Raw genomic sequence first — 56,751 nt, forward strand, 5'->3', positions numbered from 1 at the left:
CGCTCCAGCATGTAAGGGTCAATGGCGGCCAGTGAATAACTGTCGCCCTGCAATTTGATGCCGTCCAGATACTCGTTAATATTTTGCTGCCCACCAAAGCCGCGGATCGCGACATTATCAAACAGATTGGCACTGCCGCTGGCGTTCACCGTCACACCTGGGGTGTAGCTGAGGGCTTCTTTGACCGACTGTGGCTGCATGCGCTGCAGCTCTGCAGCGGTCACCACCGAAACCGACTGCGGGATTTTCTCCAGCGCCGTATCGGTTTTACTGCCGCTGGCACTGCGTTTTGCGGCCAGGGTTGCGGCAGGGCCCCAGGCATCTTCCTGGGGCGGCGCATCATCGGCATTGACGGTCAGTGTCGGGGTGGTGGCAAAGCAGTTTGCGGCCAGCAACAGAGGAAAGTAACGGCCGACGGTTCTGGAAACCGCATAAACATTCATTGTCGTTTCGCTCCTCCTTTATCCATGGGACGACCCATGTCGGGCAGATAATGCAGGATGAAGCGAAAGAAAGGTTGATCAAAAAAGCGGCTACCCTGAGCCGCTTTGCTGACTTTACTGCACGCAGATTACTGGCCGGAGCCAGCATTCAGCTCAGCTTTGACCTGTTTTTCCTGCTCGAGAAAGGCGGGAACAGTTTGCAGACGAGCATACTCGACCGCCCCCACGTAACGCCCGGCATTGACATCACTTTGCCAGTGCGCGCCACAAATCACCCGGCTCTGCCCAAATTCCCACGCGCGTTCCGCCAGCTCCTTCGCCCGCTCGGGTTTGGCCTGCGACAGCACCAGCGCCAGCAGCGTGCCGTAGGTGGTGTGGCCGGAGGGGTAAGAGCCATTTTTACGCAGCGCCGGTTCATCGGCGGGCTGGCAGGTGTGATGGTTGAACACCACAAAAGGACGGGTGCGCATATAGTAATTTTTCGCCCCGTCCGGCGCGTAAGCACCGCCGAGGATCAGCAGATTTTGCAGCATGTTCCAGGTTGCAGGGGTTTCACTGGCACTGATGGTGACCCCCAGCACGGGCGAGAAGATTTTGGCGATATTCTCGACGTGCAGGTTGGCATCCTGAGTGGCTTGCTGCCAGCGCGGTGAGCCTTTCATCGCGTAGCCTTTTTCATAAGCCGCCTTGTCATAGGAGTAAGCGGAGCTGCCCTCTTTGGGCGGTGGTGGCAGGTAGTACTGGCTGTCGACGGCCTGAGCTGCGGTGTGGAAAGGGGTAACGCTGGTGTTGTCCGCCTGTGCGCAGAGTGCGGTGAGTAAAGCACCGCCTAACATCAGGCTGGAATATAACGCATTAAGTTTCATTGAAATTCCTTTTTATGAGTAAAAGCAGGCTTATCCTCACTGAAAGGCAATGCAAAAAAAGATATGCAGATCTCATTTTATTTTTTATTAAATCTATTTGGATGTTTTTGGCACTCAAAATCAAAAACAGTAACTTAATCAATTAACTAAAACAGTCCCTGTTCGACACAAACTCTGAATAACAGACATAAAAAAAGCCGGTTCCCCGGCTTTTTTTACAATCAACAATCGCTGTTACTTGCCGAACATATCTTTAATCCAGCCCGCTACGCCATCGCTGTCCTTCTGCTCATTTTGCTGCTGCGGCTGACCCTGCTGCGGTTGCTGCTGGCTGTTCTGCTGCTGCAACATCTGCTGCTGTTGCTGAATTTGCTGCTGCTGTTGCTGACACAGCGCCTCAGCATCGGTGGTCCAGACCGGCAGGGTGCGCCAGCTGCTGCTGGCACTGCCGCAGACAAAGTTGCCGGCAGAATCAACGCTCATCGGCGCGATATCTTCCGGCGGCGTCAGCTGCAGCGGCATCGGCGCCTGGTTAGCCAGATAGCGCAGGTAGAGCTGCATGGCACCGCTTGAGCCATAGACCTTGGTCGGCTGGTTGTTATCACGGCCAATCCAGGTGATCGCCACCTCTTTGCCATCAATACCGGCAAACCAGCTGTCCACCAGGTTGTTGGTGGTACCGGTTTTACCCGCCAGGCTGGCGCGAGGATATTTGGCACCCAGCGCGCGCGCCGTACCGTGATCGACCACCTGCTGCATGGTGTAAAGCGTCAGGTAGGCGGCCTGAGCAGGTACCGCACGTTCTGCCTGTGGGAAACTCTGATACAGCACGCTACCATCTTCGGCAATCACCGAGCGCACCGCAGAGAGCGGTGCACGGCTGCCGCCGCTGGCAATAGTCTGGAACGCCTGCGCCACTTCAACCGGGGTCAGGTTAAGCGCCCCCAGCAGCATCGCAGGTACCGGGTTCAGCTGGTCTTTCGGCACGCCCAGTTTGGTCCAGGTATCCACCACCTGCGGCAGCCCCAGCGTCATGCCAAGGTTAACCGTTGGCACGTTCATTGAGCGGGTTAGCGCATCCACCAGCATCACCTGGCCGCTGAATCGACGATCGTCGTTCTGCGGTTTCCATACCTGGCCATTCGGCTGCTTCAGCGCAATCGGGTTATCGGCAATCCAGGTATTCAGGCGATAGGTATCCGGCTGGCTGAGGGCGGTCAGATAAGTCGCTGGTTTTGCCAGGGAACCAATCGAACGGCGCGCCTGCAGGGCACGGTTGTAACCGGCAAACTGCGGATCGGCACCGCCAACCATGGCACGCACTTCACCGCTGAAGCGGTCAACAATCACCATGGCAGTTTCCAGATCGTTCAGGCCACGCTGTTTACGCAGCGCCGGCATCCCCTCTTCCACCGACTTCTCGGCCGCATCCTGTGACACCGGGTCAAGGGTGGTGAAGATTTTCACCCCGGAGAGATCTTTAATTTTATCCCCGAGCTTCGCCTGCAGCTCATTACGCACCATCTGCATAAAGGCCGGCTGCGGCGTGATCACCCCCCCTTTCGGCTGCACACCCAGCGGGCGGGCGCTCAGCATGTCGTACAGCTCCTGGTCGATCACCTTCTGCTGCTGCAGCAGGCGCAGCACCAGGTTGCGGCGCTCCAGCGCCAGCTTCGGATTACGCCATGGGTTATAGAGCGAAGCGCCTTTTACCATCCCCACCAAAAGCGCCTGCTGGTCGAGGCTCAGCTCGTCCACCGGGCGGCCAAAGTAGTAGAGGCTGGCCAGCGGGAAGCCGCGGATCTGATCGTTACCGGCCTGTCCGAGGTACACCTCATTCAGATACAGCTCCAGGATGCGGTCCTTGCTATAGCGCGCATCCATGATCAGCGCCATATAGGCTTCGTTGGCTTTACGCCACAGCGAGCGCTCGTTGGTCAGGAACAGGTTCTTCACCAGCTGCTGGGTCAGCGTACTGCCGCCCTGCACCGCACGCCCGGCGGTGATGTTGGCGAGGAAAGCACGGCCAATCGAGTAGAAGCTGATGCCGTCATGCTGATAGAAGTGGCGGTCTTCCGTTGCCACCAGCGTGTCCACCAGCAGGTCAGGGAAGCCGGCACGCGGCACAAACAGGCGCTGTTCGCCGTTCGGCGACTGCAGCATAGTGATCAGCCGCGGATCGAGGCGGAAGAAGCCAAAGCTGCGGCCGCTGTCGAGATTTTTGATGTCGCTCAGCTGGTCGCCGCTAAAGCTCAGGCGCGCGCGGATCTGCCCCTCTTTGCTGTCGGGGAAATCAAACGGGCGGCGGATCATCTCAATGCTATTACCCTGCACGGTAAATTCACCGGGCCGCGTCATACGCGTCACTTCGCGATACTGCGTGCCTTCCAGCAGGGCGATCATCTCTTTCTTGTTGTACGACATACCCGGCTCGAGGCTGACCATGCGGCCATAAACCGTCGCCGGCAGCTGCCAGACTTTGCCGTCAATGCGGCTGCGGATCTGGGAGTCAAGATAGACACCATAGATTGCCATCACCACGGCAAACAGCAGGAACAGCTTAATCAGTAAGCCAATCCAGCCTCTTTTCTTACGCGGTGAGCGTCCTTTTCCTTTACGTGGCACCGGGGTTACCTCCTCGTCATCCAGGTCATCATCCTGATCGTCATACTCATCATATTCTTCCTCTTCCCTGCGGCGACCTCGCCCCGCTTTGTTACGCGGCGGCTTGGGCTGCTTTCCTTTACGCCCGATAGGTTCGCGATCGTCAGACATGTGTTTCATTTCTCCAGGGGCACGCGTCGGCCAGGCCGACTACTCTCGTCGCACAGGGGCCGTTACGGAAGTGGAACCTTCCGAATATTCGGGCCACGATTCAGTACAGAAAAATCACGTCGCGGAAAACTTTTTCACGCGCCGCGTCGGTAATGTATTTGCCGGGTCATCCGGCCACAGATGTTTGGGGTAGCGCCCTTTCATCTCTTTTTGCACTTCCCGGTAAGCCCCATTCCAGAACGCCGCCAGATCGCGGGTGATCTGCAGCGGGCGCTGCGCCGGGGATAGCAGCTCCAGAACCAGCGGAATGCGCCCTGCGGCGACGCTGGGATTGTGCGCTTCGCCGTACATCTCCTGCAGACGCACCGCCAGGGCGGGCGGTTTATCAGCAGAGTACTGGATCGGCAGGCGGCTTCCGGTCGGCACAGTGTAATGAGTTGGCAATGCAGTATCCAGTTGCTGTCGCTGTGACCATGTGAGCAATTGTAATAACGCAGCGGCACAGTCGAGCTGGCGCAGGCCACGCGCATCGCGCACGCCATTCATCGCGGGCAGCAGCCAGCGCTCCAGGCGCTCCAGCAGCGCGGGCTCATCGGCGGCGGGCCACTCCTCTTCCGGCAGCCACTGCGCGGCACAGACCAGCCGCAATCTTAGCTGCTCTGCCTGTGGCGTCCAGTTCAGCACCGATAAACCTTTGCTGCGCACCCAGCGCAGCATCGCCGCGTGCAGCTCCTGCTCGTCCGGTTTCGCCAGCGGCTGCGACTTCAGCACCAGCTGGCCGACCTGCTCACGGCGCCAGGCGCGCAGCGTGCCTTTCTCTTCATCCCACTCCACTTCAGTTTGCTGCGTCAGCAGAACAGGAAGCTGGCGCACCAGCTGGTCGATATCCAGCGGCAGCGCCTGCAAAATACGCGCGTCGGGTTGGCTATGGCTCTGCAGCAGCTGTGGCGCAATCAGCCACTCGTAGCGGGTTAAGGCCTCTTCACGATCGAGCGCGGCCCCGCTGCCGTTCGCCAGCTGATAGCGCCCCTCGGCACCGCGCCGCCGCGCGATGCGGTCCGGGAAGGCTACCGCCAGCAGCGCCGGGAGGCGATCTTCATCCAGCGTTCCACCACTGACCTTCAGCCGCTGCTGCAGCTGACGGGCGCGGCGCTGCCACTGCGGCAGGCGGCGCTGGAAGCTGTCGCGCAGGTCGGGGCTGCCGCGCTGCGGATCCTCCAGCATCGCCACCAGCTGAGCGGCGGTGGCGACCGCATCGGCATCGCTGCCGGCGGCAATCAGCATCGCGGCAAAGCGCGGTTCGCTGCCGAGCGCGGCCATTTTGCGCCCCTGCGCATTCAAACGCCCGTCACCGTCGGTCGCCCCCAGCTTTTGCAGCAGCTGGCGCGCCGCCTCGATACCCGCGGCGGGCGGCACGTCCAGCCAGTTAAGCTGATTGATATCGTGGCAGCCCCACTGCAGCAGATCGAGCCACAGCGCCGCGAGATCGCTGGTGAGTATTTCCGGGTCGCTGTGGGCGGCAGCGCGCTCCGCCTGCTCCTTGGCTATCAGATGCAGGCAGATGCCGGGTTCGAGGCGCCCGGCGCGCCCGGCACGCTGGGTCATCGAGGCCTGGCTGACGCGCCGGGTTTGCAGGCTGGTCAGCCCGCTGCGCAGGTCGAAAAACGCGCTGCGCTCCAGCGCGCAGTCCACCACCAGACGAATACCCTCGATGGTTAAGCTGGTTTCGGCGATATTAGTTGCCAGCACCACTTTGCGCCGCCCGGCCGCGGCAGGCAGGATAGCCCGGCGCTGATCCGCAAGCGACAGCGCACCGTACAGCGGGCAGAGGTCAACATCGCTGGCGACAAGGTCGCTAAGCGCACTCTGCACACGCTGGATCTCCGCCACGCCGGGCAGAAACAGCAGCAGCGAGCCGCTCTCCTCGCGTAATAGCTGGCTCACCTGGCGTGCCACCGCATCGTCAAAGCGCAGCGTGGGGGAGAGCGGCTGGTAGCGGCGATCTACCGGGAAGGATCGCCCCTCGGAGGCGATCAGCGGTGCATCCGGCAGCCACTCGCGCAGCCGCGAGTTGTCCAGCGTTGCCGACATGATCAGCACTTTCAGATCGTCTCGCAGCCCGCCCTGCACGTCCAGCAGCAGCGCCAGCGCCAGATCGCCCTGCAAACTGCGCTCGTGAAACTCATCAAGGATCACCAGCGACACGCCCTCCAGCATCGGATCCTGCTGCAGCATGCGCGTCAGGATCCCTTCCGTCACCACCTCTAAGCGTGTGTCAGGCCCGCAGCGCGACTCGCCACGCATGCGGTAGCCAACGATCTCGCCCGGCTGCTGGCCCAGCAGCTCGGCCAGCCGCTGTGCAACGTTGCGCGCCGCCAGCCTGCGCGGTTCCAGCAGCAGGATGCGCCCGCTGAATCCCGCCTGTTGCAGGATCTGGAGCGGCAGCCAGGTGGATTTTCCGGCGCCGGTCGGGGCAGCCAGCAGCACCTGCGGGGCGGATTGCAGTGCCGCCAGCAGTTCGGGTAGGACGGCACTGACCGGTAATGAACTCACGTATTTACTCCAGAACGCCATGGTCATAATCTGCGGCGCATTGTAGCATTCCCGGGTTTGATTTACCGGAGGACGCGATGAGCGCACAAAAACGGCTTTTTTTCGGCCTCGAACTGCCGGATGAGTGTAAGCAGAGCCTGATCCAGTGGCGCGCCGCGACCTTCCCGGTGGAAGCGGGCCGCCCGGTAGCCGCCGACAGCCTGCACCTGACGCTGGCGTTCCTCGGCGAAATCAGTGCGCAGAAGCAGCGGGCGCTGATGCAGCTCGCCGGCCGCATTACGCAGCCCGCTTTTACGCTGACGCTGGATGATGCCGGGCACTGGCCGCGCTCCGGCGTGGTATGGCTGGGGCCGCGCCAGGCGCCGCGCGGGCTGCTGCAGCTGGCAGAGCTGCTGCGATCGCAGGCGGCACGCAGCGGCTGTATGCAACCTGCTCTGCCTTTTCATCCGCATGTCACATTACTGCGCTACGCTCTGCACCCGGTGTCGTTGCCGCCGCGCAATTTTCACTGGTCAGTGCCGGTCGAGCGCTTTGTCCTGTTTCAGTCACATTTTACGCGCGGTCGCACCCGCTATGAAGAAGTGGCGGAATGGAAATTACGATAAGGAATTCCTATGGAATTTAGCCCGGACCTGCAACCCGCGCGGCTGGTTAAACGCTATAAACGCTTTCTGGCTGATGTGGTCACCCCGCAGGGTGAAGAGCTGACAATCCACTGTGCTAATACCGGGGCAATGACGGGCTGCGCCACGCCAGGCGACACGGTGTGGTATTCGACATCGGCCAGCCTGACGCGAAAATATCCGCACAGCTGGGAGCTAACCGAAACGCAGCAGGGCGACTGGATTTGCGTCAATACCTTACGCGCCAATGGGTTAGTGCGTGAGGCACTTAATGCAGGCCAGATTGCGGAATTATCCGGTTACGATACGCTGCTGCCTGAAGTTAAATATGGCGCAGAAAACAGCCGGATAGACTTCCTGTTACAGGCAAGCGATCGCCGTAACTGCTATATTGAAGTCAAATCCGTGACGCTATTACAGCAGGGTAAAGGGTATTTTCCGGATGCGGTGACCGTGCGCGGCCAGAAACACCTGCGCGAGCTTAGTCAGATTGCGCAATCGGGCCAGCGGGCGGTACTGTTCTTCGCCGTTCTGCACTCGGGGATTGAGGACGTTGCCCCGGCGCGACACATTGATGCTCGCTACGCAGAACTCCTGTCGCAGGCCCGGCAGAATGGTGTAGAGGTGCTATGTTATAAGGCGCAGTTATCACCGGAGGGGATGGTTCTCAGAAAAGCCCTGAAAGTGGAGTTGTAAAATTTAGCGCAATTTGCTTTTATACTGCCGATCGCGCAAATACGCTTTTCCTCACATGCTTGTCAAGGCGTGATCAGGAATAATTGCTTACCTTAACCGCTTCTGGTATTTATAGCGGCCTGTTTTTTTCCCCATGTGGGATCGATACCCGAAGATTTCGGGTTGCGGGATAGCGACCAACGCCCCTGCAGCTTAAAGATGAAGGGTGTAGTGCGTGTTATCCAGGAGAAGCAACATGCAAGAAGGGCAAAACCGTAAAACATCGTCCCTGAGTATTCTCGCCATCGCTGGGGTGGAGCCATACCAAGAGAAGCCGGGCGAAGAGTATATGAATGAAGCCCAGCTGGAGCACTTCAAGAAAATTCTTGGGGCGTGGCGTAATCAACTCCGGGATGAAGTCGATCGTACGGTCACACACATGCAGGACGAAGCCGCTAACTTCCCGGATCCGGTCGATCGTGCCGCTCAGGAAGAAGAGTTCAGTCTTGAATTGCGTAACCGCGATCGCGAGCGCAAGCTGATTAAAAAGATCGAAAAGACGCTGAAGAAAGTTGAAGACGATGATTTCGGCTACTGTGACTCCTGTGGCGTTGAAATCGGTATCCGTCGTCTGGAAGCGCGTCCTACCGCCGATCTTTGCATCGACTGTAAAACGCTGGCAGAAATCCGCGAAAAACAAATGGCCGGTTAACGGCATATGATTGTGCAGTGAAGCGGGGAATCTCTCCCGCAGTCGCTTCACTGCCCATCTTCAAGATGATGACCTCAGACTATATCGGGCGCTTCGCCCCCTCCCCCTCCGGTGAACTTCACTTTGGCTCTCTGATTGCTGCTTTAGGCAGTTATCTCCAGGCTCGCGCGCAGCATGGCGCGTGGTACGTACGCATTGAAGATATTGACCCGCCGCGTGAAGTCCCCGGTGCGGCAACGCGTATCCTGCAGCAGCTGGAGCAGTACGGACTGGAGTGGGATGGAGAAGTCCTGTGGCAGTCGCAGCGCCATGAAGCCTACCGCGCCGCGCTCGATCGACTGCAGCGTGACGGGCACAGCTACTACTGCACCTGCACGCGCAGCCGTATTCAGCAGGTTGGCGGGCTGTACGACGGCCACTGCCGGGCGCTGGGGCTCGGGCCGGAAAACGCCGCGCTGCGCCTTAAGGTTGATCGTCCGCTGAGCGAATTTCACGACCAGCTGCGTGGCAGCGTCAAGGCCGATGCCAGGCTGGCGCAGGAAGACTTTATTATTCATCGCCGCGATGGGCTGTTTGCCTATAACCTTGCGGTGGTGGTGGATGACCATTTCCAGGGCGTGACGGAAGTGGTACGCGGCGCGGACCTGATTGAGCCGACCGTGCGTCAAATCACGCTCTACCATCAGTTTGGCTGGCCTGCGCCGCGCTATCTGCACCTGCCGCTGGTGTTAAACCACGACGGCAACAAGCTCTCCAAGCAGAATCATGCGCCGCCGCTGCCGGAAGGCGATCCGCGCCCGGCGCTGGCAGCAGCGCTGCGTTTTCTCGGTCAGCCGGTGGCAGAAAGCTGGCGCGATCTGAGCGTTGCCGCGCTGTTACAGCACGCAATCGGTGACTGGAAGTGCAAAAAAATCCCAATAAACGACGCGCAGCAGTAGCATACACCGACTTCGGCATTCTCAAACGCTTCACTCTGAGCTATGATTAGCCGCTGTTTTTACCGACCAAATTTCATTGTCACTATCGAGGTGTCCCATTTTTACCCGAGTTGCTAATTTTTGCCGGAAAGTCCTCAGTCGCGATGACGTGGCGCCAGCCGAGGTCGAGGAAGTGCGTCAGATGACCGTCATTCCGCGCGATAGTCATAACATCTCGCGCAAGGACATCAGTGAAAATGCCCTCAAGGTACTGTATCGCCTGAACAAAGCCGGATTCGAAGCCTACCTGGTAGGCGGCGGCGTGCGCGATTTGCTGCTGGGTAAAAAACCGAAAGACTTCGATGTGACCACCAACGCCACGCCGGATCAGATGCGTAAACTGTTCCGCAACTGCCGTCTGGTCGGTCGTCGCTTCCGCCTCGCGCACGTGATGTTTGGCCCGGAAATTATCGAGGTCGCCACCTTCCGTGGTCACCATGAAGCGGAGCAGCCGGTTGCTGATGACCGCAACAGCTCGCAGCGCGGCCAGAATGGTATGCTGCTGCGCGATAATATTTTCGGTTCGATTGAAGATGACGCCCAGCGCCGCGATCTGACGATTAACAGCCTCTATTACAGCGTGGCCGACTTCACCGTGCGTGATTACGTGGGTGGCCTGAGCGACCTGCAGCAGGGCATCATCCGGATGATCGGTGACCCGGAAACCCGCTACCGTGAAGACCCGGTGCGTATGCTGCGCGTGGTGCGCTTCGCCGCCAAGCTGGACATGAGCATCGCGCCCGAAACCGGTGAGCCCATCCCGCGTCTCGCTACGCTACTGAACGATATCCCACCGGCACGCCTGTTCGAAGAGACGCTGAAGCTGCTGCAGGCGGGTTACGGTCATCAAACTTATCTGAAACTGCGTGAATATCAGCTGTTCCAGCCGCTGTTCCCGATCATCACCCGCTACTTCACCGAACAGGGTGACAGTAATATGGAGAAGATGATCCTGCAGGTGCTGAAAAATACCGATAACCGCATCCACAACCAGATGCGTGTTAACCCGGCGTTCCTATTTGCGGCGATGTTCTGGTATCCACAGCTGGAAGCCGCGCAGAAAATCGCCCAGGAGAGCGGGCTGGTCTACTACGATGCCTTCGCGCTGTCGATGAATGACGTGCTGGATGAGGCGTGCCGCTCGCTGGCTATTCCAAAACGCATTACCACGCTGGTGCGGGATATCTGGCAGCTGCAGCTGCGCCTGTCGCGCCGCCACGGTAAACGTGCGTGGAAGCTGATGGAGCATCCGAAATTCCGCGCCGCTTACGACCTGCTGGCACTGCGTGCCGAAGTGGAAAACAACCACGAACTGCAGCGTCTGACCACCTGGTGGGGCGAGTTCCAGGTTTCTGCGCCACCGCAGCAGAAAACCATGCTCAACACCCTGGGCGATGATCCGGTGCCACGCCGCCGCACCCGCCGCCCGCGCAAGCGCGTTCCCGGCGGTCAGCGCCGCGACCATAACAACGACGCATGATCCGCGTTTATCTGGCGCTGGGCAGTAATCTGGCCGACCCGCTGCATCAGGTGCAATCTGCCCTGAATGCGCTGGCGGCCCTGCCTGATACCACGCTGGTAGCCACCTCTTCTCTTTACCGCACCCCCCCTTACGGCCCGCCGGACCAGCCTGATTTTCTCAATGCTGCCGTGGCGCTGGATACGGCACTTGCGGCCGAAACCCTGCTCGACCATACCCAGCGCATTGAGCTGGAGCAGGGGCGCGTGCGCAAAGCGCATCGCTGGGGGCCGCGCACGCTTGACCTCGACATCATGCTGTTTGGTGAGCAGACGCTGAGCACGCCACGCCTGACGGTCCCCCACTACGATATGCACAATCGCGCCTTTATGCTGCTGCCGCTGCTGGAGATCGCCCCCGATCTGACTTTGCCCAACGGCACCCGCATCGCGGATTTGCTGGCGACGCTCGACAGCAGCAGCATCCGGCACTGGTAATCGGCAAACCGCGGGCCGGGCATGCCCGGCCCCTACGTAGGGGCGAGGCATCCCTCACCCGCGACCTGGCTCGTGACCTGCTCCGCGACAATGCTGACATCCCTCTCCCCTTCCATTAAGATACGCCCAACAGAAAATGCCTAACGGGGATCTGATGAAACCGACTACCGTCTCGACCTTACGCCAGTGGAAGCAGCAGGGGCACAAATTCGCCACCATCACCGCCTATGATTACAGCTTTGCCCGCCTGTTTGCCGATGAGGGTATTCAGGTCATGCTGGTGGGTGACTCTCTTGGCATGGTGGTTCAGGGCCACGACTCCACGCTGCCGGTCACGGTTGCCGATATCGCATACCACACGCAAACCGTGCGCCGTGGCGCCCCCGCTGCGCTGCTGCTCGCTGACCTGCCGTTTATGAGCTACGCCACGCCACAGCAGGCCTTTGACAGCGCCGCGACGCTGATGCGCGCCGGGGCCAACATGGTGAAGCTGGAGGGCGGCAAGTGGCTGGCGGAAACGGTGCAACAGTTAACCGAACGCGCGGTGCCGGTGTGTGGCCACCTCGGGCTGACGCCGCAGTCGGTGAATGTTTTTGGCGGGTACAAAGTGCAGGGTCGTGAAAGCGCCGATGCCGAGCGCCTGCTGGAAGATGCACTGGCGCTGGAAGCAGCAGGCATACAGCTGCTGGTGCTGGAGTGCGTGCCGGTTTCGCTGGCAAAACGCGTGACCGAGGCGCTGGCCATCCCGGTGATTGGCATTGGCGCGGGCAGCGTCACCGACGGTCAGATACTGGTGATGCACGACGCCTTTGGCATTACCGGCGGTCACATTCCTAAATTTGCCAAAAACTTCCTCGCTGAGGCCGGAGAGATCCGCGCCGCAGTGCGTCAGTATGTGGCAGAAGTTGAAGCCGGAAGCTATCCGGCCGCTGAACACAGTTTCCAGTAAACCAGGAGAAACACCGTGCTGATTATTGAAACCCTGCCGATGCTGCGCCGCGAAATTCGCCGCTGGCGCCAGGACGGCAAGCGCATTGCGCTGGTGCCAACCATGGGCAACCTGCATGACGGGCATATGACCCTGGTGGATGAAGCGCGCGCGCGTGCCGATATCGTGGTGGTGTCGATCTTCGTTAACCCGATGCAGTTTGAGCGCGCGGACGATCTGGCGCGCTACCCGCGTACGCTGCAGCAGGATTGTGAAAAGCTGAACCGCCGCGGCGTTGATCTGGTGTTCTCCCCGGCACCGGGCGATGTCTATCCCAAAGGGCTGAGCGAGCAGACGTTTGTCGACGTCCCCGGCCTTTCCACCCTGCTGGAAGGCGCCAGCCGTCCGGGGCACTTCCGCGGCGTTTCCACCATCGTCAGCAAGCTGTTCAACCTGGTGCAGCCCGACCTCGCCTGCTTTGGCGAAAAGGATTACCAGCAGCTGGCGCTGATCCGCAAAATGGTGGCGGATATGGGCTACGATATTGATATCGTCGGCGTGCCCACCGTGCGTGCCAAAGATGGCCTGGCGCTCAGCTCACGTAACGGCTATCTGAGCAGCGATGAGCGTAAAATCGCCCCGGTGCTGAGCCAGGTGATGCACAGCATCGCTGCAAAACTGGCAAGCGGCGAGCGCCATGTGGAAGAGATGATTGCGGCGGCGGAAAGTGAGCTGGCAGCGCAGGGCTTACAGGCCGATGGGCTGGCGATTGTGGATGCCGATACGCTGCTGCCGCTCAATGTCGACAGTCAGCGTGCGGTGATCCTGATGGCGGCCTGGCTCGGCAAGGCTCGCCTGATTGATAACCAACAGGTTGATCTGACCCAGTAGACAGACGTGCGGCGCCGGGTAATACTGGCGTCCGTTTTTTGCATTGACTGTAGAGTGATGAGTTATGAATCGTACTATGTTGCAGGGCAAACTCCACCGGGTCACCGTGACCCAGGCTGACCTGAATTACGAAGGTTCCTGCGCCATCGATCAGGATTTCCTCGATGCTTCCGGCATTCTGCAATATGAAGCGATCGATATCTATAACATCAACAACGGCCAGCGTTTCTCAACCTACGCTATCGCCGCCGAACGCGGTTCGAAAATCATCTCGGTCAACGGTGCGGCAGCGCGCTGTGCCTGCGAAGGGGACCTGCTGATTATCTGTTCGTACGTGCAGATGTCGGACGCAGAGGCCCGCGAGTGGCAGCCGAAGGTGGCCTATTTCGAAGGTAAAAACCAGATGAAGCGCGTGGCGAAAGCCGTGCCGGTTCAGGTGGCGTAAAAAGCCAAACATGTAGGGGCCGATCGGAAAAATGATCGGCCCCTATCAATCAGGTACGTAATCCGCGACCGCGCTGGATCAGCACCCACACCAGAATATAAAACACCGCAATAAACGCCACCAGCACGCCCAGCGTAAACGCCAGCGGCACATCGTTAATCCCGAGGAAACCGTAGCGGAATCCGCTGATCATGTAGACGATCGGGTTCAGCTTCGACACCATCTGCCACACCGGCGGCAGCAGCGTCAGTGAATAGAACACCCCGCCAAGGTAGGTCAGCGGCGTCAGCACGAAGGTCGGGATCAGGCTGATATCATCGAAAGTCCGGGCAAATACCGCATTCAACAGGCCCGCCAGCGAGAACAGCACCGCCGTCAGCAGCAGCGTCACCGCCACCATCAGCCACGAATGCACCTGGAACGGCACGAAGAACAGCGAAATCGCCGTCACCAGCACGCCCACGCAGATCCCGCGCGCCACGCCGCCGCCGACATAACCGGCGATAATCACGTGCGTCGGTACCGGTGCCACCAGCAGCTCTTCAATATTGCGCTGGAACTTGGCGCTGAAGAACGACGAGGCCACGTTGGCATAGGCATTGGTGATCACCGCCATCATAATCAGGCCCGGCACAATAAACTGCATATAGCTGAAGCCGTGCATCTCACCGATGCGCGAGCCGATCAGGTTGCCGAAAATAATAAAGTAGAGCGTCATGGTGATCACCGGCGGCACCAGCGTCTGGATCCAGATGCGGGCGAAACGGTTAATCTCTTTACCCCAGATGCTCTTCAGGGCGACCCAGTATAAATGTGTCATGCTTTTTCTCCTGTGCGCCCGTTAACCAGGTCGACAAACAGCTCCTCAAGACGGTTGGCCTTGTTGCGCATACTCAATACCTGCACGCCCTGATGGCTGAGCTGGCTAAACACGCTGTTCAGCCCCTGCTCACGCAGCACTTCCACTTCCAGCGTCGAGGTATCAATCAGCCGGTACTGGAAACCTTCCAGCTTCGGCAGCGGGCTTTTAGCCGCGAGGTCGAGAATAAAGGTTTCCGATTTCAGCTTAGAAAGCAGGCCCTTCATTGAGGTGTTTTCCACCAGCTCACCGCGCTGGATAATGCCGATATTGCGGCACAGCATTTCGGCTTCTTCCAGATAGTGGGTGGTCAGGATAATGGTGGTGCCCTGCGCATTCAGCTCCTGCAGGAAGGTCCACATTGAGCGGCGCAGTTCGATATCCACCCCGGCGGTTGGCTCATCGAGGATCAGCAGCTTTGGCTCGTGCATCAGCGCGCGGGCGATCATCAGGCGGCGCTTCATCCCGCCGGAAAGCATGCGCGCACGTTCGTTGCGTTTATCCCATAAATCCAGCTGCTTCAGGTATTTTTCCGCACGCTTTAACGCGTCCGGTTTCTCCACGCCGTACAGTCCGGCCTGGCTGACCACAATCTGCATCACGGTTTCAAACTGGTTAAAGTTGAACTCCTGCGGCACCAGCCCGAGCTGACGCTTGGCGTTGACCACGTCCTGCTGCAGGTCATAGCCAAACACCCGGACTTTGCCGCCGGTTTTGTTAACCAGCGAGCTGATAATGCCGATGGTGGTAGATTTACCGGCGCCGTTAGGGCCGAGCAGCGCATAGAAATCACCGGCCTCGACAGCGAGATCGATGCCCTTGAGCGCCTGAACCCCGCCTGCGTAGGTTTTGGTCAGCTTTTCAAGTTCCAGTGCATATGTCATAGGTAAGCGAGAGCCTTATTCATTTATACCCTTCAGACTTCAAGCTGCAGGTGCGTTGGCTACATTCGTTCACCCGAATCACTGACTTCAGTAAGCTCATCGGGATTCACTCATTTGCCGCCTTCCCGCAACTCGAATTATTTTGGGTATGGGTTTCTTGTTTGTCATTTCCAATCACGGAGCGTTGCCCTATATTACGGTACGCATTTCGAGGTAGTGGCAGACATCATTATGAAAGACATTAACACCCTTATCAGCAACAATCGCCAGTGGTCCAAATTACTGAAAGAGGAAGATCCCGGTTTCTTTGAACGCCTGTCTCTGGCGCAGAAACCGCGCTTCCTGTGGATTGGCTGTTCTGACAGCCGGGTACCTGCCGAGCGCCTGACCGGGCTGGAGCCGGGTGAACTGTTTGTTCACCGCAACGTCGCCAACCTGGTGGTGCACACCGATCTCAACTGCCTGTCGGTGGTGCAGTACGCGGTTGAAGTGCTGGAAGTGGAACACATTATTATCTGTGGTCACTACGGCTGCGGCGGCGTTCAGGCGGCGGTGGATAACCCGGAACTCGGCCTGATAGACAACTGGCTGCTGCATATCCGTGATTTGTGGTACAAGCATAGCGCGTTACTCGGTGAACTGCCGCCGGAAAAGCGCTTTGATAAACTGTGTGAAATCAACGTGATTGAGCAAGTTTACAACCTCGGCCACTCCACCATCATGCAGTCAGCGTGGAAACGCGGGCAGAAGGTCAACATTCACGGTTGGGTTTACGGTATTCAGGACGGTTACCTGCGCGATCTGGAAGTCTCCGCAACCAGTCGTGAAATCCTCGAACAGCGCTATCGCCACGGTATCGCCAACCTGCTGAACGACCCGGATATCAATCCGTAATCCCCATTTATATCCTTGCTCTAAATTATTCACGCTGGATGAAGGCGGCAAGCCTGCGAATCCCCGGGAGCATAGGTCACTATGTGACTGGGGTGAACAGGAGAAGCCAACGCACAGGCAGCTTGAAGAATGACGAGCAAGCGGCGTATGTTATTACAGGCCGGAAAATCCGGCCTTAGTCGATTGTGCTGTGGATAAACCTGCGATTACTCGTCCAGCATCACCACTTTTCCCACGTACGGCAGGTGGCGATAGCGCTGGGCATAGTCAATGCCGTAGCCCACCACAAACTCGTCAGGAATGGCGAAACCGACATACTCTACCGGCACGTCCACTTCGCGGCGGGAAGGCTTATCCAGCAGGGTGCAGATCGCCACGGATTTCGGGCCGCGCAGGTTGAAAAGCTCACGCACTTTGCTCAGCGTATTACCTGAATCGATAATATCTTCGACGATCAGCACGTCTTTACCGCGAATATCCTCATCCAGATCTTTAAGGATTTTCACATCACGGGTGCTCGAGGTGCCATTTCCGTAGCTCGACGCCGTCATAAAGTCGACTTCGTGGGGGACATCAATGGCGCGACACAGATCGGCCATAAACATAAATGAACCGCGCAGCAGGCCCACCAGCACCATTTCACTACCGCTGTCGCGGTAATGTTCAGTGATTTGCTGGCCGAGTGCGGCAACGCGGGATTTGATCTCCGCTTCGGAGATCATAACTTCAACGGTGTGTTTCATAGCTCTTCGTCGATTGCTCAGGGAAAGCGCCGCAGTTTATCACACTTCTCACGCCCGACGCTCGCTGTTGCGCAACGTGGCTTTCATTCGCGCGCGACAGACATATAGACTGCTGTACGTTCAGATAGCCACATTTCATATCGCATAATGATTTAACCATAGAGCGTTTATTCATTTATCAGCACAACCTGCCACATGCTAGCTTAGCGTCCAGAATAAGTAATCATCATGCCAGCAGGCAGGAGAACACATGGCTTCATCACATTCCAAAAAGACCCACATTGGCACGCGCGAGCTGCAGCCCGAAACGCAGATGCTGAACTACGGTTATGACCCGGCGCTCTCTGAAGGCGCGGTTAAACCCCCGGTGTTTCTCACCTCGACCTTTGTGTTTAACAGCGCGGAGGAGGGGCGGGATTTCTTTGATTACGTTTCGGGCCGGCGTGAACCCCCTGCGGGCGAAGGTAACGGGCTGGTCTACTCGCGCTTCAACCACCCCAACAGTGAAATTGTCGAGGATCGGCTGGCGATCTACGAGCGTACCGACAGCGCGGCGCTGTTCTCGTCGGGGATGTCGGCGATCTCCACCACCCTACTGACCTTTGTGAAACCGGGTGATGTTATCCTGCACTCACAGCCGCTGTATGGCGGCACCGAAATGCTGCTAAGCAAAACCTTCCACAATCTTGGCGTGACCTCGGTGGGCTTTAGCGATGGCGTTAATGAAGCGTCGGTACAGGCGGCGGCGGATGCCGCGATGGCGCAGGGGCGGGTATCGGTGATCCTGATTGAATCCCCAGCAAACCCGACTAACAGCCTGGTGGATATCGCGCTGATTAAGCGCGTGGCCGACAAAATTGAACACCAGCAGCAGCACCGCCCGGTGATTGCCTGCGATAACACCCTGCTCGGCCCGGTGTTTTCCCGCCCGACGGAGCACGGGGCGGATATTTCGCTCTATTCCCTGACCAAATATGTCGGCGGCCACTCGGATCTGATCGCCGGGGCAGCGATGGGCAATAAGGCCCTCATCCGCCAGGTGAAGGCGCTGCGCAGCGCAATCGGCACGCAGCTCGATCCGCACTCCAGCTGGATGATTGGCCGCTCGCTGGAGACGCTGGCACTGCGCATGGAGCGGGCGAACGGTAATGCCGCCGCCGTGGCGGAGTTTCTGCGTAGTCATCCGGCGGTCGAGCAGATTCACTATCTGCCATTCCTGGCGGCGGACTCTGCGGCTGGAAAAACCTGGCGCGCCCAGTGCAGCGGTGCCGGTTCGACCTTCTCGTTCGATATTCGAGGCGGTCAGGAGGCGGCATTTAAGTTCCTCAATGCGGTGCAGCTGTTCAAGCTGGCGGTCAGCCTCGGCGGCACCGAATCTCTCGCCAGCCATCCGGCCAGCACCACCCACTCCGGCGTGCCGCTGGAGGTGCGCGACCGCATTGGCATAAAATCCTCTACCATCCGTTTATCGATCGGTATTGAGAATAAAGATGATTTGATCGAGGATTTGCGCCTGGCGCTGGGATAGAGGCGGGCGAGGCATGCCTCGCCCCTACAAAGGCAAGGAGATGTTTTCGTAGGGGACGACCTTTTTTCCGGTCGTCCCGTTTAGCTGGCACCCTCGGGCTTAAGCCACGGTAAACCCGAGCATCATCCCGGTGTCTTCGTGCTCCAGCAGATGGCAGTGCGCCATATAGGCCTGGTCTGGCGTGGCCTGATGGTTAAACCGGACCAGCACTTCGCTGCGCCAGCCCTCAACGCGCACCGTGTCCTTCCAGCCGCTGCGGTGCGGCGCGGGCGGTTTACCGTTTTCTGACAAAATGCGGAACTGGGTACCGTGAATGTGGAACGGATGCAGCATCTGATCGCCTTCGCCCGAGAGGGTCCACTTCTCATACGCGCCCTGCTTCACTTCGAACGAGGGTTTATCCATGTTGAACGCCACGCCGTTAATCTGATTTCCCTGGTGGAAGTCATAAGCTTTCGGCGTTTTGGCATGGTCCATTCCCGCCATCTCGCCGTGATCCATCCCCGACATCGCCATCTGCGGCTTAGCGTCCGCTTTGTCGCTGTCGTGCGCATCCATACTCATGCCCGCCATCGACGCATGGCCGTACTTCTCCATCAGCGCCAGCATGCCGCGACGGTCCAGCTCAGGGTCCATCATCAGCTGTAGCCAGCGCGTATTGGCGCCCTGCGCAGCAGGCACGGCAGGCATCTCAACCAGCCTATCCGGCAGCGTGCCGCTGGCCTGCACCTGCAGCGGCGCAATCGACAGTACCGGCAGCGGCTGGTTAAACGGCGGTAGCGTCATCCCCATCTGGCGCACCGGCAGCGTTTGCAGGTCGAACGGCTTGCCATCGGTGGTATCGACCAGCACTTCGAAGCGCTCGCCCGGCATCATCGGCAGCTCGCTAACCTGCACGGGCTCACCCAGCAGCCCGCCATCGCTGGCAATCACATAAATCGGGCGCTTATCGCTGGTGGTGATATTCAGCGAGCGGGCGTTACAGCCGTTGAGCAGGCGCAGGCGCAACCAGCCGCGCGGCACGCCCGCCTGCGGGTAAATCGCCCCGTTAGTCAGCATGGTGTCGCCAAACCAGCCGACGGCGGCACTCATGATATCCAGCTGATAGTCGATCTGGCTGCCGTCAGCGGTTAGCCGTTTGTCCTGCAGGATCACCGGAATATCATCAATGCCCCACTGCTTTGGCAGCAGCAGCTTGCCGCTCTCCGGGTCGTTAATCAGCACCAGCCCGGCCAGCCCTTGCGCCACCTGATAACCGGTACGGCCATGCTGGTGCGGGTGGAACCAGCAGGTCGCAGCAGGTTGGTCCGGGGTAAAGGTCACGCGGCGGCTCTGGTTAGGCGCAATGCGCGCCTGGGGTCCGCCATCGACCTGGCCGGGCAGCTCCAGACCGTGCCAGTGCACCGTCGTCGCTTCCGGCAGGCGGTTATACACGGTGATGTTGACCTCTTTGCCACGCTCCAGCTGGATTGCCGGGCCAAGCAGAGCGCCGTTATAGCCCCAGGTAGGGACATTTTTTCCGCGCCAGCTGCTGCTGCCCGCCTGCGCGATCAGGCTAATTTCACTGCGTGCATCGGCAGTGAGTAATGAGGGGATCGGCAACAGCGGCCGCTGTTCCGCCGCCATCAGCGAGCGGCTCCACAGCGGCAGTGCGCTGGCAGCGCCCAGCGCGGCGCTTAATTTGAGAAAATCACGGCGTTGCATCGTCCATTCCTTGCGTCAAACGTGAATAATGCGGGCAGCATAAACCCTGCCCCAGCGGTAAGGTCAAGCCCGTTTACTTTGTGCGGATTGGGCGCTTCAGGAATTTTCTACGCTAATTTTGGCTGGCACCTGGCCTGAACTGTGCTAACGTCAGGTTATTGCACACGTATGAGAATAACTATGAAGAAAAGCATCAAGGCTCTGTTGCTGTTAGGGCTGTTTGGCTTCTCCTCCACCAGTTTCGCCCTGAGCGAATCGGAAGCAGAAGATTTGGCAGATTTAACCGCCGTATTTGTTTATTTGAAAAACGACTGTGGCTATCAGGATTTACCGGACGGGCAAATTCGCCGGGCACTGGTCTTTTTTGCACAGCAAAACCGTTGGGATTTAACCAATTACAACAGTTTCAACATGAAAGCGCTGGGTGAAGACAGCTATCGCGATCTGAGCGGTATTGCCGTTCCTAATGATACCAAGTGCAAATCTCTCGCACGGGACTCGCTGAGCCTGCTCGCCTACGTGAAATAAACCTCTGATATCCTTCCTGCTGCCGATCATTTGACCGTGCAACCACGGTCATAAATGGCTATGATATTGGCCCATTTTTCGTCAGGAGGAGTCCCCACCATGACCGATAAAGAAATGTGGTATGAAACGCTTCATGCCGGATTCGGACAGTATTTTTCTGTCGATAAAGTACTGTATCGCGAACAAACCGGGCATCAGGATCTGGTCATTTTTGAAAACTCCGCGTTAGGTCGCGTCATGGCGCTGGACGGTGTGGTACAAACCACCGAGCGTGATGAGTTTATCTATCATGAGATGATGACCCACGTTCCGCTGCTGGCTCACGGCGCGGCAAAACACGTGCTGATTATCGGCGGTGGCGATGGTGCCATGCTGCGTGAAGTCAGCCGTCATCAGAACATCGAAAAAATCACCATGGTCGAAATTGATGCGGGCGTGGTGACGTTCTGCAAACAGTACCTGCCGAACCACAGCCAGGGCGCTTATGACGATCCGCGCTTTACGCTGGTGATCGACGATGGCGTGAACTTCGTGAGCCAGACCGGTGAAAAGTTTGATGTCATTATCTCTGACTGTACCGATCCGATTGGACCGGGGGAAAGCCTGTTTACCTCAGACTTCTATCAGGGATGCCACCGCTGCCTTAATCCTGGCGGCATCTTCGTGGCGCAGAATGGCGTCTGTTTCCTGCAGCAGGACGAAGCCGTCAACAGCCACCGCAAGCTCGGCAACTACTTTGCGGATGTCAGCTTCTATCAGGCGGCGGTGCCGACCTATTACGGCGGCATCATGACCTTTGCCTGGGCCAGCGACAACCCGGCGCTACGCCAGCTGGATGCGGCCACTATCGCATCGCGCTTTGACGCAGCAGGACTGACCTGCCGTTACTATAATCCGGCAATCCATACGGGCAGTTTTGCCCTGCCGCAATATCTGTTGAATGCGCTGGCTGACTAGCCGGGCATTCTTAGGGGGTGAGTAAAATTGCAAAAGCTGAAACTACATGGCTTCAACAACCTGACGAAAAGCCTGAGTTTTTGTATCTACGATATCTGTTACGCGAACACTGAGGCTGAACGCGACGGATACATTGCGTACATTGATGAGCAGTATAATGCTAACCGCCTGACCGAAATTCTGAGCGAAACCTGCTCGATTATCGGGGCGAACGTGCTGAATATCGCACGCCAGGACTATGAACCACAGGGTGCCAGCGTGACGATTCTGGTGAGCGAAGAGCCTGTCGATCCGCGCGATATTGATACCTCTGAGCACCCCGGCCCGCTGCCAAACTCCGTGGTTGCGCACCTTGATAAGAGCCATATCTGCGTGCATACCTACCCGGAAAGCCATCCCGAAGGCGGGCTCTGTACTTTCCGTGCCGATATTGAAGTATCAACCTGCGGCGTGATTTCGCCCCTGAAAGCGCTGAACTACTTAATTCACCAGCTGGAGTCCGATATTGTCACCATCGACTATCGCGTGCGCGGCTTTACGCGCGACGTCAACGGGGTGAAACACTTTATCGACCACGAGATCAATTCGATCCAGAACTTTATGTCGGACGATATGAAGTCGATGTATGACATGATGGATGTGAATGTCTATCAGGAAAATATGTTCCATAGCAAAATGCTGCTGAAGGAGTTCGATCTTAAACATTATCTGTTTAATACCGACCCTGCCGACCTCAGCCCGCAGGAACATAAGCGTATCACCGATCTGCTGTGGAAAGAGATGCGTGAAATTTACTATGGCCGCAACATTCCAGCCATTGGATTAAAAGCGCCTTAACCGCTTAACTTATCGCTTTAAGTTATTCCTATAAATAAACGGCCTGCGGGCCGTTTTTTATTTCTGCCATTTTCATTTAATTACATTGTAATTTGCGTAACGCTACGCAATAAATCCGCTGCCAGCCTGTTGCCCTCCCCTTGCTGCATGAGGCACGATAGCTGCACTGGCATAAGGATAATCGAAAACCAGATCAATAATACCCATTTCGCCAGACAAAATATCGCAAGTAGAGCAGTTATTGTATTTAGAAGGGTTATTGAAACCATCTTATCCCACTATGAGGAACATCATCCTGAGATATACTGTTTTATCGCCAGTGATGAAAAACTGAATCAAGTTTATCACTCAATTTCGAGTATTTTGCTCAGGCAACATAAGGGATTTTCTTTGCAACGAGCTACAGGAGATAAGGAATATGTCATCAGAACACCAAACAGCTTCCCTGAAGAATTATGACCGAGCGCGTGCAACTCAGGTTAAATTAATTGAACGGGCCCAGGCCGCTCTGGCAGAGGCACGTAAAAATGGCACCGTAGAAGTGATTACCACTAAAGACGGCACGCAGTTTCTCAGCGTGAAAATGAAGCCCGAGTCATGAGCGCGCAGGTGTCGGGCGTGCCCGACCCTGATTGAATCTACAGCACCTTCTGTAAGGCAAACTGCTGCCCGCTGAGTTCTTCATCCGATTCCGGCGTGAGCAGCTTGTCGGTAATGATATCGGTCAGCTGCTGCAACGGTGCGGCCTGGAACAGCGACCACGAGCCGTATTTGCTGCTGTCGGCCAGCAGCACGCGGCGGCGCGCATTGGCGAGCAGGTCCTGCTTCAGCCCCGCTTTCTCTTCCGTTGGCGCGGTGATGCCTTTCTCCATACTCCAGGAATTGCAGCTGACAAAGGCGATATCCGGGTAGATATTGCGCAGCAGCCTGCGCCCGTGTTCGCCAATGCACGACTGGCTGGAGTCATCGATGCGCCCGCCGATTATCGTGACCTCAATCTGCTTAAATTCGGAGAGAAACAGCGCGATATGCAGGTCGGCGGTGATCACCCGCAGCGGCAGGTGCGTCAGCTGGCGCGCCAGCTCCAGCATGGTGGTGCCGGCATCCAGCACTACCGCGTCGCCGGACTTCACCAGGCTGGCAGCCGCGTGTGCGATAGCCTGCTTCTCAGCCAGGTGGCGCTGCTTTTTCTCCAGCGTGGTTGGCTGGTTGGGGATAAAGCGATTGAGGGTCACGCCACCGTGGCTGCGGCTGATCACCCCTTCCTGATCGAGCTTTATCAGATCGCGACGAATGGTGGCCGGTGACGCCGCGATGGCGGCCACCAGCTGATCGACGGTAACCAGATTATGGCTTTTCAGATAGTCCATAATCTGATCGAGGCGGCTTTGTCCCTTCATAAGTCCTTATGCAAGCTGCATCGCTAACTGGATAGAGATCGCCATGCTGGCAGAGTTCGCTTTTCCTGTCCAGGCAATATCAAACGCGGTGCCGTGGTCTGCAGAGGTGCGGATAAACGGCAGCCCGGCGGTGATATTTACCCCGTCATAGAAGCCCAGCAGCTTGAGCGGAATATGCCCCTGGTCGTGATACATCGCCACCACGATATCGTACTGCCCCTCCTGGCACTGCAGGAACACGGTGTCCGGCGGGCACGGGCCGTAGACGTTCAGCCCCTGCGCCTTCATCGCCTGCACTGCCGGCCCGACGATAGCAATCTCCTCATCGCCAAACAGACCGTTCTCCCCCGCATGCGGATTGACTCCCGCCACGGCAATGCGCGGATTGTCGAAGCCGACGCGCTTCAGGAAAGTGTCCGCCATGCCGATTACCGTCTCAATGCGCTCACGTCCCAACGTGTCGAGGAATTTGCGCAGCGCAATATGGGTAGTGACGTGGATCACCTTCAGCTTATCGGTGTACAGCACCATGGCGTAATCTTTACTGTTGGTCAGCTTTGCCAGCAGTTCGGTATGGCCAGGATAGAGGTGCCCTGCCGAATGCAGCGCTTCCTTATTGAGCGGTGCGGTAGCAATCGCCTGTACGTCTCCGGCCAGCGCCAGCTCGGTGGCGCGCCTGACGCAGCGATAGGCCAGATCGCCCGCTTCTGCCTGCACCACGCCGGGCTTCAGGGCTTGCGGGTCGGCAAGCGGTTCGTCGATCACGTTGATGATACCGGGGGCAAAGTAGGCATCGGCCACGCGCTCCAGCACCCGCAGTTCCGCCTGCGGCGTGATATTCAGGCTGAGGATACGGCGCAGCGTGCTGGCACAGCCGACGACGACTGCCGGTACGCCGGACAGCTCGCCTTCCGCCAGGGATTTGATGATAATTTCCGGTCCGATACCTGCCGGGTCGCCCATTGTGATCGCAATAATTTTATTCACTCGATTTCTCCTCAATAAAACGAATAACGTCGACCAGGGTGTTTGCATCACCAAAGCCACCGGCCTTGGTCATCACCAGCAAGGGTTCAGTCACATTCAATAGGTGGCCCCAGGGCACGCAGCCCGCAATCTGGCCGCTAATCTGGAATCCACTGGCGCCCAGCCCGCGCGCCACGGCTATCGCCACGTCGCCGCCGGAGAGATACAGCCCGCCGGGCTGCACCTCGGCCAGCACATTACGGGTCAGCTGCGCCAGCAGCGTACAAATCTCATCGCCCAGAGCAGCGCGGCTCAGCTGGTGCTGTTCGCACAGCGCGGCAATAGCGTCGCGCTGGCCGTTGTGCTGGCAGGTGCGGATCACGCAGTGCTGCCCGGCGTGAAGTGCAGCCGTCACTGCCTGCTGCCACTGCTCGCGCTGCGGCCAGCGCGGTGCGTTGAACAGCTGGGCGATGTCGATATCCACCAGCGTCACCGGGTACTGCTGCTGAAGGCGCGCAATCTGCTGATGGGCGATCTCGCTCATCGACCCCACCACCGCCAGCAGCGGTGCCGGGCGCCGCTCGCTGAGCATCCAGCTTAAGGCGTCGCTCAGGCCGGAAGCACCGACCAGCAGCGGGCGCGCTGACAGCTCTGCCGCCGCCAGCACGATGTGCTGCAGATCGCCGTCAGTTTCCGCATCCAGCACCAGCAGGCGCCGTTCAGCGCTTGCCGTCTGGAGTAAAGCAAGCAGCTCAGGCCCGCGAACCTGTTCCAGCGTCAGCTCAGTGACGGGCAGATGGCTCTGCTGCGCCAGGCGCCCGGCAATCCGCGCCGTCGTGACCGGGGTTTTCGGGTCGCTGGCAAATTCCGTGTCGGTCAGCAGCTGGCCGTGAATATAACAGTGCCCGTCACGCGTCACGCGCCCCAGCCCAGGGACCGCGGGCACCACCAGCGCCAGCGATGTGGCGCAGGCGCCTAAGGCCGCTTCCGTCTCTGCACCGAGATTGCCGCGCAGCGTCGAATCAATCTTCTTAAATACCCAGCCGTCAGGCTGTGCAGGTAGCGCCTCCAGCGCGGCGCGGGTGCGCTCTGCCGCCTGCTGCGCGCTGACGGCGCGGCTGTCGGTGCTGATAACCCAGACATCGGCCTCGTCGGCGTGCGCGGGCGCCTGGCTGTCGAACAGCACGTTCACCCGTGCGCCCGCCTTCGCCAGTCCGCTGCCGGCATCATTGGCGCCGGTAAAATCATCAGCAATCACCCGAACCGGTGTTCGCCATCTGTGCTGCGTCATTCCACTCTCCCGCTTCACCGCTGGCGCAACCTCCCGCCAGTTTCTGAGTATGATTATATTCAATCACATTTGATTAAATGTGAGCAAGTTCAAATTAATCGGAATCGATATGTCCTATAAATTAGCCATCAACAGTAAGAAAGTCCTTACCTATGAAGAATTGCAATCATCCGCCGTTGAGCGGTGATGAGGAGAAACAGGCATGAACATTAACAGCACCGTGATCGCGGGCTATCAGACACTCAACGACATCGGCTATCTGTTACAGGGTAAACAGCGCGTGCTGCTGGTTACCGACAAAAATATCGCTGCCATTCCGGCGGTGCAGACGCTGATTGAGCAGGTACGCGGCAAGGTGTCGTCATTACATATTGTTGACAGCGTGCCGCCGGAGCCAAGCCAGCACGACGTGGCGACTCTCCTCGCCGCGCTGGAATCGCGCGATGTCGACCTGACGATTGGCGTAGGCGGCGGCAGCGTGCTCGACGTCGCCAAGCTGCTGTCGGTGCTGTGCGTTGCCGGAGCACCGACGCTGGATGCGCTGCTGGCCGGGGAGAAACCGCAGCAGCGCACCCCTTCGCTGCTGATCCCAACCACTGCAGGGACCGGCTCGGAAGCCACGCCAAACGCCATTCTGGCCATTCCGGAGAAAGAGACCAAGGTCGGCATTATCTCCCCGGTGATGCTACCAGACTATGTGGTGCTGGCACCGGAGCTGACCACCAGCATGCCTGCACATATCGCCTCGTCGACCGGGATTGATGCGCTGTGTCACCTGATTGAGTGCTTCACCGCCACCGTCGCCAACCCGGTAAGCGATAACTATGCCCTGATCGGCATGAAAAAGCTGTTCGCCAGCCTGGAAACCACCGTGGCCGAGCCGGGCAACCTCGAAGCGCGCCTGAATATGCTGTGGGCCTCTTACTACGGTGGCGCGGCCATAGCCCACGCCGGAACCCATCTGGTGCACGCCATGTCCTACCCGCTCGGCGGCAAATACCACCTGCCGCACGGCGTCGCCAACGCCATCCTGCTGGCACCGTGCATGCGCTTTGTGCGCCCGGCAGCAGTGGAAAAATTCGCCCAGGCCTACGATCTGCTGCCGGATGCCAACCCGGCGCTGAGCGCGGAAGAGAAGTCGCACGCGCTGGTCGATTACTTTGCGGCGCTGGTGCAGCGCCTGAAGCTGCCCGCCAGCCTCGACGAGCTGGGCATCGGCTCCGACCACCTGCCCTACTTAGTGGAAGCGGCACTCGACGTGCAGCGCCTGATGAAAAACGTGCCGGCAGCGGTCAGTGCCAGTGACGTACGCGCTGTCTATCTGACCCTGTTCCCGGCCCTGCATAACTAACTGAGAGACTATGATGAGCAAAAAAATTCAGGGCGTACTGACCGCCATCGTCACGCCTTTCGACAACGATGGCGCCTATGCCGAAGCGGCGATGCGCCGCCAGATCCAGCGTCAGCTGGCTGCCGGTAACGGTATTTTTTGCGGCGGCACCAACGGTGAGTTCTTCGTACTGAATGAAGCGGAGAAGCTGGCCGTCACCGCCACCTGTGTCGATGAAGTGGCGGGTAAGGCCAGCGTGGTCGCCCACATCGGTGAGATCTCCACGCGCGAAACCATTCGCCTCGGGAAACAGGTGGCCGCGCTCGGCGTCGATGCTGTGTCGGCGATAACCCCTTATTTCGTCCCACTGAAACAGTCTGAGCTGATCGCCCACTACACGGCGGTGGCTGATGCGCTGACGGTGCCGCTGTTCCTCTATAACATCCCGGCGCGCACCGGCAACACCCTGCAGCCGGAAAGCGTGCGCACGCTGGCCGCGCACCCGAACATCATTGGCATCAAGGACAGCGCGGGCAGCTATGAGAGCCTGAGCGGATTCCTGAAAGCGGCTGAAGGCATTGAAAACTTCGACGTGCTGAACGGCCCGGACTCGCTGATTCATCAGGGCTTTGTCGAAGGCTGCTCCGCCTGTATTTCCGGACTGGCCAACGTGGCGCCGCAAGCGATCAACGCCATCTGGTCGCACTTCAACGCGGGCGATATCGCGGCGTCACGCAAGGCGCAGGAGAACGTCACCGGCCTGCGCACCGAGCTGTATGCAGTTGCCTTCTCCCCGGCCGCGGTGAAAAAAGCCGTGGCGCTGATGGGGTACGACGTGGGCGACAGCCGCTATGCGGTGCAGTTTAGCGCGGACGAAGAACAGAAGATCCGCCAGATCGTCAACCAGTACCTTCAGTAACTTTTTGCTGGCGGCGCACTGCGGCTGCCGCTCTGACACCGGGACCGACATGATGAAAGTGATCTGTACTTCACCCTCGTTTGCTAAATATGACCCGCAGCCGATCGCCGACCTGCAAAAACAGGGTTTTGAGTTAATCAGCCTGCCCGCCGACGCGCCCCTCAGCGCGCTGGAGCCGCACCTGGCCGACACCGTGGCGATGATCGTCGCCTTTACCGAGGTCAGTGCTGAGCTGCTGGCGCTGGCACCCAGGCTGCAAATCGTCTGCAAGCACGGCGTTGGGGTCGACAATATCGATCTGGAAGCCACCCGGGCGCGCGGCATCTTTGTGACCAACGTGCCGGATGCCAATAAGCACGCGGTGGCCGATTTTGCCTTTGCCCTGATGCTTAACGGCGCCCGCCAGCTTAATCAGGCAATTAACGATACCCGTGCCGGCCACTGGCCGCGTATTTTCGCCACCGATATCTGGGGGAAAACCCTGGGTATCGTCGGCCTCGGCAATATCGGTAAGCAGGTGGCGCTGCGCGCGCGCGGCTTCAATATGCGCGTGCTGGCGTTTGATTTTTACCCGGATAACAAATTTGCCGCCGAGCATGACGTGCAGTTTGTCAGCATGGACCAGCTGACCGCCGAGAGTGACTTTATCACCCTACACACCCCGCTGACGGCGGAAACGCACAACCTGTTCGACCGCGCCCGGCTGCAACGCATGAAGAGATCGGCTTTTCTGCTTAACGTCTCACGCGGCGGGGTGATCAACGAAGCCGATCTCTATCAGGCGCTGGTGGATAAGGTGATTGCCGGAGCAGCGGCCGATGTCTTCGAGCACGAGCCGCTGAGTGAGCACCCGCTGTTCAGCCTGAATAACTTTATGCCGACCTCGCATATTGCTGGCTACACCGACGGCGCCATTGGCGCCATCGGCGAGCGCTGCGTACAGCAGATTATCCAGTGCGTTAAGCAGCAGCAAAAGCCCGTCAATATCATGAATCATCTGTGAAATAACAATAACGCCGCAGTGAAAAACCTGCGGCCACCGATCACCTCTGTACCGGGGTAATATCATGAATAATGTCGCAAGCAGCACCCGAATTCGCTGGTGGATCGCCGGGCTGATGTGGCTGGCAATCGCCATCAACTACATCGACCGCACCGTGCTGTCCGCCGCTGCGCCGCACCTGATCGACGAACTGAGCCTCAACCCTGAGATGATGGGCTTTATCATGGCCGCCTTCTTCTGGTCCTACTCGCTATTACAGATCCCCGCTGGCTGGTTTGCCGACCGCTACGGCCAGAAAAAAGGCTTAGGCATTGCCGTGGCCTGGTGGTCGATCGCCACCTCAATGATGGGGCTGGCGACCGGCTTTAAATCGCTGCTGGCGCTGCGCCTGGCGCTCGGCGTCGGTGAGGCAGCGGCCTACCCGAGCAACGCGGGGATCACCGCCCGCTGGTTCCCGGATAAAGAGCGCGCCACCGTTTCCGGCCTGTTCGACAGCGCGTCGAAGTTTGGCGGCGCGGTCGCCATGCCGCTGATTGTCTGGATGATCTATATGGTCGACTGGCGTATGACTTTCCTGATTATCGGCAGCGTCGGCCTGCTGTGGGTGATCGCCTGGTACTTTATCTATGCGGAAAATCCGGAGGATCACAAGTCGATCAGTCAGGCTGAAGTCAGCCTGATCCGCGACGGCCAGGCGCAGAAGCACGGCGATAAAAGCGTGCGGCCGATGAAGTGGTACAAGCTGCTGCGCTACCGCAATATCTGGGCGATGTGCCTCGGCTTTTTCTGCATCAACTACACCTCCTATTTCTTTATCACCTGGCTGCCGACCTACCTGGTGAAAGATAAAGGTATGGATTTCATCAAGATGGGCATGGTTGCTGCCCTACCGCTGCTGTGCGGCATGGTGATCGAAGTGATTGCTGGCTGGGCATCGGACCGCATCGTGCATAAAAAAGTGCTGTCGCTGACCGCCACCCGCAAGCTGTTCATGACCATTGGCCTGCTGATGGCGCTGTGCATCGGTTTTGCTCCGTTCACCGACTCGGTATTTATGACCGTGTTCCTGCTGTGCGTGGCGAAATCCGGCACCACCGTTGCCGCCTCGCAGGTGTGGGCGCTACCGGGGGACGTGGCGCCGCAGAACAGCGTCTCTATCGTGGCCGGGCTGCAGAACACCGTCTCCAATATGGGGGGCGCCGTCGGCCCGATCGTCACCGGCGCGATTGTCGCCGCCACCGGATCCTTCACTTATGCGCTGGTGTTCTCCGCCGCGCTGGTGGTGCTCGGTATCCTTAACTACCTGTTCCTGATGGGCAAAGTCGAACCGATTGTCGATGAGGAGCAGCAGAGCCTGATACAGGCATCAGCCAGTCACGGTTAATGATTGACGGGCCGACCGAAAAAGCGGGTTGGCCTGACAGAGTACGATGCCCTTTCTACCCTACTGGAGCGCAACAAGAGCCTGAAGGCCATGCGCTCCCTGCAACTTAAGAGGTTGTTATGAAAGAATTTACTACCGAAGGTACGCTGATAATCGTCGGGATGGTGCTGGCCTACATCCTGTTCACCAGCTGGCTGACGTGGCGGCTGCGCAGTAAGACCTCCGGCGAACATATGGAGGGCGCGCGCGCCATGCCGGCGTTTATCGTCGGGATCCTGCTGATGTCCGAATATATCGGTGCCAAATCTACCATCGGCACCGCGCAGGCGGCGTTTGAGGATGGTTTCGCCGCCTCATGGTCGGTGATCGGCGCGGCCATCGGCTTCCCGATTTTCGGCCTGCTGCTGGTCAAGCGCATCTATAACACCGGTAAGATCACCATCTCCGGGGCCATTGCCGAAAAGTACGTTAACACCACCAAATGCATTATTTCGCTGATCATGATCTACGCCCTGCTGCTGGTAAACGTCGGTAACTATGTGAGCGGCGCGGCGGCGATCTCCACCGTGCTGAAGGTTAATCTGCCGGTGGCGGCGTTTATTACCGCCATTGTCAGTACCTTCTACTTCGCCTTTGGCGGCATGAAGGGGATGGCGTGGGTTACCATGTTGCACAGCGGACTGAAATATGTCGGCATCCTGATTATTCTCGGCGTGGCACTGAAGATGACCGGCGGCATTACGCCAATGGTGGAGAAGATGCCGTCATTCTACTGGACGTGGGACGGTAACGTCGGCGCCAGCACCATCTTTGCCTGGCTGATTGGCACCATCGGTTCGATCTTCTGTACCCAGTTTGTGATCCAGGCGATCTCCTCCACCAAAAGCCCGGCCGCCGCGCGCCGTGCTACCTGGGTGGCGTTCTTCTTCTGCCTGCCGATTGGCCTGGCGATTGCCGCAATCGGCGTGGCGGCTAAATTCCTCCATCCGGAAATCAACAGCCTGTATGCCCTGCCGGTGTTTCTGCAGGATATGAGCCCGTGGCTGGCGGGGATTGTGACCACTTCGCTGGTGGCGTCGATCTTTGTCAGCGTCAGTACCGTCGCGCTGGCGATTGCCTCCCTGATCGTTAAAGACTTTTACGTGCCGATGCGCAACCCCACGCCGGAGCGCGAGTTCAAAGTCACGCGCTGGCTGTCGCTGGCTATCGGCTTCGCGCCGCTGGTGTTTGTGCTGCTGGTGCCGGAAGTGCTGAAGCTGTCGTTCTTTACCCGTGCTATCCGCCTGTCGATTTCGGTGGTGGCGATTATCGCCTTCTACCTGCCAATGTTTAAAAGCGCGCGCGGCGCCAACTGGGGGCTGATCGGCGCCTGCGTGATGACCTCGGTGTGGTTCGTGCTCGGCGACCCGTTCGGCATCAACAACATGTATATCGCCCTGATCACCCCAGCCGTAGTGATGGTGATTGACCGCATGATCCCCTCGAAGGAGAGCAGCAGAAAAGCTGCACACCCTATTCAGAACAGTGGAGCCTATAAATGACTCAGGAAACAGTTAGCGTAGAACGTAGCGGGTTCGTGACGCTTAAAGGTGACGTGCAGCAGGCGATGCTGCCGTCAGAATGCCCGCAGAACCATGCCGCCAACCTGCTGCCGCTGCCGAATGGCGACGTGCTCTGCGTGTGGTTCGGCGGCACCCAGGAGGGCATCGCGGATATTTCAATCTGGTGCTCGCGCCTGCAGCCCAATAGCAACAGATGGTCGCCGGCGCAGAAGCTGTCAGAGGACCCGACCCGCTCCGAGCAGAACCCGGTGCTGTTCCTCGACCCGGATAACGTACTGTGGCTGCTGTATACCGCACAGAAGTCCGGCAATCAGGACACCGCGATCGTGCGCTATCGCCAGTCGGACGACTTCGGCCACAGCTGGGGGCCTATCGCCACCCTGCTCGACCAGCCCGGCACGTTTATCCGCCAGCCGGTGGTCGTGCTGGACAACGGTGACTGGCTGCTGCCGGTATTCTACTGCCGTACCCAGCCGGGGGAAAAGTGGGTCGGTAATCACGACGACAGCGCGGTGAAAATCTCGCGCGATAAGGGCAAGAGCTGGCAGGATGTCGCCGTACCGGACAGTACCGGCTGCGTACATATGAATATCACGCTGCTGAAGGATGGCTCGCTGCTGGCGCTCTACCGCAGCCGCTGGGCAGACCATATCTACCAGAGCCGCTCTGATGATGGCGGTCAGAGCTGGTCTGCACCGCAGGCCACCGAGCTGCCGAATAATAACTCGTCGATTCAGGTGACGACGCTGGCCAATGGCGATCTGGCGCTGGTGTATAACGCGATGAGCGCGGCGGGAGCCAGCGAGCGCCGCGCTTCGCTGTACGATGAAATCGAAGATGAGGACGATGATGAAGTGGCGGTCGCCGTTGAGCCGCTGGTGCACAGCGGCAAAACCGCCTTCTGGGGGGCGCCGCGGGCGCCGATGACGCTGGCGATCTCGCGCGACGGCGGTCAAAGCTGGCCGCTGCGCCGCAATCTGGACGAGGGCGACGGCTACTGCATGACCAACAACTCGCAGCAGAAGCTCAACCGCGAGTTCTCCTACCCCAGCATTAAGCAGGGCATCCACGGCGAGCTGCATATTGCCTACACTTACTTTCGCCAGGCGATTAAATATGTGCGCGTGGAAGAGTCCTGGGTGACGGAGGGGAAATGAAACAGGCACTGGTCACCGGAGCCAGCTCCGGGATTGGCGCGGCGGTTGTCGATACGCTGCTGGCGCAGGGCTGGCAGGTTACCGGCCTGAGCCGCAGCCGCATAGAGCGCGACAGCCCGCACTTCCGCTGCGCGTGCGTCGACCTGTTTGACAGCGCCGCGCTGGCAGACGTGCTGAATGGGCTGGAGGCGCCGCAGGCGATCGTTCATGCCGCCGGGATGATGAAGGCGGCCGGGCTGGGCGAACTGGATAGCAGCACCAGCCAGCAGCTTTGGCAGCTGCATATCGCAGTGGCGGAGACGCTGGCAAACACCTATGTGCGCCATATGCGCAGCGGTGGGCGCATCGTGCTGCTCGGCAGCCGCACCTCGCGCGGGGCAGCGGGGCGCAGTCAGTATGTTGCCACTAAATCGGCGATGGTGGGTATGGTGCGCAGCTGGGCGGCAGAGCTGGCACCGCGGGGGATCACGGCCAATGTTGTCGCACCCGGCGCCACGGAAACCCCGATGCTGAGCCAGCCAGGCCGCGAGAGTTCCCCGCCGAAGTTGCCGCCGATTGGCCGTTTTATTCAGCCGCAGGAAGTGGCCGGGCTGGTGGCCTATTTACTGTCGCCCGCAGCGGCGGCGATTACCGGGCAGGAACTGGTGATCTGCGGTGGCGCATCATTGTGATTGCAGCGCTGAACAGGACGGGCCGGGCATGCCCAGCCCCTACGGGACGAGGCTGCCCGCATCCGCTGCTCATCGCCCCTGCAAAAACGCGCGATAGGCGGCGATCACCGCGAGAAAATCCTCCACGCCGCAGAACGCCAGGCTCTCTTCGTCGTAATAGCTCATGCCGTCTTCCATCTCGTCGCCGTCAAAACCGAGCTGATTGGCGCGGATCATCACCTCTTCTTCATCCAGCAGCAGCGTGTACTCTTTCCCCACCCGCTGCCACTGGCGCACGCTGCCTTTCACTTCAGCCACTGCCGCTTCCACTTCATCCAGCAGCGCGAGGTTTTCATTCACCTCATCATTAAACCAGTGGCCGACGGCCTCGTGGCCCATCGTCATGCGGACTTTCACCACGCCGGTGATGTCCCTTAAAAATTCGTATTCCATGATACTTTCCTCCAGCACAGACGGCTTACTGTTGCGCGTCTGCCCCGACAAATCTGAGCTTGAGCGCGCATTATCGCAGCCCGCCTGCACAAAAGCAGCGCTTTTACGTCAGGCATAAAAAAACCGGGCACGAGGCCCGGTTTGTCAGCGCTAACTGGGGGTTAAACCGCAGTCTGGAAAATCACGCCGTCAGCTTTGTCGGTGTACTGGCTCAGCTGGTCAAAGTTCAGGTAACGGTAGGTATCCACCGCGGTTTTGTCCACCTGGTCCATGAACTTCAGGTACTCTTCCGGCGTTGGCAGTTTGCCCAGCAGAGACGCTACCGCAGACAGCTCGGCAGACGCCAGGAAGACGTTGGCACCGGTACCCAGACGGTTCGGGAAGTTACGCGTGGAGGTCGACACCACCGTTGCGCCATCTGCCACACGCGCCTGGTTACCCATGCACAGGGAACAGCCGGGGATCTCGATGCGCGCGCCGCTCTTACCGAACACGCTATAGTAGCCCTCTTCAGTCAGCTGCGCCGCGTCCATCTTGGTTGGCGGAGCCACCCACAGACGGGTTGGCAGCTGGCCTTTGTGCGCATCCAGCAGCTTACCAGCCGCACGGAAGTGACCGATGTTGGTCATGCAGGAGCCAATAAACACTTCGTCAATCTTGGTGCCCTGCACGTCGGACAGCAGGCGGGCATCGTCCGGGTCGTTTGGCGCACAGAGAATTGGCTCTTTGATGTCGGCCAGATCGATTTCGATGACTGCCGCGTATTCCGCGTCAGCATCGCCTTCCATCAGCTGTGGATCCGCCAGCCATTTCTCCATGCCCTGGATACGGCGCTCGATGGTACGACGGTCGCCGTAGCCTTCAGAGATCATCCACTTCAGCAGCACGATGTTCGAGTTGAGATACTCGATGATCGGGTCTTTGCCCAGCTTGATGCTACAGCCCGCTGCAGAGCGCTCTGCCGAAGCATCGGACAGTTCGAATGCCTGCTCAACTTTCAGGTCAGGCAGACCTTCAATTTCGAGGATGCGGCCAGAGAAGATGTTTTTCTTACCTTTCTTCTCAACGGTCAGCAGGCCAGCTTTGATCGCATACAGCGGGATCGCGTGTACCAGATCGCGCAGGGTGATGCCAGGCTGCATTTTGCCTTTGAAGCGCACCAGCACCGACTCTGGCATATCCAGCGGCATAACGCCGGTTGCCGCAGCAAACGCCACCAGGCCAGAACCCGCCGGGAAGGAGATGCCGATAGGGAAACGGGTGTGCGAGTCACCGCCAGTACCGACGGTATCCGGCAGCAGCATACGGTTCAGCCAGCTGTGGATAATGCCGTCGCCAGGGCGCAGCGATACGCCACCACGGTTCATAATGAAGTCAGGCAGAGTGTGGTGCGTGGTCACGTCCACCGGCTTCGGATAGGCCGCGGTGTGGCAGAAGGACTGCATCACCAGGTCCGCAGAGAAGCCCAGGCAGGCAAGATCTTTCAGCTCATCACGGGTCATTGGACCGGTGGTATCCTGCGAGCCAACCGAGGTCATTTTCGGTTCGCAGTAAGCACCAGGGCGCACGCCGTCAACGCCACAGGCGCGGCCAACCATTTTCTGCGCCAGGGAGAAGCCACGGGTGCTGGCCGCCACGTCTTTCGCCTGCTCAAACACGTCGCTGTGCGGCAGACCGAGAGATTCACGCGCTTTGGTGGTCAGGCCACGGCCGATAATCAGTGGAATACGGCCACCCGCACGCACTTCATCCAGCAGCACGTTGGTTTTCAGTTCGAAATTAGCCAGCACTTCACCGGTTTCGTGATGACGCACTTCGCCTTTGTAGGGATAGATGTCGATCACATCGCCCATATTCAGACGGTCAACGTCCACTTCGATCGGCAGTGCGCCGGCATCTTCCATGGTGTTGAAGAAGATCGGCGCGATTTTACCGCCGAGGCAGACGCCGCCGCCCTTCTTGTTTGGCACGTAAGGGATATCGTCACCCATAAACCACAGCACCGAGTTGGTGGCGGATTTACGTGAAGAACCGGTACCGACCACGTCACCTACGTAAGTCAGCGGGAAGCCTTTTTGCTGCAGGGCTTCAATCTGTTTGATCGGGCCAACGTTACCGGCATCATCGGGTTCGATGCCTTCACGGGCGTTTTTCAACATCGCTAACGCGTGCAGTGGAATATCCGGGCGCGACCAGGCATCCGGCGCCGGAGAGAGGTCGTCGGTATTGGTTTCGCCGGTCACTTTGAACACGGTTACGGTGATTTTTTCTGCCAGTTTCGGACGCTTCAGGAACCACTCGGCGTCAGCCCAGGACTGAATAATTTTCTTCGCGTGAGGGTTGCCCGCTTTGGATTTTTCTTCAACGTCATAGAAGTTGTCGAACATCAGCAGCGTGTGGGACAGGGCTTCAGCGGCAATTGGCGCCAGCTTTTCATCGTCAAGCGCTTCGATCAGCGCATGGATGTTATAACCGCCCTGCATGGTGCCCAGCAGCTCAACGGCTTTTTCAGGAGTAACCAGAGGAGAAGTCGCTTCGCCTTTCGCGACAGCAGCCAGGAAACCGGCTTTAACATACGCCGCTTCATCTACGCCCGGCGGCACTCGGTTAATTAACAGGTCTAACAGAAACTCTTCTTCACCCGCTGGAGGGGCTTTTAGCAGTTCAACCAGCGCGGCCATTTGGGAAGCATCTAACGGTTTAGGAACAATCCCCTGGGCAGCACGCTCGGCAACGTGCTTACGGTATTCTTCTAGCACGACGTTCTCCTCACTCTCATTGTATTTGGCATCCCGGGCTACCTAAGTCACCGCGAAGTGAAAACAATCCGTGTGTAGGGTAAGGTGCCCGGTTTCGCGAGTGGCAGCATAGCAGGATTCGGCCTGCATGTTAATCTGTTTACAAAAAAGCAACATCAGCATGCTGCTGATTCACGCGGCAGTAAACGGCCTTTTGCAGCGCTTTTCACTACCTTTTCAGGCTTGTTTTGGCAATCACACTGCGACAGCGATTAAAAAACCGCATATCTCCCGCACAGTCATCTCCCATCAGAGCATGTGGAAATAATTTCAGCTTATTTATCAGATGGGTTTGATAACTTATGGGGTGGGATTGGCGCGTTGGTCACTGGCGGGTTGCTTCGGATGTAATGTTGATGACTTGCGTCACTCACCAGCAGAGCAACAATCGTTAAAATCCGCAGACTCTAAGACAGAATTTTCTAAGCTGCCTGTACGGCAGTGAATTGTTTAGTCATGGCAGCATTGCGTCAAAGCCACTATCACTGAGCTAAGGAGTCGTGAATTGGCATGAACTCAAAGCAGCCTACGTGATAGTGGGTAAATTTTTTTATGCAGAATATGCTACACACGAGCCTTTGCTTGCGCGACAAACTGATCCAACGCTGCACGTGAGAGAAAACAAGTAGAGCTATTTTTCTCTGGCAGGGAAGCAGGCTGGCGCGTCATACGATGCTTGGCAAAGCGCTGTGGATTTCTTTGATTAAAGTGGCGTTGTGCATGGTGGTGGGCAGCAGATCGCCGCCCCGCCGTTTACTCAACTGGCTATATCGTCAAAAAAGGTTCTGTCGGTCGTAATATGCGTAGGCGGACATAAAAAGATAAATTCCATGTCGGTGAGCGCTATCAGCTGATGCGCAGTACCTGGATAGATGCAAAATACCGAACCTGAATTTATCGGGTCCGAACGGGTATTTTTCACCGTATGATTGTCACTATCTCCAGTCCATATCTTCCCCTGGCCCGACATAATAATATACCACTCTTCTCCCTCGCTGTGACTGTGGCACGTCACTCGCTTTCCTTTTGCTAATGAGGTGCCGTAGGCACACAGCCCATTCTTGATGACCATCTCCGTAATTGAAATCCCTGCCAGCTGATCCTTTTCCGCACGATCAATATTAAAATTTGATATTAAAATCACGTTTAGCTCCTTTTTTTACAATTCAGAGTAACTTTTACCCTATAAAAACTGCACTATAAACAATCTAATTACCTACACTCATAACATGGACATGTAAAAGATAATGTGCAAAAAATATTAAAATGGATAAATTACTACAAGGGAAACAGAATGAAAGATATTTATAAACTGAGAGCCAGCGTCAATAATATGATTAGATTCTGGGAGATAAGTCAGGAACCATGGGGAGCGAAAGACGCCACATCAACGTTTATCTATGCAAACAGTGCTTATTGTAGATTACTTGGATTACCTGAAGGTTACGACGTAGCCGGCAGAAAGGATGGCGAGTTGCCGGCATCAACAGCGTGCTTCCAGGAACAATTTCAGGCACATGACCGTAAAGTTGAAGCAATGCAGGATCGCGTCACGTCAATAGAAATTCATCCATTTGAAAAACATGACTGGCTACAACCCTGGTATTTTGACAAATATCCCTTGTTTGATGATGTGGGATTATGCTGTGGAACTATTTTTCATGGCCGCCCCGTAGATGCACTGGTGTTAACCAGCCTTGAAAGCATTCAAATCCCAACATCACTCGTATTTACTCCCCCATCAGAGCTGTTTACAACCAGTGAATGGGATTTGATTTTTTATGTCATCCATGGTTTTACAGGTAAAGAGATATCAAACAAACTATGCCTGTCCAAAAGAACCATAGAAAACAGAATGCGGGTCATTCATAGCAAAGCCAATGTAAATAATAAGCGCGCATTCCTGGACTACTGCTTCCAGCATAATTTCAATAGTTACATCCCACAGAATTTCTTTCAAAAGCCTGAATCAAAAGTGGGAAAATGAACCAAAAAAACCTTCTAACACATGATTACAAGAAAAACATAAAATCTAATAAACCCGAATAAAAAGGTTGAGATCATGAATCGAAATAAAACCAAAACTAGCATTAACACTCCAGACTGGCACAGGGCGCAAATCCAGTGCGCACTCAGAATGAAAGGCTATTCTTTAGCACAGTTATCTCGCGAGTACGGTTTATCATCCGGTACGCTGGCAAATGCTTTATCAAAACCATGGCTGAAGGGTGAGTTAATTATTGCTATGAAAATCGGGATTCCGCCAGAAAAAATCTGGCCATCGCGGTATTATGATGACGAAAAACCAGTCAAAAGAATATTAAGAAAAGTATATTAGCAGTGTTTTCAGCATACGTTTTTTTATCAATGCACAAAGCTCATTATTGCTAAAATTATTCTGATCAGTCCTCCAGCATAATGCCTGGCAATCGCTTAAACTCCCGCGTGTTATTAGTCACCAGAATAGCACCGACGGCAATGGCCGTATCGTTAGGATCAATCGGCGTACCGGCGGTACTCAATGGCATCTTAATGTCTGTGGTGACATCAACCGCCCTTCGATCCCAGGGCAGTATGCATCCAGGCGGGAGCAACTCTGTTTTCTAAGCTGCCTGTACGGCAGTGAACTGCAGACTTTACAACAGAATTTTCTAAGCTGCCTGCTCGGCAGTGAACGTCCAGCCACAGCTGCTGGCTACGTTTTAACTTTTCTAAGCTGCCTGTACGGCAGTGAACTCGCTTACCCTGCGACGGCCGTGATGAATGTCTTTCTAAGCTGCCTGCTCGGCAGTGAACGGCTAACAAACCACTCTAGCTCGTTATAAACATTATTCAATTGCTGCACACCTGGTAAAAAAACTTTTTTAAAGCTGTTCGATTAGGTCGTTTAAAATCAAAAAGTTATCGAGGTGACAAAAAAGAGGGTCGTGCGGTTTTCAATAATGCACAAAAAGTTAAGAGTGACAGTGGATGAGATAAGCCTCTAAACACCAGGTCGAGGCATGCCTCGCCCCTACCCTCGACTGTAAATACTTAGCTTTTTTCAGCAGAAGGATCTTTTGCTCTAAAACTTTAACCTCACGAACTCGCGCGTCGTAAGCTTGCTAAAAAAATGGATAGGCATAAAGCTACACTCTTCGCCCTCAGACAGTCACGGTAAGCCATGATGAATAGCCAACAACCGAACACGCAGCTGGTGCGCTGCGACCGCCCGATTGCCCACGTGGCGCGCCTGACGCTTAACCGCCCCGCCGCCAGCAATGCCTACAACGCGGTGATGGTAGCCGAGCTGGAAGCGTGCCTGAGCTGGTGCGAGCAGCAGCCGGATATCCGTACGGTGATCCTCACCGGCAGCGGTACGGTATTCTGCGGCGGTGCCGATTTGCAGGAGGCATTCACCGATGGCGGCAAAGGGCTGATGAACTCTCACGGTGGCTATAATCCGTTGCAGCACCTGCCGCGGCGCAAAATCTGGATTGCCGCGCTTAACGGTCATGCCTTCGGCGGCGGGCTGGAGCTGGCGCTGGAGTGCGATTTTATTATCGCGGCGCAGCAGGTGAAAATCGCACTGCCGGAAGTGAAGCACGGGCTGCTGCCGCTCGGTGGCGCGATCGGCCAGCTGGCCACGCGGCTGCCTGCCAGCGTGGCGCGTGAGATGCTGCTGATCGGCGAACCGATGGACGCACAGCGGGCGCTGGCGCTGGGGCTGTTTTATCAGCTGGCGGAGGCGGAAGAGTTGATGGAGAGCGCGCTGGCGCTGGCGGCCCGCCTAAACCGCAACGCGCCGCTGGCGGTTCAGGCCTGCAACGCGCTGTTGAGAGAGACTCTTGCTGAGGATCTGCGCCAGCGCAGCGCTGAAGAGTTACAGCAGCTGCAAAGCAGCCTCGACTATCAGGAAGGCCTGCACGCCTTTGCTGAGCGGCGCGCCCCGCAGTGGCGCGGAAAGTAGGATTACAGCCGCACCGCCTGAAACAGCGCGCTTAGCCCTAATCCTCCGGCAATGCCGAGCATCGCTAGCCCGTAGCCACTCCCCTGCTGTTTGCCGACCAGCTGGCTGAACAGGCGCGTCACCATAATGGCACCGGAAGCGCCGTAAGGGTGGCCGAGGGCGATCGCCCCGCCCTGCACATTAATGCGCTGCTCATCAATGCCCAGCGCGTCCACCGAACCCAGTACCTGCGCGGCGAAGGCCTCGTTAAACTCAATCACGGGTATAGCATCCAGCGTCAGCTGCGGCTGGCGCGCCAGTAGCTTTTGCGTGGCGGGCACCGGGCCGAGGCCCAGCAGGTTCGGGTCAACGCCCGCACTACAGGCATCGGCAAACAGCAGCCCCTCGCTAAAACCGCACTCGCGCGCTTTGCGGCGGCTCATCACCAGCAGCAGCGAAGCGCCGTCATTTAGCGGGCAGCAGTTGCCTGCGGTCACCGTGCCGTTGGCGGCGAAAACCGGGGAAAGTGCCGCCAGCCGCTCAAGGGAGGTGCCGGGGCGCGGGCACTCATCGCTGGCTATCTGCTGGCCGTTCACGCTGAGCGCCACGATTTCGGCGGCAAATGCGCCCTGCTGCTGTGCGGCGACGGCGCGCTGATGGCTGCGCAGGGCAAACTGGTCCTGACGCTGGCGGCCGATGCCGCAGTGCTGCGCGACATTTTCGGCGGCGATGCCCATCTCCGGGTCTCCCACCTCCTCCGGCGAGAAGCGCGCACGGCCATAAAAACGCGGCATCTGCTTCAGAGAGCCGGGTTTCTCCACCCGCCACGGCGCGGTGCTGACGCTCTCAACGCCACCGGCCAGGTAGCATTCGCCGGCCTGCGCCTGCACCAGACGACAGGCGTTGATCACCGCCTCCAGCCCCGAGCCGCACTGGCGGTCAACCGTTACCGCCGGAACCGCCAGCGGAAGCCCTGCCGCCAGCGCCGCCAGGCGGGCAATGTTGCCACCGCCGCCGGTAGCATTGCCGATAATCACCTCGTCGATGGCGCTGAAATTTTCCGGCAGCGTCGCCAGAAGATGGGTAAACAGCGGTGCCAGCAGCGCTTCCATTGGCAGGCTGGCCAGTGCGCCATAAGCTCTGCCTATCGGCGTGCGGCACGCGGCGACAATCACCGGTTGGCTGTCACTCTGCGGCTGATAGTTCAGTAAGCTCTGCGGCATGGCCTGCAATCCTCTTTTCCAGCTCGTTACGTTTTATCTTGCCGCTTGGCGTCAGCGGCCAGCGGGTAATGCGGTAATAGTGGCGCGGGCGCTTATATTTTGCCAGAAGCTCCCGGCACTTGCCTGCCAGCTGGCGGCAGGCGTCGTCATCGGCTTCAACAACCGCTACCAGCTTTTTGCCGAGGTAGTCATCATCAACGGCGATCACCACCGCCTCAATCATTCCCGGCAGCGATTTAATCACCGACTCGATTTCGGAGAGATAGATATTATTACCGCCGCTGAGGATCATATTTCCCCGGCGGCCAATCACCGTTAAGCGCTGACGCGGGTCGAGATAACCGATATCGGCCACCGTCGCCATATGACCCTGCTTTACAAAGGCAGTGCCGTCATCGCCCCATAAATACCCTTCGATCAACTGCTCGCTGCTGAGCCAGATGGTGCCGGGCTGGCCGGCGGGCAGTAATTTACCGTCGTCATCACGGATGGTGATTTCGGTGCCGGGAAAAGCAGACCCGACGTTGGCCAGCGAGTCACAGATGTTGTCGTCATCCAGCGTCGAGACCGCAATAAATCCCAGCTCGGAAGCGCCGTAGTACTCCTGCATGCGCGCCGCCGGAAACAGCGCGCGCGCCTGGCGATAGTGGTTCATCTCCAGCTTGGCCCCGGCGCTCAGCAGGCTGCGCAGGTCGGGGAATTCTGCCCCGGCGCTGACGCGGGCGAACCCGGCGATCATCGTCGGCACCAGCACGATGCGCGCAATTTTTTCCGCAGCGATTAGGGCCAGCGCCGCCGCAGGCTGCCACTGCCCGAGGCTGTAAAAGGTGCCCCCGGCATACAGCGTTTCATTCAGGCAGTAGAGGCCAATGCCGTGCGACAGCGGGCCAGGAAAAAGGGTTGACGGCGCTGCGGTCAGCTGGAAAATCGCCTCGCCGTTTTCAAAGCTGCAGCGCCACGAGCGGCGCGAGCGGATAAAGGCTTTTGGCAGGCTGGTGGTGCCGGAGGTGAAGTTGATCAGAAACGGCGTTGGCGCCTGCATCTGGGCACAAAACTCCCCCTCCTCCAGCGCTTGGTCGGCGGGCTGCCAGCTGTCCACCGCCAGCCAGCGGATCGCAAGCTGCTCCGCCACGGCGATCAGCTGATGGTCCTGCTGTTTCAGCAGCAGCAGGCCGGGCGCCAGGCGGCTCAGCATATCGCGCAGCTGCTCAAGCGGGGCCTGCGGGTCGATAATCGCGGCGGTGTAGGGATGCGCGGTGGCGGCAAGCCAGGCGACGGGAAAAGCAAGGTGGTTACCGGTGGCAATCGCCACAGTGCCGGATGCATTCGGCTGCTGGCGCAGATGCTGATACAGTGCGAGGCCGCGCTGCCACAGCTGCTGCCAGCTCAGCGTCTGGCCATCGATGCTGACGGCGGTTTTATTCGGGATGTTGTTCGCGTGCAGCTTAACCCTGTCGTGGACCGGCATCTGCCTCAGGCCTCGCTGACGGGGAAATAGCGGGTTAACGCCTGGCGCGTTTCATCGGGAATGCGGCAGGATTTATGGTCGGTGAGGTCGACACAGACCCAGACTAATTTGCCGAGCGCGGCGGGAATGTTTTTTCCCTGTAGCATCAGCTGGATGCTAAACGTCAGGCTGCTGTTGCCGAGCTTCTCAATCGCCACCTGCGGGGCCACCACATCATCCACCGACAGTGGATGCAGAAAAGTGGCTTCGCATTTTTTAACGTGATACACCACGCCCGCACTGTCGGGGCGAAACAGCGGCAGAATATCCGCACGGCGAAAAGCATTCACTACCGCGTCTTCGCAGTAGTCCAGATAGACGGAATTATGCACGTGGCCGTTGAAATCAATGTCGCGCATTGATACGCGAAATGTTTCGCTATTATACTGATCCTGCATAAAAATCATTAACCTGTAAACCGGACAACACTGAAGAAAATATACCATGAAAGAGACTTTATTCACCAGAGCGGTGGTCCGGGAGTTCGGCAACATCAGCGACGTTGTGCAGCTGGAGCAGTGCGCATTAGCTCCGTTAGCGGCGGGTCACGTGCGGGTCAGAATGCGCTACGCCACGATTAATCCCTCCGATATTATTACCATTTCCGGCGCATACCGTTCACGCATCGCCCTGCCGTTCGTGCCGGGTTTTGAAGGCACCGGCACAGTCAGTGAGAGCCATGACGACACGCTGGCCGTCGGTCAGCGCGTGCTGCCGGTCGGCAGTATGGGCGCGTGGCAGACCTGGAAAGAGAGCGAGCCGCAGTGGTGCTTCACCCTGCCCGACTACGTCACTGACCAGCAGGCGGCGACCAGCTACGTCAACCCGATGACCGCGCTGCTGATGCTGACAGAGGAGCTGCAGTTTACCCCGGGGATGCGCATCATCATTAACGCCGCCAACTCCGCGATTGGCAAAATGCTGATCCGCATCGCCAACCATATGGGGCTGGAGCCGATTGTTATCGTGCGGCGGGCGCAGAACCTCGGCCTGTTCGCGGGTTATGCTACCGGGCAGGTGATTAACAGCAGCGCGGCGGATTATGCGCAGAAGCTGGCGGCGATTGCGCGCAGCGGCGGCGCGGCGGCGATCCTCGACTGCATTGGCGGTGACGAATCGCTGACGCTGGCGCAGGCGCTGGCACCCGGCGGGCAGTTTATCCATTACGGCCTGCTCTCCGGCCAGCCCATTCCGCCTGCGTTCTGGCGCAGTCGCCCGGACATTCGCTTTTCCAATTTCCATCTGCGCCTGTGGGTGCATAACCATGAGAAAGCGCTGGTGCAGCGCCGGATCAACGAGGTGATGGCGCTTATCCGCGACGGGGTGATCGCCACCGAAATTGTGGCGGAGTTCGCGCTGGAAGAGATTGATCAAGCGGTAAAAGCGGTGCAGTCGGGGGAGTTGCAGGGCAAGATTTTATTGCGCATGTAGCGTCAGAAACGGGCCGACCGAACAAGAGGGTCGGCCCCTATGCAGGTGTCGGGCTTATTCCAGGGTCGGATAGGCCCGGCGCACGGCGCGCACAATCAGCACCGCCAGCACCACTTTAACGATATCCCCCGGCAGGAAGCCGAGAGAACCCAGCGCCGCCTGCTTAAGCGGCAGCCCCGCCACCAGCGCAATCCACGGAATACCCGCCGAGTAGATCAGCACCACGCCGCCCAGCGTCAGGAACAGCAGCTCTTTCACCAGCGTTAGCGATCGCAGATTACGCTGATACAGCCAGCCTGTCAGCAGTGCCGCCAGCGGCCACGAGAGGATAAATCCGCCGCTGGTGCCGAGGAAAACGCCAAGGCCACCGCGCCCACCGGCCAGCAGCGGCAGGCCAATTGCCACCAGCAGTACAAACAGCGCCAGCGCCAGCGCGCCGCGTTTGGCTCCGGCAATCGCTCCGGCCAGCATCGGGCCTAGCGTCTGGGCGGTGATCGGTACCGCAATCACCGGCAGGCTGAAGGCCGGGAACAGGCCCAGCGCGGCGGTGATCGCAGCAAACAGCGCGATATACACAATATCTCGGGTCGACATTACTCTCTCACTTTTTCAGCATCGCTGCGCTCACGGCGCAGCTGGGGGTCCCAGGCGCGGGCTTCCAGCGCGGCGGCAATATCATCGGCCATCTTCAGGGTACGTACAATTACCGGGATCGCGACCGCCAGCACGCTGCGATCCAGCCCGCGCGCCTTTTGCGCTTCGCGCACTTCGGCGGTGATCCCCGCCAGCACCGGAATAAAGCGCAGCGCCAGCGACAGCGCCAGGCTGACTTTGGCCGGGTTGATGCGCAGGAAGCGCAGCCAGAACAGCCCTTTCTCCAGCGCGTCGATCATCTCTGAAGTGCGGGTGGTGAGCGTCACCAGTGCCGCCATCAGCATCAGCGCCGCCAGGCGGGCAATCACCAGCACCCCGGACTGCCAGCTGACCATCCACCACTGCACGGCAAACAGCAGCACCAGCACCCACAGCAGCGGCTTCAGCTGCAGCAGCATAATACGCAGGCTGATGCGTGCCAGCGGATAGAGCAGCATCACCACCAGCAGCGCGCCAAGCGTCGCATCCAGGCGCGGGAAGACAAACAGCAGCGTGCCGAGGATCGCCAGCGTGAGGATCTTGATGCCCGGCGGCAAACGGTGCAGCGGGGAATGACCCGGAATATAGTCGCTCAGCGTCATGACATCATCCTGACATACTCTTTCAGCGCCACGGCGGGCACATCGTCAATCACCACTTTGCCGTGGTCGAACACCAGCACGCGCTCGAAATCCTGCAAAAACTCCAGATCGTGCGAGACCACAATAGCGGTCTGCTCGAGGTCGGCAATCGCCTGGGCAATCCGGCGCTTGTTGCGCAGATCCAGCAGCGTCGTCGGCTCATCAAACACGATGTACTCCGGCGCCATCACCAGCACGCCGGAGATCGCCAGCAGCTGTTTCTGACCGCCGCTCAGCAGGTGCGCCGGATGCTGGCGAAACGCCTGCATATCGTAGCGCGCCAGTGCGGCATCGCTGCGCTCGCGGATCACGGCCTTCGACAGGCCAAGATTTTTCATCCCGAAGGCGAGATCTTCCTCCACCACCGGAAAAACAATCTGATTATCCGGGTTCTGGAAAACAAAGCCGACTTTGCGCCGCACCGCTTTACCGTGCTGGCGAGTGTTGAGGCCGTCGACCAGCACCTCGCCCTGCTTCGGCAGCAGCAGGCCATTCAGCAGGCGGACAAAGGTGCTTTTACCGCAGCCGTTGCTGCCGACGATACCGATGCGTTTTTCCGTCAGCTGCAGATTGATATTGTCGAGTACCGTGCGCTCACCGTAAGCGTGCGATACCCCTTTCAGTTCCAGCATGAAGTCTCCTGGCTCAGGCGGGTTTGCGCGGGCGATACTGGCGGCCAATGGTCAGCTGCTCGACCACGGCGGCAGGCGACAGCGACATAACGAAATCGACGGCGCGGCAGATATCTTCGCTGCTCAGCATCTCGTCCGGCGTCAGTCCTGAACCCTGCGCCATATCGGTATCCACCACGTCCGGGCACAGAGTAGTGACTTTAATCCCCTGTGCGCCCAGCTCGCGTGCAATCGAGCGGCTGTAGCCAACCAGTGCATGTTTGCTGGCGGCATAGCTGGCGATGCTGCCGTAAGGCTGCACGCCGCTGACCGAAGCCAGATTAAAGATGCGCGCGTCCGGCGCACGCAGCAGCCACGGCGTACAGAGCTGGCACAGGTGATGAATGGCGGTGACATTGGTGGCCAGCATCGCGCTGAAGTCATCGACTGGGGTGCAGGTCGACCCGGCGCGGAAGATCCCGGCGGCGTTGATCAGGACATCAAGCTGCTGATGCTGGCTGAGTGCCTGCTGCACCTGCTGTGCAACGGCAGGATAGTCACAGACGTCGAGCGCCAGCGTCTGTAAGCGTGCGGGATCGCGCGTGGCGGCAAAGCTTGCCAGCGCCTGCGCATCACGCGCCAGTAGAATCAGATGATAGCCCTGCTCATAGAAATGGCGGGCAAGATGGTGACCGATACCGCGGGAGGCACCGGTAATCAGTGCGACTTTGTTTAACACAACACGCCTTTTAGCTGGGCAGAAATTGCCTGCAAAGATACGCGAATTTTCGTCGCCCTGCGCGGATTTTTAGCGGGGTACAGTAAGCAAAACGGCTCCCGCAGGAGCCGTTTCTAACGCGTCAGCGAATTATTTCTTTTTCGCTTTCGGGTTTGGCAGGTCGGTGATGCTGCCTTCGAAGATTTCCGCCGCCAGACCAACCGATTCGTGCAGGGTTGGGTGAGCGTGGATGGTCAGCGCCAGATCTTCAGCGTCACAACCCATCTCGATAGCCAGACCGATTTCACCCAGCAGCTCGCCGCCGTTGGTGCCGACAATCGCACCACCGATCACGCGGTGAGTCTCTTTGTCGAAGATCAGTTTGGTCATGCCGTCTGCACAGTCGGAAGCGATAGCGCGGCCTGAAGCTGCCCACGGGAAGGTGGCGGTTTCATAGCTGATGCCTTTCTCTTTCGCTTCTTTCTCGGTCAGACCGACCCAGGCAACTTCTGGCTCAGTGTAAGCAATCGATGGGATCACTTTCGGGTCGAAGTAGTGTTTCTTACCAGAAATCACTTCTGCCGCCACGTGGCCTTCATGCACGCCTTTGTGTGCCAGCATTGGCTGACCGACGATGTCGCCGATAGCAAAGATGTGCGGCACGTTGGTACGCATCTGCTTGTCGACGCGGATGAAACCACGGTCGTCCACTTCCACGCCCGCTTTGCCAGCATCCAGACCTTTACCGTTCGGTACGCGGCCAATCGCCACCAGCACCGCGTCGTAACGCTGTGGTTCTGCAGGGGCTTTTTTGCCTTCCATGGTCACGTAGATGCCGTCTTCTTTCGCTTCTACCGCGGTGACTTTGGTTTCCAGCATCAGGTTGAACTGCTTACCGATACGCTTAGTGAAGACTTTCACCACGTCTTTGTCGGCAGCCGGGATCACCTGATCAAACATTTCTACCACGTCAATCTGTGAGCCGAGCGCGTGATACACGGTGCCCATCTCCAGACCGATGATACCGCCGCCCATGACCAGCAGACGCTCTGGCACTTCTTTCAGCTCCAGCGCATCGGTAGAGTCCCAAACGCGTGTGTCTTCGTGCGGAATGAATGGCAGCTGAATGGGACGGGAACCCGCCGCGATAATTGCGTTGTCGAAAGTGATCGTGGTGGTTTCACCCTTCTCATTTTCCACAACCAGAGTATTTGCACCGGTAAATTTACCCAGGCCGTTGACCACGTTCACTTTACGGCCTTTTGCCATGCCGGCCAGGCCACCGGTCAGCTGACCGATCACTTTCTCTTTCCAGCTGCGGATTTTATCAACATCGGTCTGCGGCTTGCCGAAGACGATACCGTGAGCTTCCAGCGCTTTGGCTTCTTCAATCACCTTCGCCACGTGCAGCAGGGCTTTAGAAGGGATACAGCCGACATTCAGACAGACACCACCCAGGGTGCTGTAACGCTCAACGATCACGGTCTCCAGACCTAAATCCGCTGCACGGAAGGCTGCAGAGTAGCCTGCAGGACCTGCCCCAAGTACCACGACCTGAGTTTTAATTTCTGTACTCATCATGACCTCTTAATTGATTGTCCGGCGGGTCAGGGCTTTGAATTTGAACGTCCTTCTTCCACCGGGACGCGTTCACCGCAAGAGTTTACAGAATTGTTAATAAACTGCAAACCGCGGTGCCACGAATCACTACAACATCTTACGACAAGGCCGGCTTTCGCCGGCCTTGTTAAGGGTTACATCACCAGACGGCGAATGTCGGCCAGTGCATTGTTGATGATGGTGATGAAACGCGCACCGTCAGCACCGTCGATGACGCGGTGGTCGAAGGAGAGCGACATCGGCATCATCAGACGCGGCGTGAACTCTTTACCGTTCCAGACCGGCTCCATCGCCGACTTGGAAACGCCCAGGATAGCCACTTCCGGCGCGTTAACGATTGGCGCGAAGTGAGTTGTCCCGATACCGCCCAGGCTGGAGATGGTGAAGCAACCGCCCTGCATTTCGCCTGCGGTCAGCTTGCCATCACGCGCTTTTTTGGAGATAGCCATCAGTTCACGCGAAAGCTCGGTAATGCCTTTCTTGTTCACGTCTTTGAACACCGGAACCACCAGACCGTTTGGCGTATCAACCGCCACACCGATGTTGATGTATTTTTTCAGCGTCAGTTTCTGACCATCTTCAGACAGCGAGCTGTTGAAGCGAGGCATCTGCTCAAGCGCAGCCGCGACTGCTTTCATGATGAACACCACCGGGGTGAACTTCACGTCCAGCTTACGCTTCTCGGCTTCGGCGTTCTGCTGCTTGCGGAACGCTTCCAGTTCGGTGATGTCGGTTTTATCGAAGTGAGTCACGTGTGGGATCATCACCCAGTTGCGGCTCAGGTTAGCACCAGAAATTTTCTGGATGCGGCCCAGCTCGACTTCTTCGATTTCGCCGAACTTGCTGAAGTCCACTTTCGGCCATGGCAGCATGCCAGGCAGACCGCCGCCAGCGGCAGCAGGAGCTTCTGCGCGTTTCACCGCGTCTTTCACGTAGCTCTGCACATCTTCTTTCAGAATACGGCCTTTACGTCCGGTGCCTTTGACTTTCGCCAGGTTTACACCGAATTCGCGTGCCAGACGGCGGATCACCGGGGTGGCATGCACGTAGGCATCGTTTTCTGCGAAATCAGACTTCGCTTCCGCTTTAGCAGGAGCCGCAGCCGGGGCCGCTTTCTCTTCCTGCTTAGGCGCAGCTGGGGCATCGTCTGTTTTGGCAGCCGGCGCGGCGGCGGCTGGAGCAGCGCCTTCCACTTCGAACACCATCACCAGAGAGCCGGTGCTGACTTTGTCGCCGGTGGCAATTTTGATCTCTTTCACGGTACCCGCGAACGGCGCCGGAACTTCCATTGAGGCTTTGTCGCCTTCAACGGTGAGGATCGACTGCTCAGCTTCAACCTTGTCGCCAACTTTAACCATGATCTCGGTGACTTCAACTTCGTCGCCGCCGATGTCCGGTACGTTAACGTCTTTTGCACCGCTGGCCGCAGCAGGAGCCGCAGCAGGCGCAGCCGCCGGGGCCGCTTCTTCTTTCTTCTCTTCGGCCGGAGCCGGTGCCGCAGCACCGCCTTCCGCTTCGAAGATCATGATCAGTTTGCCAGTCTCAACTTTGTCGCCGGTAGAGATCTTGATCTCTTTTACCACGCCAGCCTGTGGAGACGGGACTTCCATAGAGGCTTTATCGCCTTCTACGACAATCAGCGACTGCTCAACTTCAACCTTGTCGCCAACCTTGACCAGGATCTCGGTGACTTCAACTTCGTCCGCGCCGATGTCCGGTACATTAATTTCGATAGCCATTACTCTCTTACCTCTTATGCCAGACGCGGGTTAACTTTATCTGCATCGATCTCGAACTTGGCGATGGCATCTGCAACCACTTTCTTGTCGATTTCGCCACGTTTAGCCAGTTCACCCAGGGCCGCTACGACCACGTAAGACGCGTCCACTTCGAAGTGGTGACGCAGGTTCTCACGGCTGTCTGAACGACCAAAGCCGTCCGTACCCAGCACGCGGTAATCGCTGGCAGGCACATAGCTGCGCACCTGCTCGGCGAACAGTTTCATGTAGTCAGTTGAAGCCACGGCGGGTGCATCGTTCATCACCTGAGCGATGTACGGTACGCGTGCTTCTTCTGTTGGGTGCAGCATGTTCCAGCGCTCACAGTCCTGACCGTCACGGGCCAGTTCGGTGAAGGAGGTCACGCTGTAGACGTCAGAACCCACACCGTAGTCTTTCGCCAGGATCTCTGCCGCTTCACGCACGTGACGCAGGATAGAGCCTGAACCCAGCAGCTGAACTTTACCTTTGCTACCCGCGAGGGTGTCGAGTTTGTAGATACCTTTACGGATACCCTCTTCGGCACCGGCCGGCATGGCTGGCATATGGTAGTTTTCGTTCAGCGTGGTGATGTAGTAGTAAACGTTTTCCTGCGCGTCACCGTACATGCGTACCAGACCGTCATGCATGATGACCGCAACTTCATAGGCGTACGCTGGATCGTAAGAGATACAGTTCGGGATAGTCAGCGACTGAATGTGGCTGTGACCATCTTCGTGCTGCAGACCTTCGCCGTTCAGCGTGGTACGACCGGAAGTGCCGCCCACCAGGAAGCCACGCGCCTGCTGGTCACCTGCTGCCCAGCACAGGTCGCCGATACGCTGGAAACCGAACATCGAGTAGTAGATGTAGAACGGGATCATTGGCAGGTTGTTGGTGCTGTAAGACGTTGCCGCCGCCAGCCACGATGCGCCTGCACCCAGTTCGTTAATGCCTTCCTGCAGGATCTGACCTTTCTCGTCTTCTTTATAGTAAGCAACCTGCTCACGGTCCTGCGGGGTGTACTGCTGGCCGTTCGGGCTGTAGATACCGATCTGACGGAACAGACCTTCCATACCGAAGGTACGCGCTTCATCGGCGATGATTGGCACCAGGCGATCTTTGATCGACGGGTTCTTCAGCATCACGTTCAGGGCACGCACGAAGGCGATAGTGGTAGAGATCTCTTTATTCTGCTCATCCAGCAGCTGACGGAAATCTTCCAGCGCAGGCATTTCCAGCTTCTCGCTGAATTTTGCTTCGCGGGTTGGCAGGTAGCCACCCAGCTTCTGACGCTGGCCGTGCAGGTAAGTGTGCTCTTCCGAGCCTTCAGCGAAGGTCACGTAAGGCAGGTTTTCGATCTCTTCATCGCTGACTGGCACGTTGAAGCGGTCGCGGATGTAACGCACGCCTTCGTGGTTCATCTTCTTAACCTGGTGCGCGATGTTTTTGCCTTCCGCAGTCTCACCCATACCGTAACCTTTAACGGTATGAGCCAGGATCACCACAGGTTTGCCTTTGGTATCCTGCGCTTTTTTCAGCGCGGCATAGACTTTCTTCGGATCGTGGCCGCCACGGTTCAGTGACCAGATCTCGTCGTCGGTCATATCTTTCACCAGCTCTGCGGTTTCCGGATATTTACCGAAGAAGTGCTCACGCACGTAAGCGCCGTTTTTCGATTTGAAGGTCTGGTAGTCACCGTCAACGGTTTCGTTCATCAGCTGGACCAGCTTACCGCTGGTATCTTTACGCAGCAGCGCATCCCAACGATCGCCCCAGATCACTTTGATCACTTCCCAGCCGGCGCCACCGAAGATGCCGTCCAGTTCGTTAATGATCTTGCCGTTACCGGTGACCGGGCCATCAAGGCGCTGCAGGTTACAGTTGATGATGAAGACCAGGTTATCCAGTTTTTCACGGGTGGCGATGGTGATCGCACCTTTGGATTCCGGCTCATCCATCTCACCGTCACCGAGGAAGGCGTAAACGGTCTGCTGAGAGGTATCTTTCAGGCCGCGGTGCTCCAGATATTTCAGGAACTTCGCCTGGTAGATCGCACCCAGTGGACCCAGACCCATGGAAACGGTCGGGAACTGCCAGAAGTCAGGCATCAGTTTCGGGTGCGGGTAAGAGGAGAGGCCTTTACCGTGCACTTCCTGACGGAAGTTGTTCATCTGCTCTTCGGTCAGGCGACCTTCAAGGAACGCACGTGCGTACACGCCTGGAGAGATGTGGCCCTGGAAGTAAACCAGATCGCCGCCGTCTTTTTCGGTACGCGCGCGGAAGAAGTGGTTAAAGCACACTTCATACACGGTTGCGGAAGACTGGAAGGAGGACATATGGCCACCCAGTTCCAGATCTTTCTTGGAAGCACGCAGCACGGTCATGATAGCGTTCCAGCGAATCGCGGAACGGATACGGCGCTCTAAAGAGGTGTTGCCCGGGTATTCCGGCTCATCTTCAACAGCAATAGAGTTGACGTAGTTATTGGCTCCAGCACCGGCTGCCACTTTAACGCCGCCTTTACGTGCTTCGCTCAGGACCTGGTCGATAAGGTACTGTGCGCGCTCAACACCTTCTTCACGGATGACCGATTCGATCGCTTCTAGCCAGTCGCGAGTTTCGATCGGATCCACGTCATTGTTTAAACGTTCTGACATGGGGGGTATTCCTTATCTGTGTCTAATTACGTTGAATTGTCTGGAGCCTGTCTCTCTGTCCTCTGATTCATTGCAAAACACAGAGAGACAGGCCCGTCGTTTATACCTTTATCGGTATCTGCCGCGTTATTTTTACGCGTTAGTCCTTACGTTGCTGTAAACGTCGCAAGGAGCGCTCTCTACGACTTTGCTCCCGACTCCTGTCCAGCAATATTTCCTCGATAAACGCCAGATGGCGGTGTGAAGCTTCGCGCGCCTGTTCCGGCTCGCGTGCCACAATCGCCTCAAAAATACTGGCGCGGTGTTCACTCACCTGCGCCAGTATTTCACGGCGCAAGTAAAGCATTTCGAAGTTCTGTCTGACGTTCTGTTGCAGCATCGGCCCCATGCTGCGTAATAGATGCAAAAGCACGACATTATGGGCAGCTTCTGTGACAGCAATCTGATATTGCATCACCGCATTGGCTTCAGCGTCCAGGTCGCCGCTCTGCTGGGCGGTCTGGATCTGCACGTGGCAGTCGCGGATGCGCACCAGGTCTTCGTCAGTGCCGCGCAGTGCGGCGTAATAGGCGGCAATCCCTTCCAGCGCGTGACGCGTTTCCAGCAGGTCGAACTGGGATTCAGGATGGCCGGCAAGTAATTCAACGAGCGGGTCGCTCAGGCTTTTCCACAGGCTGTTCTGGACGAAGGTGCCCCCGCCCTGACGGCGCAGCAGCAACCCTTTGGCTTCCAGACGCTGGATAGCTTCACGCAGGGAGGGACGGGAGACATCAAACTGCACGGCCAGCTCACGCTCGGGCAGCAGTTTCTCTCCGGGACGCAGTGTCCCTTCCATAATCAGGGACTCGAGCTGTTGCTCGATGGCATCAGAGAGCTTTGGTTGGCGGATCTTACTGTATGCCATTATCCCTTCTTCTACGATTTGCCAAAGTAAATTGGTAATACCAATTTCCAAAAGGAGCCCGTAAAGTAACAAAGTATTCACCTGATGTCCATATGGCAACCGACTGAAAGCAGACCGTCGTCTCGTTCCTCATCAGGCAACAGGCCCCCGTATTCCCCACCTGAAGCAGCGCGGCAAATGTTAAATTTGGTCACTTTTTCGAAAGGCGGCAGCGGCTTAGTGGATAAGATCTGAAGGCACTATAAGAGAATGTTATTCGTCATTCGCTCCGGTTTATGCCAAATAATGGAATGTGAAAAGTGAGAGCGAACGTTGATTTTTTGGGCATTCTTTCGCACGGAAAGCAAAAGCGAGTGCAATAGGGGGCACTTAACACTATTCTCTTCGCCAGGATAGGTTTTGCCCTATTTTCGCTTATACCACAGCGTAAAGATTTTAATACATTACAAATATTCTACCCCAAATAATTCGGGCTTTAGCGTGAAGTACGCAGGGTAAATAAGAACGAGGTTTCTATGGAACAACAGCAGGGCGAAACGCTGAAGCGCGGGTTAAAAAACCGTCACATTCAGCTGATTGCATTAGGCGGCGCCGTCGGCACCGGCCTGTTTCTGGGTAGTGCATCGGTTATTCAATCTGCGGGTCCGGGGGTTATTCTCGGCTACGCTATCGCGGGTTTTATCGCCTTCCTGATTATGCGCCAGTTAGGCGAAATGGTAGTGGAAGAACCTGTTGCAGGTAGCTTCAGCCACTTCGCTTATAAATACTGGGGTAATTTCGCCGGTTTCGCCTCTGGCTGGAACTACTGGGTGCTGTATGTGCTGGTGGCGATGGCGGAACTGACCGCCGTCGGCAAATACATCCAGTTCTGGTATCCGGATATCCCGACGTGGATGTCGGCTGCAGTGTTCTTTATCCTTATCAACGCCATCAACCTGACGAACGTCAAAGTGTTCGGTGAGATGGAGTTCTGGTTCGCGATTGTCAAAGTGGTGGCCGTTGTCGCCATGATCCTGTTCGGCGCATGGCTGCTGTTCAGCGATACCGCCGGTCCGCAGGCCACGGTACGCAACCTGTGGCAACAGGGTGGCTTCCTGCCGCACGGTTTCACCGGGCTGATTATGATGATGGCGATTATCATGTTCTCCTTCGGCGGTCTGGAACTGGTTGGCATTACGGCAGCAGAAGCTGATAACCCGGAAACCAGCATTCCAAAAGCCACCAATCAGGTGATCTACCGCATTTTGATCTTCTATATCGGCTCGCTGGCGGTGCTGCTTTCTCTGCTGCCCTGGACCCGCGTCACCGCTGACACCAGCCCGTTTGTACTGATCTTCCACGAGCTGGGCGATGCGCTGGTAGCCAATGCGCTCAACGTGGTGATCCTCACCGCTGCCCTGTCGGTGTACAACAGCTGTGTTTACTGT

52 protein-coding genes and 1 pseudogene (2 of these 53 running past the window's edge) are annotated in these 56,751 nt (G+C 57.7%); 27 read left to right on the forward strand and 26 right to left on the reverse strand.

The genetic code is table 11. From position 1 onward, the window contains the following. From fhuA to hrpB, 4 genes are all read right to left on the reverse strand, one after another. Positions 1-443, reverse strand: the 5' portion of a protein-coding gene (fhuA, locus tag QLG07_RS10180; RefSeq protein WP_282469153.1) for a ferrichrome porin FhuA. 1,723 nt of this gene lie to the left of the window's left edge; 443 of the gene's 2,166 nt are visible here — the first part of the coding sequence; the start codon lies at positions 441-443; its stop codon lies off the left edge, out of view. 128 nt (positions 444-571) lie between these two features. Beyond that, positions 572-1,279 (reverse strand): phosphatase PAP2 family protein, encoded by a 708-nt coding sequence (locus QLG07_RS10185; RefSeq protein ID WP_336225039.1) that lies wholly within the window; start codon positions 1,277-1,279, stop codon positions 572-574. 264 nt (positions 1,280-1,543) lie between these two features. Further along, complete coding sequence (gene mrcB, locus QLG07_RS10190; RefSeq protein WP_048914969.1) at positions 1,544-4,084, reverse strand: bifunctional glycosyl transferase/transpeptidase; 2,541 nt, start codon at positions 4,082-4,084, stop codon at positions 1,544-1,546. 114 nt (positions 4,085-4,198) lie between these two features. Continuing rightward, complete coding sequence (gene hrpB, locus QLG07_RS10195; RefSeq protein ID WP_191149497.1) at positions 4,199-6,658, reverse strand: ATP-dependent helicase HrpB; 2,460 nt, start codon at positions 6,656-6,658, stop codon at positions 4,199-4,201. A 56-nt stretch (positions 6,659-6,714) separates the two neighbouring features. On the opposite strand from hrpB, the gene thpR reads away from it, so the two are divergent. From thpR to panD, 9 genes are all read left to right on the forward strand, one after another. Continuing rightward, positions 6,715-7,242 (forward strand): RNA 2',3'-cyclic phosphodiesterase, encoded by a 528-nt coding sequence (thpR, locus tag QLG07_RS10200; protein WP_282469155.1) that lies wholly within the window; start codon positions 6,715-6,717, stop codon positions 7,240-7,242. Positions 7,243-7,251: 9 nt separating this feature from the next. Continuing rightward, the gene (sfsA, locus tag QLG07_RS10205; protein WP_133624437.1) at positions 7,252-7,956 is read left to right on the forward strand and encodes a DNA/RNA nuclease SfsA; all 705 of its coding nucleotides are present in this window, start codon (positions 7,252-7,254) and stop codon (positions 7,954-7,956) included. Between the two features lie 235 nt (positions 7,957-8,191). Then, positions 8,192-8,647 (forward strand): RNA polymerase-binding protein DksA, encoded by a 456-nt coding sequence (gene dksA / locus QLG07_RS10210; RefSeq protein WP_048914966.1) that lies wholly within the window; start codon positions 8,192-8,194, stop codon positions 8,645-8,647. 68 nt (positions 8,648-8,715) lie between these two features. Next, complete coding sequence (gene gluQRS, locus QLG07_RS10215) at positions 8,716-9,585, forward strand: tRNA glutamyl-Q(34) synthetase GluQRS (protein WP_282469210.1); 870 nt, start codon at positions 8,716-8,718, stop codon at positions 9,583-9,585. A gap of 97 nt (positions 9,586-9,682) precedes the next feature. Next, positions 9,683-11,104 carry a polynucleotide adenylyltransferase PcnB gene (pcnB, locus tag QLG07_RS10220; protein ID WP_208864919.1) on the forward strand — a complete coding sequence of 474 codons (1,422 nt, stop codon included), beginning with the start codon at positions 9,683-9,685 and terminating at the stop codon, positions 11,102-11,104. Then, complete coding sequence (gene folK, locus QLG07_RS10225; protein ID WP_133624439.1) at positions 11,101-11,580, forward strand: 2-amino-4-hydroxy-6-hydroxymethyldihydropteridine diphosphokinase; 480 nt, start codon at positions 11,101-11,103, stop codon at positions 11,578-11,580. The genes pcnB and folK overlap by 4 nt, the downstream gene beginning before the upstream one ends. A 154-nt stretch (positions 11,581-11,734) precedes the next feature. After that, on the forward strand, positions 11,735-12,529 hold the full coding sequence (gene panB, locus QLG07_RS10230; RefSeq protein WP_282469156.1) for a 3-methyl-2-oxobutanoate hydroxymethyltransferase: 795 nt from the start codon (positions 11,735-11,737) through the stop codon (positions 12,527-12,529). Between the two features lie 15 nt (positions 12,530-12,544). Beyond that, positions 12,545-13,399, forward strand: coding sequence for a pantoate--beta-alanine ligase (gene panC, locus QLG07_RS10235; RefSeq protein WP_133624441.1), 855 nt, complete (start codon positions 12,545-12,547; stop codon positions 13,397-13,399). A gap of 64 nt (positions 13,400-13,463) precedes the next feature. Beyond that, on the forward strand, positions 13,464-13,844 hold the full coding sequence (gene panD, locus QLG07_RS10240) for an aspartate 1-decarboxylase (protein WP_099754623.1): 381 nt from the start codon (positions 13,464-13,466) through the stop codon (positions 13,842-13,844). A gap of 49 nt (positions 13,845-13,893) precedes the next feature. On the opposite strand, the gene QLG07_RS10245 is transcribed toward panD, so the two are convergent. Next, complete coding sequence (locus QLG07_RS10245; protein ID WP_048914961.1) at positions 13,894-14,664, reverse strand: ABC transporter permease; 771 nt, start codon at positions 14,662-14,664, stop codon at positions 13,894-13,896. Continuing rightward, entirely contained in the window at positions 14,661-15,587 is a 927-nt protein-coding gene (locus QLG07_RS10250; protein WP_133624443.1) for an ABC transporter ATP-binding protein, read from the reverse strand. The genes QLG07_RS10245 and QLG07_RS10250 overlap by 4 nt, the downstream gene beginning before the upstream one ends. A 231-nt stretch (positions 15,588-15,818) precedes the next feature. On the opposite strand from QLG07_RS10250, the gene can reads away from it, so the two are divergent. Then, complete coding sequence (can, locus tag QLG07_RS10255; RefSeq protein ID WP_099754533.1) at positions 15,819-16,481, forward strand: carbonate dehydratase; 663 nt, start codon at positions 15,819-15,821, stop codon at positions 16,479-16,481. A 206-nt stretch (positions 16,482-16,687) separates the two neighbouring features. On the opposite strand, the gene hpt is transcribed toward can, so the two are convergent. After that, a complete protein-coding gene (gene hpt, locus QLG07_RS10260) occupies positions 16,688-17,224 on the reverse strand; it encodes a hypoxanthine phosphoribosyltransferase (protein WP_048914958.1) in 537 nt (178 codons plus the stop codon). A gap of 250 nt (positions 17,225-17,474) precedes the next feature. On the opposite strand from hpt, the gene QLG07_RS10265 reads away from it, so the two are divergent. Then, positions 17,475-18,752 carry a cystathionine gamma-synthase family protein gene (locus QLG07_RS10265; protein WP_282469157.1) on the forward strand — a complete coding sequence of 426 codons (1,278 nt, stop codon included), beginning with the start codon at positions 17,475-17,477 and terminating at the stop codon, positions 18,750-18,752. A gap of 99 nt (positions 18,753-18,851) precedes the next feature. Here the strand turns inward: QLG07_RS10265 and cueO are convergent, their stop codons facing one another. Continuing rightward, on the reverse strand, positions 18,852-20,456 hold the full coding sequence (cueO, locus tag QLG07_RS10270; protein ID WP_282469158.1) for a multicopper oxidase CueO: 1,605 nt from the start codon (positions 20,454-20,456) through the stop codon (positions 18,852-18,854). 180 nt (positions 20,457-20,636) lie between these two features. On the opposite strand from cueO, the gene QLG07_RS10275 reads away from it, so the two are divergent. From QLG07_RS10275 to QLG07_RS10290, 4 genes are all read left to right on the forward strand, one after another. Next, the gene (locus QLG07_RS10275) at positions 20,637-20,984 is read left to right on the forward strand and encodes a YacC family pilotin-like protein (RefSeq protein WP_048914955.1); all 348 of its coding nucleotides are present in this window, start codon (positions 20,637-20,639) and stop codon (positions 20,982-20,984) included. A gap of 99 nt (positions 20,985-21,083) precedes the next feature. Beyond that, positions 21,084-21,941 (forward strand): polyamine aminopropyltransferase, encoded by an 858-nt coding sequence (gene speE, locus QLG07_RS10280; RefSeq protein WP_282469159.1) that lies wholly within the window; start codon positions 21,084-21,086, stop codon positions 21,939-21,941. A gap of 27 nt (positions 21,942-21,968) precedes the next feature. Next, positions 21,969-22,778 carry an adenosylmethionine decarboxylase gene (speD, locus tag QLG07_RS10285; RefSeq protein WP_048914972.1) on the forward strand — a complete coding sequence of 270 codons (810 nt, stop codon included), beginning with the start codon at positions 21,969-21,971 and terminating at the stop codon, positions 22,776-22,778. A 418-nt stretch (positions 22,779-23,196) separates the two neighbouring features. Beyond that, complete coding sequence (locus QLG07_RS10290; protein ID WP_099754536.1) at positions 23,197-23,379, forward strand: hypothetical protein; 183 nt, start codon at positions 23,197-23,199, stop codon at positions 23,377-23,379. Between the two features lie 37 nt (positions 23,380-23,416). Here the strand turns inward: QLG07_RS10290 and QLG07_RS10295 are convergent, their stop codons facing one another. Genes QLG07_RS10295 through QLG07_RS10305 form a run of 3 tightly spaced genes read right to left on the reverse strand, consistent with a single transcriptional unit; the run spans position 23,417 to position 26,435 of the window. Continuing rightward, positions 23,417-24,178, reverse strand: a complete 762-nt coding sequence (locus QLG07_RS10295; protein ID WP_048914951.1) for a DeoR/GlpR family DNA-binding transcription regulator — start codon at positions 24,176-24,178, stop codon at positions 23,417-23,419. Between the two features lie 6 nt (positions 24,179-24,184). Beyond that, a complete protein-coding gene (locus QLG07_RS10300; protein WP_282469160.1) occupies positions 24,185-25,165 on the reverse strand; it encodes a D-threonate 4-phosphate dehydrogenase in 981 nt (326 codons plus the stop codon). Further along, the gene (locus tag QLG07_RS10305; RefSeq protein WP_282469161.1) at positions 25,158-26,435 is read right to left on the reverse strand and encodes a four-carbon acid sugar kinase family protein; all 1,278 of its coding nucleotides are present in this window, start codon (positions 26,433-26,435) and stop codon (positions 25,158-25,160) included. Before QLG07_RS10305 ends, QLG07_RS10300 begins: the two co-directional genes overlap by 8 nt. Positions 26,436-26,637: 202 nt before the next feature. Between QLG07_RS10305 and QLG07_RS10310 the strand changes: the two genes are divergently transcribed. The 7 genes from QLG07_RS10310 (at position 26,638) to QLG07_RS10340 (ending at position 34,461) form a co-directional block, all read left to right on the forward strand. After that, positions 26,638-27,786: an iron-containing alcohol dehydrogenase gene (locus QLG07_RS10310; protein ID WP_099754539.1), complete on the forward strand. Its 1,149-nt coding sequence runs from the start codon at positions 26,638-26,640 to the stop codon at positions 27,784-27,786. A gap of 13 nt (positions 27,787-27,799) precedes the next feature. Further along, positions 27,800-28,684 carry a dihydrodipicolinate synthase family protein gene (locus QLG07_RS10315; RefSeq protein ID WP_282469211.1) on the forward strand — a complete coding sequence of 295 codons (885 nt, stop codon included), beginning with the start codon at positions 27,800-27,802 and terminating at the stop codon, positions 28,682-28,684. A 52-nt stretch (positions 28,685-28,736) separates the two neighbouring features. Then, entirely contained in the window at positions 28,737-29,687 is a 951-nt protein-coding gene (locus QLG07_RS10320) for a phosphoglycerate dehydrogenase (protein WP_099754544.1), read from the forward strand. Between the two features lie 64 nt (positions 29,688-29,751). After that, a complete protein-coding gene (locus QLG07_RS10325) occupies positions 29,752-31,071 on the forward strand; it encodes an MFS transporter (RefSeq protein WP_282469162.1) in 1,320 nt (439 codons plus the stop codon). A gap of 119 nt (positions 31,072-31,190) precedes the next feature. After that, positions 31,191-32,612: a sodium:solute symporter family protein gene (locus QLG07_RS10330; RefSeq protein WP_282469163.1), complete on the forward strand. Its 1,422-nt coding sequence runs from the start codon at positions 31,191-31,193 to the stop codon at positions 32,610-32,612. After that, positions 32,609-33,790, forward strand: a complete 1,182-nt coding sequence (locus QLG07_RS10335; RefSeq protein WP_282469164.1) for an exo-alpha-sialidase — start codon at positions 32,609-32,611, stop codon at positions 33,788-33,790. Before QLG07_RS10330 ends, QLG07_RS10335 begins: the two co-directional genes overlap by 4 nt. After that, a complete protein-coding gene (locus QLG07_RS10340) occupies positions 33,787-34,461 on the forward strand; it encodes an SDR family oxidoreductase (protein ID WP_282469165.1) in 675 nt (224 codons plus the stop codon). Before QLG07_RS10335 ends, QLG07_RS10340 begins: the two co-directional genes overlap by 4 nt. Before the next feature lie 69 nt (positions 34,462-34,530). On the opposite strand, the gene yacL is transcribed toward QLG07_RS10340, so the two are convergent. The 3 genes from yacL to QLG07_RS10355 form a co-directional block, all read right to left on the reverse strand. Next, entirely contained in the window at positions 34,531-34,893 is a 363-nt protein-coding gene (gene yacL, locus QLG07_RS10345) for a protein YacL (protein WP_048914942.1), read from the reverse strand. A 161-nt stretch (positions 34,894-35,054) separates the two neighbouring features. Further along, positions 35,055-37,652, reverse strand: coding sequence for a bifunctional aconitate hydratase 2/2-methylisocitrate dehydratase (gene acnB / locus QLG07_RS10350; RefSeq protein WP_099754541.1), 2,598 nt, complete (start codon positions 37,650-37,652; stop codon positions 35,055-35,057). A 796-nt stretch (positions 37,653-38,448) separates the two neighbouring features. Further along, positions 38,449-38,835 carry a hypothetical protein gene (locus QLG07_RS10355; RefSeq protein WP_191149500.1) on the reverse strand — a complete coding sequence of 129 codons (387 nt, stop codon included), beginning with the start codon at positions 38,833-38,835 and terminating at the stop codon, positions 38,449-38,451. A 150-nt stretch (positions 38,836-38,985) separates the two neighbouring features. Between QLG07_RS10355 and QLG07_RS10360 the strand changes: the two genes are divergently transcribed. Together QLG07_RS10360 and QLG07_RS10365 are read left to right on the forward strand one after the other, a co-directional pair. Then, on the forward strand, positions 38,986-39,678 hold the full coding sequence (locus tag QLG07_RS10360; RefSeq protein ID WP_191149501.1) for a PAS domain-containing protein: 693 nt from the start codon (positions 38,986-38,988) through the stop codon (positions 39,676-39,678). Between the two features lie 75 nt (positions 39,679-39,753). After that, a complete protein-coding gene (locus QLG07_RS10365) occupies positions 39,754-40,029 on the forward strand; it encodes a helix-turn-helix transcriptional regulator (RefSeq protein ID WP_191149502.1) in 276 nt (91 codons plus the stop codon). A 64-nt stretch (positions 40,030-40,093) separates the two neighbouring features. Here the strand turns inward: QLG07_RS10365 and QLG07_RS10370 are convergent. After that, positions 40,094-40,284 (reverse strand): annotated as a pseudogene (locus QLG07_RS10370) (type II toxin-antitoxin system VapC family toxin); the annotation flags it as partial. 573 nt (positions 40,285-40,857) lie between these two features. Here QLG07_RS10370 and QLG07_RS10375 point away from each other — a divergent pair. Next, positions 40,858-41,640: an enoyl-CoA hydratase-related protein gene (locus QLG07_RS10375; protein ID WP_048914939.1), complete on the forward strand. Its 783-nt coding sequence runs from the start codon at positions 40,858-40,860 to the stop codon at positions 41,638-41,640. Between the two features lie 2 nt (positions 41,641-41,642). On the opposite strand, the gene QLG07_RS10380 is transcribed toward QLG07_RS10375, so the two are convergent. From QLG07_RS10380 to QLG07_RS10390, 3 genes are read right to left on the reverse strand one after another with little or no spacing between them, the layout of a single operon-like run. Beyond that, complete coding sequence (locus tag QLG07_RS10380; RefSeq protein WP_282469166.1) at positions 41,643-42,842, reverse strand: thiolase family protein; 1,200 nt, start codon at positions 42,840-42,842, stop codon at positions 41,643-41,645. Then, the gene (locus tag QLG07_RS10385; RefSeq protein ID WP_282469167.1) at positions 42,805-44,310 is read right to left on the reverse strand and encodes an AMP-binding protein; all 1,506 of its coding nucleotides are present in this window, start codon (positions 44,308-44,310) and stop codon (positions 42,805-42,807) included. The genes QLG07_RS10380 and QLG07_RS10385 overlap by 38 nt, the downstream gene beginning before the upstream one ends. 5 nt (positions 44,311-44,315) lie before the next feature. Continuing rightward, on the reverse strand, positions 44,316-44,756 hold the full coding sequence (locus tag QLG07_RS10390; protein ID WP_282469168.1) for a thioesterase family protein: 441 nt from the start codon (positions 44,754-44,756) through the stop codon (positions 44,316-44,318). Between the two features lie 37 nt (positions 44,757-44,793). Between QLG07_RS10390 and QLG07_RS10395 the strand changes: the two genes are divergently transcribed. After that, positions 44,794-45,780, forward strand: coding sequence for a zinc-dependent alcohol dehydrogenase family protein (locus QLG07_RS10395; protein WP_191149506.1), 987 nt, complete (start codon positions 44,794-44,796; stop codon positions 45,778-45,780). A 54-nt stretch (positions 45,781-45,834) separates the two neighbouring features. Here the strand turns inward: QLG07_RS10395 and QLG07_RS10400 are convergent, their stop codons facing one another. From QLG07_RS10400 to pdhR, 8 genes are all read right to left on the reverse strand, one after another. Further along, positions 45,835-46,374 (reverse strand): biotin transporter BioY, encoded by a 540-nt coding sequence (locus QLG07_RS10400; RefSeq protein ID WP_191149507.1) that lies wholly within the window; start codon positions 46,372-46,374, stop codon positions 45,835-45,837. Continuing rightward, positions 46,374-47,015 (reverse strand): energy-coupling factor transporter transmembrane protein EcfT, encoded by a 642-nt coding sequence (locus tag QLG07_RS10405; RefSeq protein WP_062818089.1) that lies wholly within the window; start codon positions 47,013-47,015, stop codon positions 46,374-46,376. The genes QLG07_RS10400 and QLG07_RS10405 overlap by 1 nt, the downstream gene beginning before the upstream one ends. After that, the gene (locus tag QLG07_RS10410; RefSeq protein ID WP_048914930.1) at positions 47,012-47,686 is read right to left on the reverse strand and encodes an ATP-binding cassette domain-containing protein; all 675 of its coding nucleotides are present in this window, start codon (positions 47,684-47,686) and stop codon (positions 47,012-47,014) included. The genes QLG07_RS10405 and QLG07_RS10410 overlap by 4 nt, the downstream gene beginning before the upstream one ends. 13 nt (positions 47,687-47,699) lie before the next feature. Then, positions 47,700-48,404, reverse strand: a complete 705-nt coding sequence (locus tag QLG07_RS10415; RefSeq protein ID WP_282469169.1) for an SDR family oxidoreductase — start codon at positions 48,402-48,404, stop codon at positions 47,700-47,702. A 129-nt stretch (positions 48,405-48,533) separates the two neighbouring features. Continuing rightward, positions 48,534-49,961, reverse strand: coding sequence for a dihydrolipoyl dehydrogenase (gene lpdA, locus QLG07_RS10420; protein ID WP_282469170.1), 1,428 nt, complete (start codon positions 49,959-49,961; stop codon positions 48,534-48,536). Positions 49,962-50,137: 176 nt separating this feature from the next. Next, positions 50,138-51,742, reverse strand: a complete 1,605-nt coding sequence (gene aceF, locus QLG07_RS10425) for a pyruvate dehydrogenase complex dihydrolipoyllysine-residue acetyltransferase (protein ID WP_048914927.1) — start codon at positions 51,740-51,742, stop codon at positions 50,138-50,140. Positions 51,743-51,756: 14 nt separating this feature from the next. Further along, the gene (gene aceE / locus QLG07_RS10430) at positions 51,757-54,420 is read right to left on the reverse strand and encodes a pyruvate dehydrogenase (acetyl-transferring), homodimeric type (protein ID WP_282469171.1); all 2,664 of its coding nucleotides are present in this window, start codon (positions 54,418-54,420) and stop codon (positions 51,757-51,759) included. A gap of 139 nt (positions 54,421-54,559) precedes the next feature. Continuing rightward, positions 54,560-55,324, reverse strand: a complete 765-nt coding sequence (pdhR, locus tag QLG07_RS10435; protein WP_048914925.1) for a pyruvate dehydrogenase complex transcriptional repressor PdhR — start codon at positions 55,322-55,324, stop codon at positions 54,560-54,562. 515 nt (positions 55,325-55,839) lie between these two features. Between pdhR and aroP the strand changes: the two genes are divergently transcribed. Further along, positions 55,840-56,751, forward strand: the 5' portion of a protein-coding gene (gene aroP / locus QLG07_RS10440; RefSeq protein ID WP_048914924.1) for an aromatic amino acid transporter AroP. Its footprint extends 444 nt past the window's final position; 912 of the gene's 1,356 nt are visible here — the first part of the coding sequence; it begins with the start codon at positions 55,840-55,842; its stop codon lies off the right edge, out of view.

This window comes from Erwinia sp. V90_4 (assembly GCF_029967685.1).
GTDB classification, from domain to species: Bacteria; Pseudomonadota; Gammaproteobacteria; order Enterobacterales; family Enterobacteriaceae; genus Erwinia; species Erwinia aphidicola.

Excerpts from the sequence above, each read along its gene's own strand:
- QLG07_RS10185 (WP_336225039.1), bottom strand. The coding sequence starts at position 1,279 with ATGTTAGGCGGTGCTTTACTCACCGCACTCTGCGCACAGGCGGACAAC.
- mrcB (WP_048914969.1), bottom strand. The coding sequence starts at position 4,084 with ATGTCTGACGATCGCGAACCTATCGGGCGTAAAGGAAAGCAGCCCAAG.
- hrpB (WP_191149497.1), bottom strand. The coding sequence starts at position 6,658 with ATGGCGTTCTGGAGTAAATACGTGAGTTCATTACCGGTCAGTGCCGTC.
- thpR (WP_282469155.1), top strand. The coding sequence starts at position 6,715 with ATGAGCGCACAAAAACGGCTTTTTTTCGGCCTCGAACTGCCGGATGAG.
- sfsA (WP_133624437.1), top strand. The coding sequence starts at position 7,252 with ATGGAATTTAGCCCGGACCTGCAACCCGCGCGGCTGGTTAAACGCTAT.
- dksA (WP_048914966.1), top strand. The coding sequence starts at position 8,192 with ATGCAAGAAGGGCAAAACCGTAAAACATCGTCCCTGAGTATTCTCGCC.
- gluQRS (WP_282469210.1), top strand. The coding sequence starts at position 8,716 with ATGACCTCAGACTATATCGGGCGCTTCGCCCCCTCCCCCTCCGGTGAA.
- folK (WP_133624439.1), top strand. The coding sequence starts at position 11,101 with ATGATCCGCGTTTATCTGGCGCTGGGCAGTAATCTGGCCGACCCGCTG.
- panB (WP_282469156.1), top strand. The coding sequence starts at position 11,735 with ATGAAACCGACTACCGTCTCGACCTTACGCCAGTGGAAGCAGCAGGGG.
- panD (WP_099754623.1), top strand. The coding sequence starts at position 13,464 with ATGAATCGTACTATGTTGCAGGGCAAACTCCACCGGGTCACCGTGACC.
- QLG07_RS10245 (WP_048914961.1), bottom strand. The coding sequence starts at position 14,664 with ATGACACATTTATACTGGGTCGCCCTGAAGAGCATCTGGGGTAAAGAG.
- QLG07_RS10250 (WP_133624443.1), bottom strand. The coding sequence starts at position 15,587 with ATGACATATGCACTGGAACTTGAAAAGCTGACCAAAACCTACGCAGGC.
- can (WP_099754533.1), top strand. The coding sequence starts at position 15,819 with ATGAAAGACATTAACACCCTTATCAGCAACAATCGCCAGTGGTCCAAA.
- hpt (WP_048914958.1), bottom strand. The coding sequence starts at position 17,224 with ATGAAACACACCGTTGAAGTTATGATCTCCGAAGCGGAGATCAAATCC.
- QLG07_RS10265 (WP_282469157.1), top strand. The coding sequence starts at position 17,475 with ATGGCTTCATCACATTCCAAAAAGACCCACATTGGCACGCGCGAGCTG.
- cueO (WP_282469158.1), bottom strand. The coding sequence starts at position 20,456 with ATGCAACGCCGTGATTTTCTCAAATTAAGCGCCGCGCTGGGCGCTGCC.
- QLG07_RS10275 (WP_048914955.1), top strand. The coding sequence starts at position 20,637 with ATGAAGAAAAGCATCAAGGCTCTGTTGCTGTTAGGGCTGTTTGGCTTC.
- speE (WP_282469159.1), top strand. The coding sequence starts at position 21,084 with ATGACCGATAAAGAAATGTGGTATGAAACGCTTCATGCCGGATTCGGA.
- QLG07_RS10290 (WP_099754536.1), top strand. The coding sequence starts at position 23,197 with ATGTCATCAGAACACCAAACAGCTTCCCTGAAGAATTATGACCGAGCG.
- QLG07_RS10295 (WP_048914951.1), bottom strand. The coding sequence starts at position 24,178 with ATGAAGGGACAAAGCCGCCTCGATCAGATTATGGACTATCTGAAAAGC.
- QLG07_RS10305 (WP_282469161.1), bottom strand. The coding sequence starts at position 26,435 with ATGACGCAGCACAGATGGCGAACACCGGTTCGGGTGATTGCTGATGAT.
- QLG07_RS10310 (WP_099754539.1), top strand. The coding sequence starts at position 26,638 with ATGAACATTAACAGCACCGTGATCGCGGGCTATCAGACACTCAACGAC.
- QLG07_RS10315 (WP_282469211.1), top strand. The coding sequence starts at position 27,800 with ATGAGCAAAAAAATTCAGGGCGTACTGACCGCCATCGTCACGCCTTTC.
- QLG07_RS10320 (WP_099754544.1), top strand. The coding sequence starts at position 28,737 with ATGAAAGTGATCTGTACTTCACCCTCGTTTGCTAAATATGACCCGCAG.
- QLG07_RS10325 (WP_282469162.1), top strand. The coding sequence starts at position 29,752 with ATGAATAATGTCGCAAGCAGCACCCGAATTCGCTGGTGGATCGCCGGG.
- QLG07_RS10330 (WP_282469163.1), top strand. The coding sequence starts at position 31,191 with ATGAAAGAATTTACTACCGAAGGTACGCTGATAATCGTCGGGATGGTG.
- QLG07_RS10335 (WP_282469164.1), top strand. The coding sequence starts at position 32,609 with ATGACTCAGGAAACAGTTAGCGTAGAACGTAGCGGGTTCGTGACGCTT.
- QLG07_RS10340 (WP_282469165.1), top strand. The coding sequence starts at position 33,787 with ATGAAACAGGCACTGGTCACCGGAGCCAGCTCCGGGATTGGCGCGGCG.
- yacL (WP_048914942.1), bottom strand. The coding sequence starts at position 34,893 with ATGGAATACGAATTTTTAAGGGACATCACCGGCGTGGTGAAAGTCCGC.
- QLG07_RS10360 (WP_191149501.1), top strand. The coding sequence starts at position 38,986 with ATGAAAGATATTTATAAACTGAGAGCCAGCGTCAATAATATGATTAGA.
- QLG07_RS10365 (WP_191149502.1), top strand. The coding sequence starts at position 39,754 with ATGAATCGAAATAAAACCAAAACTAGCATTAACACTCCAGACTGGCAC.
- QLG07_RS10375 (WP_048914939.1), top strand. The coding sequence starts at position 40,858 with ATGAATAGCCAACAACCGAACACGCAGCTGGTGCGCTGCGACCGCCCG.
- QLG07_RS10380 (WP_282469166.1), bottom strand. The coding sequence starts at position 42,842 with ATGCCGCAGAGCTTACTGAACTATCAGCCGCAGAGTGACAGCCAACCG.
- QLG07_RS10385 (WP_282469167.1), bottom strand. The coding sequence starts at position 44,310 with ATGCCGGTCCACGACAGGGTTAAGCTGCACGCGAACAACATCCCGAAT.
- QLG07_RS10390 (WP_282469168.1), bottom strand. The coding sequence starts at position 44,756 with ATGATTTTTATGCAGGATCAGTATAATAGCGAAACATTTCGCGTATCA.
- QLG07_RS10395 (WP_191149506.1), top strand. The coding sequence starts at position 44,794 with ATGAAAGAGACTTTATTCACCAGAGCGGTGGTCCGGGAGTTCGGCAAC.
- QLG07_RS10400 (WP_191149507.1), bottom strand. The coding sequence starts at position 46,374 with ATGTCGACCCGAGATATTGTGTATATCGCGCTGTTTGCTGCGATCACC.
- QLG07_RS10405 (WP_062818089.1), bottom strand. The coding sequence starts at position 47,015 with ATGACGCTGAGCGACTATATTCCGGGTCATTCCCCGCTGCACCGTTTG.
- QLG07_RS10410 (WP_048914930.1), bottom strand. The coding sequence starts at position 47,686 with ATGCTGGAACTGAAAGGGGTATCGCACGCTTACGGTGAGCGCACGGTA.
- lpdA (WP_282469170.1), bottom strand. The coding sequence starts at position 49,961 with ATGAGTACAGAAATTAAAACTCAGGTCGTGGTACTTGGGGCAGGTCCT.
- aceF (WP_048914927.1), bottom strand. The coding sequence starts at position 51,742 with ATGGCTATCGAAATTAATGTACCGGACATCGGCGCGGACGAAGTTGAA.
- aceE (WP_282469171.1), bottom strand. The coding sequence starts at position 54,420 with ATGTCAGAACGTTTAAACAATGACGTGGATCCGATCGAAACTCGCGAC.
- pdhR (WP_048914925.1), bottom strand. The coding sequence starts at position 55,324 with ATGGCATACAGTAAGATCCGCCAACCAAAGCTCTCTGATGCCATCGAG.